The following is a 57,671-nucleotide window of genomic DNA, read 5'->3' as shown; positions in this document are numbered from 1 at the left end:
AGAGGATTTTTTCCATTCCTGACGATGGAGAAGTGAAAAAGTCGATTAACACAGGGGTTCCAGTCATGATGCAAGCCGGGCGAAGTGCCGCCAGGGAGGCCATTGAAACGTTAGGAAAGGCATTGTTTCCGGTTGACGAAGAAACAAAAAAGCCCGCTGTAAAAGGGAAGCAGAGCGAGAAGCCATCCCTTTTGCGCTGGTTGTGGGGCTAGGGAGGCGCTATGTTCGACAAACGACAATTGCTGGGGATATCCAATCAGTTGCCAAGAGGCCAGGAGCAGCGAACGATCGGGCGGGAAACGTCCGGGCCGCCTGCTACGTTGTTTGAAAAAAAGCAAGAGCCTGCCCCCAGTCAGGAGCGGTCGATTGGCAGCGAGGCAGAAACGTTTGTTCGTACCCAAATTGTGGAGAAGTACGGCAGGCGTTTGTGGGAGGATAAGCATTCTCCCGCCTTCAAGAAAGAGCTGACAGCCGACATCAGAATGCTGTTGGAGTCGCAGGTGCCGCTTTCGTCCATGCATTTGGAGGCGGAAGTAAAACGACTGCTGCATTCCTTGACTGGCTGGGGAGCGCTTGATGAGCTATTGGAGGACCGGGATATTACGGAAATTTTGTTTCATCGCCATAATTATCTGGTAGTGGAACGCAAAAGTACCGGAAGGCTGGAAAAGCACGAGGCTGTCGTATTTCGCGACGAAGAAGAAATGCTGCAGTTGCTGGAACAAATTGCTGCGACGATGGGCCGGGAGTTTAATGAGACAAAGGCGGAGCTGCATACACAGCTTCCTGACGGCTCAAGGGTGGCAGCCACGCATCGTTCCATTTCGCCGGACGGGCACACGCTCACCATTCGCAAACACCGCGAGCTGCTCAGTGAAAGCGACTATTTGCGTTACGGGTCGATTTGCGCACCGATGCTCTTGTTTTTGCAAAGAGCCGTCGGTTTATCCAGAGCGTCCGGGATCGTCAGCGGAGGAACAGGCTCAGGCAAAACCCATATGCTGAACCTCATTTCCCAATACGTTCCTGAACATTTGAGCATCATCACGATTGAAGACGTGCTCGAGCTGAAGCTGCAGCATCCTTTTGTCCGCAGGCTTTTGGCAAAGCCGGCCAACTACGAAGGAAAAGGCGGCTTCTCCATTAAGGATTGCGTACGTTTATCGCTGCGCAAGCGTCCTGACGTCATTATGGTGGGCGAGACACGGGGCGGGGAAATTGTCGATATGCTGTGGGCGATGAATACGGACCACCCCGGTAGCTGGAGTACAGCGCATGCAAACTCGCCGCGAGCCTTGGTCGACTCTACGTTGCCGATTTTGTTTGGCAAGGCAGATGAAGTGTACAGTGCTGAGGAACGCAATCTGATGATTGGCTCGGCGTTGGATTTGATTGTCCAGGTAAAGCGGTTTGAGGAGGACGGCAGCCGCAAAGTGGTTGCCATCACGGAAGTTGTCGGCACAGGCCAATCGCACGAGGAATGGATAAAACGAGCGTGCAACGTCAAGCAGGTTGTGCCGGACCGGGTGTATTTGCAAGATATCTTTGTGTATGAAGCGACGGGGATCCAGGACGGAAAAGTAAAAGGGCATTTCAAGTGGACAGGCTATAGGCCTGAACGAATCATCAAGCGCTGGCAGGAAAAAGGATTGTCGCGGGAAGCAATTGAGGAAGTATTTTTTACAACGCCGATACAAGTCTAGGAGGGAAGGGACTTTGGCTGACATCAGCATGCCTGTCGCCATAGGAATTGGTTTTGCCACATTTTTGCTCGTCATTCCGCAAAACATGTATGTCCGTGAGCGAGCGGGCAAGCACGAGATTGTGGGATTGCTTCAGCGGGACAGAAAAACGGTCTGGAATCGGTTGGAGGAAAGGCTGGCGAAGTCACGCTCAGGCTGGGGAATCAACCAGTATGTCACGCTGTCTTTTTTCTTGGGGGTTCTGTCGTTTGGGATAAGCAGCCAACTACTGCAATCGTGGTGGCTGGCGCTTCCCGCCTTGCTTGCTGGCGTCTTGTTTACAGAGCGTTTGGTCAGCGTGTGGGGAGCCAAACGCAAAGACAAATTTGAGGCTGGCAATATAAAAGCGATCCGCCTGATGGCAAGCTCGCTGCGTACGTCGCCCTCTTATTTGCATGCTTTTGAGCAGGTTGCGGCAAGCCCATTTTTAGACGGGATTGTAACGGCAGAGTATAGGCGAATTGTCGAGCTGCTCCGGGCACAGGTGCCATTGGAGCACGTTATGAATGACTTTTACGAGCGAACGGGATCAGCCGATGTCAAATATTTGGCTACGATTGTGCAAATCCAGCGAGAAATGGGTGGAGACATGGCGAAAACGTTGGATTTGGCGGCTTCCTCCATTTTGCGCCGCAGACAGTCGCTGCGCAGGCAAAAAGCCGCTATGGCCCAAATTGTCGCGCAAGTGAATCTTTTGAGCGTGATGCCCTTCATCTTCATTTTGGCGCTGTATGCAAACAATCCGCATCATTTTGATTCGCTGACAGCAACCGTAGGGGGGCGGCTGCTCATTTTAGCGTGCCTGGCGAGTATTTTGCTAGGGGGAGAAGCGATTCGCTACATGGCGCACAAAAGTGTGCACCGGGGAGGGTGAGCGTATGCTTGTGATTTGCGCTCTGATTGGGTTTGCCATCTTTCTTTATGGACTCCCTGCTTGTCTGGGCAAGGGAGCTTCTTTTTTCTCTAGCTTGTTTAGTCGAATTGAAATCGAGCAGCAGGCAGAGCTCGATCAAGCATTCGAGCGCCGACAAGCTCGCTGGACACTGGTTCGTCTGCTGGAAAGACACCCGCCGCTTCTGCAGCGGTTATGCAGATGGACGGGCATCCATGCTTCCAAAACGGAAGAAATCATCTCGCGGCTCCACCTGCCGATTCGTTTGGTCGAAGTGGTTTTGGCGAGGCTGATTTGCATGTGTCTGGTCGCCTCCTCTCTGTTAGCTCTTTTGCTGAAGCTGGCCCAAGGGGAAATGCTCGGGATAAAAACAGGGTATCCGTTGATGCTCAGCTTGGGGCTGTATTTGTTGCCGACGTTTTATCTCGACTGGATGGATAAGCGGGCAAAAGCGGAAATACGCGAACAAGTGCCCGTCTTTTTTGGGATCGTCCAATCGTTGGTCGAGGCAGGTATGCCGCTGCAAGGGGCGGTAAAGCAGACGGCTCGTCGCTTCAATGCCAGGCTGGGCCAAGAGCTTGCCAAACTGGAGGTCGCGGAAAAACGGCATGGATCGTGGAGAAAAGCATTGGAGGAACTGGCATTCCGCTGGGAGGTCGATACGCTGACCACGATCGCTTTGGAGATGAATGAGGCAGTCACCAAGGGCGTCAGCATTTCGCAAATGCTGTCCGTGCAAATCGAGGAACAGGTGAGGCAGCAAGAGGATGAAGCAGCAGCTCATATGAACCGTTTGAACATTCGCCTGCTCCCTTTTGTGATTTTGTTTATGGGGGTTCCTTTGTTATTTCTCGTGATGGGCCCGGCATTGATGGGCATCGGAGAGCGGTTGTAAATATTTTTGCAAGGCTGCGCTGTCTTTTGGCAAAGTGAAAGTACGATCTGATAAAGGAGTGAAAGAGATGTCATTTATCGCAAGCTATTTCCAACGCTTTTGGAGCGAGGAAGACGGCGTAACGATTGTGGAAATGGTCATCATTGTGGCGGTGATCCTTATCTTGATTATTCCGACGCTGGCATCATTAGGGGAAGCTGAAGACGCCAAGCTGAAGGAACTGCAAGAAAAGATCAGCAAATGACAAATGTGCTTGTAGGCGGTCTGCTGACAATCGCCGCATGGTTTGACTGGAGGCATCGCAAAATTCCTAATACGCTCACGTTTTCCGCGATTGTGCTTGGATTTTGCTATCAGTGGCACACTGGATCGTTGTGGACGTCGTTATCAGGTGTGATGGGGGCATTTCTGCTGGCGGCCATCCCTGTAGCCAGCAAGGGCATGGGAATGGGTGACTTGAAGCTGCTCATGGCGATTGGGGCATGGAGCGGCTGGGCAGAGGTGTATCCGCTATTTCTTCACTCGATAGTTTTGTGCATTTTATTTGTCTTGCTTTATCCGCGCAGATGGTCCCGATTGGGAAAAAATTTGTTTGTGATGGCAGTGGGATGGACGGCGCATCGGCAGCTTTGGCTTCCCGGCGTAGAGAAAACGGCGTTCGCTTTTCCTTACGCCGTATTTTTGCTGGGTGCTTTTTTGCTCCGCCAGATGCTGCATAAGGTGGGGGCAGCCTGATGAAAACAATGCTGAGGCGATGGTTGCGGGACGAGCAGGGCAGTCAATTGATTGAGTTTGTCTTGATTTTTCCATTGGTTTGGCTGCTGATCGTGTTTTCGTTCGATCAGTTCACGATTTTGTACAACCGCCAAAAGGCTTTGGCAGCGGCATACGAGGCTGGCCGAATCGCTGCTGTGCAGCCCAATTTTGGACTGGCAAAATACCACGCGAGAGAGCGGGGCATGGCCGAGCTTGACCAAGGCATGGAGGTTGCCGAGCGCGATATTGTGCTGGAGCTGGACGGAGGCGGCTGGAAAAAAGGAAACCACTTTAAAGCTGAGGCGAAGGTGAGTTTTCGCTTGCTTGCCACGGGCGCGGTTTATGAGCTGTCCGAAAGCTATTACATGATGGTCGAAAATGCGGAGGACAAAAAATGACCGGGCTGTGGCAGCTTGCGGAGATACGCGCAAAAGAAGAGAGCGGGGCCACGATGATTACGATGCTCTTTTTTCTCTTCTGTTTGGGCAGCTTGTTGTCTTTGCTGTTGTTTTCGGAGCAGGCCGATTTTTTGGAAATGAACGTTCAGCATACTGCCGATCTGGTGACCAAAGGAGCGCGGGCTGCAGGTTTGTGGGAGTACACGGATACTGATGGGGAGACGCAGAGCAGACTTTATGCAACCAGTCAGGAAGCCGAGCAGGCAGATGCTGAAGTAATCAGGGGCGCTCGTGAGGAAGCAGCTATTTTATGGCGGCTGAACAAGTCCTCACTGGAGAGCAGGGCTGCCGGGGTTTCCGCCGTGCATCAAAAAGGGGAGCGTGCCTATTTGTATCGGCAAGGCATTTATCATTTGCAAGTAGAGGTAGAGCAGCGCATTCCTGTGTTTTGGGAAGAGCTGGATGTAAAAATAGCTCGTGTCTCGCAATCGGGAGTGTATGACTAAAGGGCTGGATAACGAAGCCGAGCACTGTTATTTTTGTCCCAATCACTCGTGGTAATTTAGGAGTATATTCCAAAAATAGGGATAGGAGTGAGGGGCAGTGCCGTCCAAAATTGTCGATCGGTACAAACGCATTCTTAACGGAGAGCAGAAACGCTTTTCCCCGTATGAATTTGAAGATGCGCAGTACCGCAAGCAGAAGGTCCAGTTAATCGTCCGCTATGCGATAGAAAACGTCAAAAAGTGGACGCCTGAGCAGGCGAGACGCGAGTTGAGTCTGGAGGATATAAAGCAATTGAAGCTGCATTTGATCCGCGAGTACATCGAGCCGCCGATCGAGGCAAAGGCGGAAGATGTGTACTACATTGTGGAGTATGCCTACCCGCATCTGCCTCGCCTGCCGGAGAAGCAACGGGTGCTGTGGGTTTATCAGGAGGTATTGTCAGGCATTCGCCGCCATTTTCCTCCTGCCTATTTCCAGAGCGTCAAGGGCGAGGAGCGCGCCAAAGTGTGCGTCGATTACATGTGCCAGCACTTGCTGAAGCTGTCTGATATGCGCGAGCTGCCCAGACTGTTCAGCAAGACGGAGCGGGCTTATTCGCTCCTGAAAAAATTCAAACTGAAAATTCTTGTCGATACGCTGTACTTTTCTCCTTTCGACATGGTGACGGAGATGTACCCGGAACTGAGCGATCCGGTTTATTGGGAAGCTGAGTAAAAATATTTGCCAACGCCCTCTGTCTTTTTTTACGGTATACATAGTTTCATTGGCTTATAAGCACATGAAACGGCCGTACTCTACAGGTGAGAGAAGGAGGCGTTGCGCATGGCAACAGTAGAGGCTCACCACCAGCGCTCTGCATCCGTGGAGCAGCTTCTTGGGCGGCATGTACGCTATCAGAAGCACAAGCCCGGCAGGCACCTTTCATTGGAAAGGCTGCCGCTGGGAAGTTTCCAAATCGAAAGCTTTCATCGATTTGGGGACAGGGTTGTACTCAATGACGGGCTGATTGTGATGGAGAATGCTCCAACCGTCATCGAGCGGGGAGGAAGAATTGCACTGCTTTTCGCTACAGGAGAGGAGCTTTACCTGTGGGCTGAGTAGTGCGAAAAAATCGCCCTTGCACGGATGCGTGCGGGGCGATCCAAAATTCACAAACCCGTTACAAAAATTGACAAAAAAGATTTGACGAGTGACGAAAGATGTTACAAAATGTCTATTATTATATAAAGTTGTAAAAAATTAGGGGGTGCTTTAACGTGTTGGCAAAGAGCGCAATCGAACTGGTCAACCGCTGCTATCAGGAGACAAATGGTCTGAAATTGGTGTCATTGGAAGAACTGAAAGAGGCATTTATCGCTTACGTTTTCGGCGACTACCAGGAGGAGTTCATGGTTCAGTATGATCTGGAAGAGTTTTATGAACATCTGAATCAGCTCCAACTGTCCAACTGCCGCAGAGACTTTGATAAGGCAGTAGAGGAATGGTATATCGTCGAGTATGGAAACGGTTATAGCGATGCGAACTATCACGACATTCTGTTCACGCTGGTGAAAGACGCAGTGGTGCAGTACCAATCGCAAAATCGGACAGCACTCATCCGAGACGTAACCAAACTTTTAACCATGCCAGATGGATTTGTCGCCAGGTGGAAGAGCGGCTTGCTGAAAGAACGTTCACTGCCTCACTACTTTAAATACTTGATGAAGCTGGGGGTTCGCAGTCAGACAGATATTGAAACATTGGTTGATATGTGGCTGCTTGAATACCCAAACGCCTTTGATAAAAAGCAGCAGGAGTTGTTCGCCAACCCACCGCGCAGAGGGAGACCGAACAATGTAGAGCTAGCGCTGCTCATTGACCTGGCAACCAAAGTCAAGCCGGAAATGACCCCACAAGAGCGGGAGCGTCTGCGGAAAATTTACTACTACCACCGCAAGTCACTCACTGTCAGGGAAATGGTTGAGAAATTCGAGAAATACCTCATGGGAAAAAATAAATCGAATGATTCCCAGGTGGGGTAGTCATGTTTCACCAAATGAGCCGTTTCGTCTCCAAATTCCGTGATTTGGAACAGCAGGAGTTTACGCATACTTCCGAAGAAGAACGGCAATGGAGACTGCTCAAGGAAAAGCTGGCTTCCCCTCATACGGTGGAACAGCAAGAGGCGATCATTCGCAAATGCATCGCTGTAACCAGCTTGTACCCGCAGGCAGGCGCCAGTTTTGTGGCCGGCAATATTGCGTACGCCTGGGCGGGACAAGGAATACCCGTGACGCTCTGCGAGATGCCAAATCAAACTTCTTACTTCTACTTCGCTCTTGATTACGAACGCAGAGTTCGATCACTCAAGAATTTTTCTCCGACATCATTGCTCCTCATGCAAAATAACCAACTTCGCATCCAGATCGACACCCCTTTTCATGGTCAGCAAGAATCTTCCCGCATGGATATAGCCAACTGGATACTTCGAGTAAGCAAAGACAGTCCGATTGTTTTCATAGATATCTCTTCTCACTGGAATCAAAGCGAGGCAAGGCAAATTTTCGAAATAGCTGATGAAGTGTGGGTTGTTTTTGATACAGATATCGCACGTCTTACTCGCTTGTTCCTGGTAGAGACAGCCCCGAGCTGGTGGGTGACAGAGAAAAGCAAATTGAGATTTATCGCAAACAAATGGAATGCACATTTTGCGCGTTCAACTGTCATGAAAAAAGTAAAAGGGACGCTCTCACTCTGGGGCCAGACCTTTCCGCAAATTGATTACCAGATTCCACTCGTTGATGAAGAGAAAGCCGCGATGGCACACGTAAAGGCCAACTTTTTGCTGGAGCTTTTTCCAGAACAAGAAAGTGAGTTTCAATCGCTGATTTACGCTCACAAAGGAAGGGTGTTATGAAAAAGCAAACGATGCTCGTTATCTGCCTGATCTCGTTTCTCCTGGCAGGCTCCTCCTTCTATGCAGCCACCCAGTATATTGATGCGCTGGCAACGGAAAAACTGTTTGCCCCAGTCGTAAAAGTGGCTGCCGGAAAGGAAATTTCTCCTTTTGAGCCGATTACAGAAGACGATGTGGTACTAGTACAGGAAGAAATTGATGAAATCCTCCCAGAAGCGGCACGAGATATAACTGCTGTGATTGGCAAAAGGAGTACGCAAACCATTTATCAAGGTGAGCAACTGTTAACAACCAAGCTGACAGATTCACAGCTTCTGCCGGAAAAAGGTGAGGCGCGGTATGAGTTTCCATTGCTCTCGATTCAGCCTTTGACAGAGCTGCGCAAGGGCGACCACGTGAAAATCTGGGTCAAGTACAAGAGCCTGGCCGAATTGCAGGATTACCCTGAGCCTGTGCAATTCAAAAAGACGAATGACACGGCGGAGTTTCTGTTTGAGAGCCAACTGGCCAGCGTAAGAGACAGCAATGGCACCGAGATCTACACTCTGAAACCAAGCCTGTTGCCTTCTCCAGATCAGATGGATGCGGTCTTCAACGGCTCTCGCGAAAAGCCTCAGTCGAATAGCGAGAAAAAATATCACGATTATCGGGTGCAGCCCACCGCACTACCTGCTTTTCTAGGATTCAATCTAACGGATCGAGAGTACGTGATCCTTAACGAAGCAATGTCATACGGCATGCTGCAGGTAGGCCATATCATGGTTTCAAAGGAGCAAGCGTCATGAAAATTTTAGTTTGTTATCCGATGAAGTCGTTAGCCAAGACGTATATGCCGACTGCGAGCGAGGTGTTGGTGGCTGAATCATCTGAGGAGTTCCCCCGGTTGGCTCACCTGTACCAGCCGGACGCGACCGTCGTTTTTTCCGAGATGTATGCAGCACCGGCGTGGGAATGGCTTCCCTCCGTCCGAAGCGTACTGCCTGCTCACTCTCCGCTGATTATCGTTCCATTGTATCGGGATGAGCAAATCATTGCCCAAGTCACAGAGAAACTGGAGCTTGAAATGGTGTACGTACTGTCTGCCCAGCTTTCACAGGAAGAGATTCGCAGCAAAATCAGCCTGATCCTGGGCTTTGTCCATGAAAGGAAGGAACACCAAAGCAGCGAAAGAGGCGGCCAGGTCTACGCCCTCATGAGTTATGGCGCATCGGGAATTACTACGTTTTGCATCAATTACCCGATTTTGCTCGCCAGACAGTACCCGACCAAAAGTATTGCCGTTCTTGACATGAACGTTGCAAAACCCGATTTAACCCGCTTTTTCAAGCTTCAGCAGCATCAGTTATCTCTGTTTCGTCCAAATTTATTGGATTACCAGACAGCACTTAGGCGAAACTGGCGCAGCGTCTGCAAACAGAGCGCTCATATGCCCAATCTGTATTACGCGCACGCAGCCAGCAAATGGCGGAGTGCGGAGCTAAGCAATATGCTTGCGGCTTTTCGCCTGCAATTCGACCATGTGTATGTCGACTGGGGGTACTGCTTCCCGGAGTCAGAGACCATGCAGCGTTTGCTTTTCACGGCTGATCGCAATCTGTTGTTTGTTCGCGCTGATCCCTTTGGCATCGAAAGCGCGAAAGAGTGGCTTAAGCATTGGCGAGAAAAAGGTGTACAGTGCGAGGTTTTGCTAAGCCATCAGGAGCCAGGCCAGCCTTATCGGATTGGAGAAGATATCCCGCTCTACGGTGTGGTTCCTCGCATATCGCCAAGCAGGCTGATGCAATCCCAGCGAAGCAGCAGTGTGTTGATCGAAGAGTTTTTCCCGCCCAAATCGTACATCAGCAGTCTCAAGGAAATTGCCAAAGCAGACCTTGCTGAAAAAAGCGTGGTGTACAGTTGATGAGAATAGCAGAGCTGAACAGGGGCACAGCCAATTTGCACGACATTGAGGAAATAAAGCAGGCGGCTCGAGATTACTTGAATCACTTTGGCAAAACGCGCGAAGAAAAGCTGGAGATGCAGCAAATTCTCTCTTTGGCAGAGCAAGGAGACCGCGACAGCCACAATCATATTATTTTGCGCTTGCAGCATTACTTTGAAGAAGTGCTCAAGCGTCCGATATCAGAGGAAATTTTGCCGCATGTCAACGGCTACGAAGGCCTTGTGTTTTCGACCTATGGCTGGGGAATACTTGACGCCGTTCTGCATTTGTCTCCGTGGGTAGAAGAAGTGCGGATAGGCGCTGATCGACGAGTAGCGTACCTGGAACAAGGAGTGAAAAAGTTTCTCTCTTACACTCCTACCTGGAAGGAAGTCGAGATACTTCAACAAAAGCTGACGAATGCTGCCGGTCTGTCTTTTAACGAGAAAAAACCTCGTCTGAGCGGGTATCTCCATGCTCTTAAAGCTCGGTTAACCATGTTTACTTTTCCATATTCAAGAGTGCCCACGATTCTTGTCAGGCGGTTCACGACTCCGGATTTCTCGCTTGACCAGCTTCGGACACAGCCTCGGCCGACTTTTGACGAGCCTGTGCAATGGCTGCTCGAACAGCAAGTGCACGGACGGGGCAACGTTCTTGTCATTGGACCGATGGCTGCCGGGAAAACAACCTTGATGATGTGCATGTTGAAGCTCAAGGACCCGCTGACAGAGTACATTACCATTTTCGAAAGCGAGCATGAGATGCGATTCGCCGATGTATGGCCGGGCGAAGTCATTGAACTGCAAAATGTGGAAGAAATCGGCATTGAGCTGAGCAACTGCTTCAAAGATATGTACCGTTCAACAGCCAATACGATTTTGATCGGTGAAATCCGCGAGCCGATCGAAGCGTACCATTTTGTCAATGCGGGAATCAGAGGGACGGATGCTACGATTGCGGCAATGCATGAACGTTTTCCCCATAAAGCTTTACATGACCTGACAGACCTCGTTTATCAGTATGGGGGACGAAGTGTCGAGTTGACGCAAGAAAGGATCAGCAGGGCAGTCAATTTTGTAAACTCGCTTACCTATCGAAATAACGGTCACCGTTTTGTCGATGCCATTCATGTTACGGAATGGAACGACACTTTCAATCGCGTCGAATCGATCCCGCTAGTCAGTCGCAATGTGCAAACGGGTGCATATGAATGGACAGGAAAGCAGCTAAGTCCTCATCTGGTGGAGTATATGTGCTACGTCGGGAGAGCGAACATTGATGTATTGAAAGAACTACGTCTTACTGATCTGGGCAGGCAGCTATGATTTATTCGCTACTCATTCCGATGGTCGTCTGTCTGTTTATCGGTTTTATGTTCACCGGAGTGTACTTGTACCATAACTGGACTGCTCCCCGAGTTTTCTTTCCCCGCACGGTAGAAGCATGGAGAGAAAAATTTTTGCAGCATGCCACCAGGCGGATGCTGTATGAGCGATACGATCGGTGGTGTCAGATAGGGGGAGGTACACCCGAGGCTCATCTGCTGCTTTCCTTGATTGGTGGTGTCGCGGGATTTGCTTCGGGAGTCTTGCTGGGCAACCTGATTGTCTCTCTGTCTTTGTTTCTCTTGTTTCTTTTACTGCCTACTCTTTTGCTGTACGCCCGTTATACGGTTCGGATCAACAAAAAAATCAGTTCATTTTGCCGCTTTGTGGAGCTTTTTGCCCGCTATTATAACAGCCGGAAAAATATTGTGCTGACTTTTCGGGAAATGATTGAAGAATGTCCGAAGGAGCTTCTGCCAGATTTGCTCCTGCTGAACAACACCCTTGCCGATGGCGGGAATCCTACAGTAGCGGTAGAACGCTTTGCGCAAAGGCTGGATCATCCATGGGCATTTGATTTTGCCATGTACATCGCCAGTGGGTTGGAGGGAGAGACCGAAGACATTCAGGTACCTCTGAACCGATTGACGAATGAAATGTTTGTGCAGCAGGACGAAAAACATGAGCGGGACAGCGAAATATACTCGATCTGGATCAGCCTTTTAATCGTCATTGCCATCTGCATATGCTTGATTCCTTACAACCAGGGATTGTTGAAAGATTCGTATCGGCTTTATTTTTACACCCCTGACGGACAGGCTATTTTAGCGCTGGCGGTAACCGTCTGGTCATTCTCCATCCTGCTTGCGTTCATTTGGGGGAGGAGGTATCGGTAATGCAGTTGCTCGTCATGTACACGTGGTTGGGTTTGGGTTCTTTATTTATGTTTCTCGCTGTCTTCTTCGTCGGAAAGTATTTGGTGCAAAGCCAAAGGCCTGCGCTGTTCATCTCTGCGAAGTGGTGGAAAAAGTGGGAGAGGACGGTCAAATCTGCCGAAGATGAACAATGGGAACAGTTGCTTTCCCGGGCAGGGAGGCCATTTGGTTGGGGAAAAGCCGAGTGGCTGTTTCTGCAACTGCTGTGTGGAAGTGCCGTTTGCATTCTCGTTCTTCTCTGGGCAATTTTGTGCCGTGTTGAATCATTTCCGCTTTTGTCGATGTGTCTTGCTTCGGGAGGGGGGTACTTCCTTCCGTACCTGGCTCTGAAGATGTGGGCGGGCAATCGCGAGGATATGCTGAGCACAGACATAGCCCGCTTCATCAACCGTTATGTAACCTTGCTGGAAAATCAGGTGCCTGTCTACAATGCCATGGTAAAAGCGGCAAGACCTACGAGAAAGCTGAAAGAGTATATCCCAACTTTGTCAGAGTGGAACAAAGATCCGGATGAAGCGTTGGAAAGCTTCAAACGCAAGCTGGGGGTCGATGATGGCGTTATTCTCGTTTCCAGCATGCGCACTATTGAGCAGCTAAGCGCGGGACAAGTCAGTGTAACGATGCAGCGCATGGAATGGGCCGTCGATCAGCGCAGGATGTTTCGCCATCGCAAAAAAATAAAATCGCTAGGTATCGGCTACAGTGTCATCGTTTACCCGGCTTTTTACATGGGGTTGTTGGTTGCTATGTTTCCCTGGTACAAGCTGCTGACAGAAATTTTGGCCAAGTATTTAACCTAAAGGGAGGCTAAGCGCTTGACCAAACTGTTGTCCATTATCATGTGCATCGTATTCACTTTGGGAATCATCGTGTCAAGCCTCTCGCACATCAACGCATCAGTTGTTCAGGATGGCGGACTGCGAGATCGAGCAGTTGATTGGATTGATAAAGCGATACCGTAGCATGGCTTTTCTAGTTAACTACTAAAAGGAGAGTGCCACAATGTCGAAAATGTTTTTTATTTTCCTTGCGTGCGTCATGGTCCTGGGGATCGGTGTCAGCTCTTACGGCAATGAACTATCGCCCGCTGCAAACGATTCTGCCGAAAGCATTAACCGTTCCATCACATCACTGAATTACGACACAAGAAATGAAAACATCAACTTCAAAATGCAGAACGGCACAGCCTATACGTCAAACTGATGCTGCACCATCATGTTTTTCTCATTATCGTCGTAATGGCAGGGAGCTTGTGCGCGTTCCTATGGAACTTGCAGCCAGAAGAACAGCTTCGTGAGACTCAACAGGAAAGGGTGTATCGAGCTGCGACGGTTATCTTTCATTAAAAAAGAAAACAGTCGTCTCGTAAGCGATGGTCAAAGCAAAAGTATTTCTCGTTTGCCTGATGGTGCTGCTGTTCGTAATTTCCGGAGTAGGAGCCTACCATCTGTACGCCATGGAGAGAGCCATTGCTCGTGGCATCTATGCGGATATTCTCGATGACATGCAGGATATCGGCTATTTGGACCCGGCTTTGGCAGAATACTATACCAAAAAAATGGCCGAGCTTGGCTGGGACGTAACAGCAGATGTATTTGCGGGTAGCTGGCCGCGAACGATGGGAGAGCGGGCACGTAAAGAGCAAAAAGAGTCCGTCACGCTTACCGTTACGGTTACGCCGTCCAACGTGGCAAAATGGCTGAATGCATTTGTGGAGGGCGATACTGCCTTTTCTTTTACAGGGAGCCGCCCCTCCGAATATTTTGACCCAGGGTGGTAGTCCATGAATAAAATGATTAGCATGTTGGTTTTGCTTGTTCTCGTACTGCCTCTTACGGTGGGGGTGCTTTTTACAGGTCCCGACAACCTCCTGTCGGCTTGCAAGCAGTTTTTCGGTGATCTGCTCGTCCAGGTGACGAGATTCGGTACAGCCTGATGGGACAGCTTGTTGCCGTTATTCTCAATGTCATGCTGTTGTTGATGGTGAGTCTGGGGCTATTGCAGGTACACACGGTCGTGCAGGCGGAAAATGAGCTGATGGAGGTCAGCGCTGCTGCTACAAAATACATCAGCAACCGCGGAGGGACCAATGAAAGCTTGCTGCAGGAGGAAGTGCGGGCTTTTATCGCAAAGGAACTGGCGGAAAAGCGGTTTTCCTTGTCCGAGCGGGAGATCTCTGTAAGTGTGACGCGCACGCATTCGGCCGATCCTGTTTTATGGAGTCATGCAGACGAGTTTTCCCTTGTTTTGACCATTCCCTATCCCGGTTTTACTTCATGGATTCTCGCACCTGCTGAAACGTTGCAGGTCACTCGCCAGGGGACGATTAACGTCATGGACTACGATCTGTAAACATGTGCACTCTCGATAGACGAGAGGACTGCATTAGGAGGATATTCATACGGGGATTAACATTTTATCTATATCGGCGCTGTTGCTTTTTTTGCTGATCGGTACGTTTGTCGTCGATGCTGATATGGCGATGCAGAAAAAAACGGAAATAAAAATGCTGCTGGAGCTGGCCAATCATCATGCCACCTTTGCAATTGATCCTGTCTTGAAGACAGAGGGCGTCATCGATTTGCTGGAAGACGAGGCGCTACAGCGCTTTGACCGCAGGATGAGCGAAAATGGCGGGTATCAGCGCCAGCTCCATTCATACGTGCCAGGAGCGAAAAGCGTGACCACCGACCCGATTCCATTTGTGCGTCATTACGTGGATTTCCGCGCTTGGCGGCAGGATCTGACGTTGCGGCTGCAGTACAACGGAGACAGCTTCGTCACCGTGAGCGCGACGCCAGGAGCTGTCCGCCAAGGGGGCGGTCAACTGCAAATTACAGTTGTGACCGAGCGGGGAGAAGAGCTGCAGCTCGCTCCGAAAAAGATGGTGGGACCGTCCCACATCGTTGTCGCTTACGTGGACGAGAGGCCGTTCCTGCCGATGCTGCCTGGGCATTCCTTTCCAGTGGTTTCGGTGGAGGAAGTGAAGTTTTAGCTTGAGGCGGCTCTGGTGCTCTGTCCATCGATGCCGCCATCGTCTGCTGGACTGACTGTCAAGCACTGATTTTTAGATTAAACCAAAAAATATTAACTTTTTTTTATAGCTCTTCACCATTAAACGTGCTTGATCTTCCTCTAGCGTAGTTTTTCACTTTTTTATATGGCTGGTTTACACTCCAGCCGAATTCGAATCTTGAACCGCTCGATGTTGCGATACCCATAGGCTCGTCGCTTGATGACTTTCACTTTGTTGTGTGTCCCTTCAATCGGAGCATTTGTAACTCGAAACGAAAAATAATTCTGAACCGACTGTCGCCATTGAACGATTGTTTTTGCAATCGAACGGACGGCAGAGGTGGGAGATGTGAGGTGCTCGGTTATCCATTGTTGGAGTGCTTCTTTTCCCGACTCTTCTGTCTGAGCTGCATATACCGTTCTCATGTGCTGAAGAGCGTTGTAAAGGCGTTCCAAATGGGGATCTTGAGCGAACCAGGCTTTCAATTCCTCCTGTTCCTCAGGTTTCAGTTTATCAGGAGGTGTGTGGAGCAGACGTTGTTCATGTCTACCCCGGCGATGAGTTCCCCGCGAACGGGTACGTTTACGAGCAGCTTCTAACGATTTGGAGAAGAGCTGAATGACGTGGAACTTGTCCGCTACTACCGTGGCATCCTTCCAAACACCGCGAACCGTCTCAGCCATTCCAGGAGCCAAGTCTGTCACAACAACCTGTGGAGGCGTAGCAAAGGGCCAGTTCATGAGAGCCTGACGAACCTGCTCACGTGAACGCCCTTCTGTAACCTGCCAGATATGCCCGCTTTGTGCATCCATGAGGTTGACACCGTACTTGTGTCCTTTTTGGAGAGCAAACTCGTCCAGACAGACCATAGTAGGCGTAAGATGATCTTGGGGCTTAGCGAGAAGCTGAGGAGCCAGTTGGTAATACCACCGTTCCAATGTCGTATAGCAGATTCCGAGTTGTTTGGAAACGCTAAGCAAATCCCTCTTCTGACACAACTCAACGGCCATTTGACGAAACGCAAAAGTAGCCGTTCCTCGATAGGGAATTCCATCCCATTCGAGAGTCCAGGTGATCTGGCAATCGTGGCAACGTTGTCGATATACAGGAACACGTACCCAGACAGTACCCCATGAAGGAATAAAGCGGTGACGAAGAAGACGGTACCCTGGGCGAGCATGATTGGTGCTCTCTTTCAGGCAGAGAGGACACAGATGAGAGGCTGGATTGGGAGTGAGAGTCACTACCCAATCGGTTTCAGTCGTTTTGTCCCAATGGGAAAGTTGAAACGATGGAAGGCCGATTAAGTCTGTGGTAAACTGGTTAGACAACGTAGATTTCCTCCTATCTTGTGATGGTCAGGACAACTTTCACGATAGAGGAACATCTACGTTTTTTCAATGTCTAGCACGGGTTATGGTGATGAATCTTTTTTATGATTGTTTGACAAATTTTTACAAACAACGACATCGTGAATTTATTAACATATAATTATGTCGGTATATTTACAATTAGGAGTGTGGGTTGCGTGTTGGACTGGGAGAAAGTTGAACAAGAGTATTTAACAGATCGTCACTTCCATCTTACATACTGTGAGGATGGGTACGATATCGAAGGAAGCGTTTGGAAAAAGAAAAATAGTCAGGGATGGGATGTATTATTTTCTGATAACTTTCATGATCTAGGTTCATCAGATACATCAGAAGATATAGTTATCTTTCATTATGAAAAAGATGAACTGGATGTAGAAGAGATTAACAATCTGTTTGCCAGTTGGGTAAATGAGGTCTTGTTACCTCGTGCTAAGGATAAGTCGCAATATAAATATCAGGAGATGTAAGAATAGAATGGAGGATGCACGTTTCATATGTTCAAAAAGATAACAGCGCTACTATTAGCTATAGCTGTATTTACTGGTTGTGTAGGGATTTCTGAAGTGGCTTCTGCCAAAGAATTTAAAACACAATCAAGTCCTGTTGTGGACTCCAAGAATAAAGTTGAATTAAAGAGTAATAAAGAAAAAAGAGTTGCACCAATTGTTGCTAGAATTATTGTGTCAGCCGCAGGATATGCCGTCAAAAAACTTGGAAAAAAGGTAGCAGATGATGTTTGGCCGGTAGTCAAAAGAAAGCTAGATGATTTGTTAGAAAAAGCTGAGGATATCTCGATAAAAGGCCCTGGTGGCGGAGAAAGGGTCTTTGCAATATTCGATAAAAATAAAGAAATTTTCCGTTTGGATGCTAAGTTATTAAAAAAACCGGATGGCTATTACCTGTGGGTTCATTACCATATTACCCCTGATATGTCTGAACATCATGATATTGCTGAAATTTATATGGGCAAAAATAAGCCAGCCGGATGGTAATGCATATCTTTTTTTGATAGGTAATCTGACCAAATATTTCCTGGTGTGTACTCTTTAAGTGACCTATGCACAATTAGTTAGGTTAAAAATGCCGACAAGAGTAGTAATTCATTTTAAAATTCCCTCGCTACGGCGGGGATTTTTTTCGTTCTGTCGAGTGATACAGGATAGGAATGTCCTTGGGACTGTAAAATATTCTGTGTAAACTCACAAAACCTATTACAATAAAAGAAAGGTTGGTTTGAGAGGATGACACCTATGGCGAGATTTAGTAAGGAACAAGTGAAGGCGTTTGTGAAGGAAAACAACCTCAAGACGATGGACGATGTGCAGTCGGCACTGAAGGAACTGTTTGCAGAAACGCTGCAGTCGATGCTAGAGGCGGAGCTTGACACGGAACTCGGCTATGAAAAGCACGATGTGAAGCGAAAGAAAACAACAAACAGCCGTAACGGGAAGACAAAGAAGACGGTGACAAGCGAATACGGCGAGGTGGAGATCGCGGTGCCACGTGACCGTAATGGCGAATTTGAGCCCGTTATCGTGAAAAAGCATCAGTCTACCGTTACCGGCATTGAGGACCAAATTATCGCCATGTATGCCAAAGGTGTCAGCACACGGGATATTCAGGACCATCTGAACCATCTGTATGGAATTGACGTTTCTCCTACCATGATCTCCAATGTGACGAATAAGATCGTGCCACTCATCAAAGAATGGCAGAACCGACCGCTACAAAGCATCTATGCGGTTGTATTTATGGACGCCATTCACTACAAAGTCAAGCAAGACGGTGCTATTGTGAACAAAGCGGCTTATATGGTCATTGGCATTGATTTGGACGGCAACAAGGACGTATTAGGCATGTGGATTGGAGAGAATGAATCCTCAAAGTTCTGGCTGAGCGTACTGAACGACTTACGGAACCGTGGGGTTCAGGACATTCTCATCACCTGCGTGGATAACCTAACGGGCTTCTCTCAGGCCATCTCTGCCTGCTATCCGAATACGGAGATCCAAAAGTGCATCATTCATCAAATCCGCAACTCGACCCGTTATGTTTCTTATAAGGATCTTAAGAAAGTGACGGCGGATTTAAAGCCAATCTACAAAGCGGCAACAGAAGAGGCTGCCTTACTGGAATTGGATCGTTTTGAGGAAACATGGGGTAACAAATATCCCCTCATCGTTCGCTCTTGGCGTACCAACTGGGACGAGCTAGCTACTTTTTTCAAGTATCCACCAGAGATTCGTAAATTGATCTATACGACCAATATGATTGAGAGTTACCACGGCAACTCCGGAAGGTGACGAAGGGCAAGAGCATTTTCCCCACCGATGAAGCCCTGCTCAAAATGCTCTATTTGGCTACCATGGACGTCACCAGGAAGTGGACTGGACGAGTGCAGAACTGGGGGCAAATGCTCCTCCAGCTCTCCGTTTTCTTCCCGGATCGGATCGGCCAATACTTACGCTAGTTTTTTATTCCAAAAGGGTTTACACAAAATACTGGACAGACCCATGTCCTTTGAAGAATCCCTTAACATAAATTGTAAGTTAGGGGTAAATAAAAATGTTCGATGAGCGAGTTGCAATCCCCTAACCTATTTCTCATCCACCCAAAACAATTTTAAAACAGCTCCAAAACAGTCGAGCCAGCAAAAATCGCCCATTTGCACAAATAACAAAACCCGACAGTAACGACATACTCAAACAGCAAATCCTTGAAAACTAACGGTTTTTCCTGTTTGGTGAAGCTGTACTTGCATATCATGAACCCTGCGATGCCCGAAGCAATTGACAGGAGGTCTTCCATATTTCTCTCCCCCTTAGAACAGACAAGCGTACGTGCCATCAAAAAAGCTCAACACATATTGGTAATTTATTCTACATAAGAATATAAGGCCCTGCACAATCCTGCATCATCTAGGCGCTGGCGCGAATCAAATTTATACCGTTATCCACAACCAAAGCACCTAAAAGGTACCACGAGCAACTTGCAAGCTCCTTCTGAATCACTGGCCAAAATCTACCACCGTAAATCATAGCATCGAGTCTTTGCCATAAAGTATCGCTAAAAAGCACGCCCCCAAAGCACGGTCCCAAAGCACGCCCCCAAAGTACGGCCCTAGAACACGGCTCCAAAGCACGGCTCCAAAGCACGGCTCCAGAGCACGGCCCCAGAGCACGCCCCCAGAGCACGGCTCCAAAGCACGGCTCCAAAGCACGCCCCCAAAACATGCCCTCAAAGCACAACTCCAAAGCACCGCCCCAACCCATCCCCCACCCCCCACGAAAGATTAGTCAGACTTATTTACAAATTGCGAATTATTCTGTTAATATGTAAGAAAGTGCTTAGCCAGCTTGCGATTGTAAGGAGGTAGCACTCCGAACGTCCCGCATGGCCGGTCCGTTAAGCATGATAAAAGTGGGGTTTTTGATTTGTTTGATAAAGATACCATTTATATCGTGGGCGATGCGCAATCTTCATCCAACAATCCGATAACGCAGCAGTTCAGTGCTTTTTTTATCGGGTTGGTCGTGGATACTACCAACGACAAAATCGTAGATGCGGCTTGTTCGTCTACGGTGCAACTGACGTCTGACTTTGCCCGGTCGATTTTTATCGGCCACTCCATCTTTGCGTCAGAGGAGATTGGGGAAGAGATTCGCTATCGGTATTTTGGATCTTCGCAAAAAACATTGATTGCTGCATTCAAGGATGCGCAAAAGAAGTACAAACAGGCTGTTTCCGCGAGAAGTAAAGCAGAAGTCACCAAGTGAATAAGAAAACAACTGCTGCTTTATTTATTCGTATGCACGGCATACACGTAAGTAAAACCCAGCAAATGCCATGAGGAGTGTGCATTTGCTGGGTTTTTTGCTTATAGGGAAAGTCCGTCGCTTCCGCCCGGGATGCGAACAAAACAGCTTTTGCCCACCAGCTTGTTCACGGATTTCTGAGTTAAAGGAGGAGAGTCCTTGCTATCTTTTGTCTTCCGCAGATTTATCTCCATGATCGTTACGCTGTGGCTCATTGTTACCGTTACTTTTTTTCTGATGCACGCGGTGCCCGGGTCGCCTTTTGAAAAAGAAGGAAAAGCGCTGAACGCGACAGTGGAGCAAAACCTCAACGCCTACTACAACCTGGATAAGCCGCTCGTTGTCCAATATGTTTTGTATTTGCAAAAGCTGGTGCAGTTTGATTTGGGGCCGTCGACGGCGAATGCTTCCGATACCGTCAACAAAATGATTGCCCGCGGTTTTCCGGTTTCGTTCCAGCTTGGGGTGATTGCCGTCGTGTTTGCCATTTTCTCGGGGGTGGGGCTTGGCGTAGTTGCTGCGTTGCGCCATAACCGTTTGATTGATTACGCCGCGATGGTGATTGCCGTTCTCGGGATATCCATTCCCAGCTTTGTCGTCGCGCCTTTGCTGATTAAATATTTGGCTGTCGAGTGGAAGCTGCTTCCGACAGCGACATGGGGATCGTGGCAGCATGTGGTGATGCCTGCGCTGGCGTTGGCGTTTGGGCCGATTGCGATTATCGCTCGTCTGACGAGGACAAACATGCTGGAGATATTGACGCAGGAGTATATCGAAACGGCCAAAGCAAAAGGGCTGAAGCCTGCCACGATTGTGTTCAAACACGCCTTGCGCAATGCGATTTTGCCCGTCGTCACGCTGCTTGGTGCGCTCATCGCCAACGTGTTGACAGGGAGCTTTGTCATCGAGAAAATTTTTGCGATTCCGGGGATGGGCAAATACTTCGTAGCGGGGATTATCAACCGCGACTATTCCGTCATCATGGGTACAACCGTGTTTTACAGCGCCCTGCTGATTTTCATGATGTTTGTCGTCGACGTTTTGTACGGCATTATTGATCCGCGAATCAAGCTACATCGAAAGGAGAGCGAAGGATGATCGTTTCTGACGACTTGTTTATCCCGATGCGCAAAGACAACCTCAATTCGGAAGCGATTGTGCGACCTCAACTGACATTCTGGCAGGAAGCCTGGCAGCGGCTGAGAGGAAACAAGCTTGCTTTGATGGGACTTGTCATCATTATTGTGCTCGGCGTCATGGCTACCATTGGTCCTTTGATATCGGGACACGAGTATGCCAAACAATCCATTCTCATGAAAAACAAAGCGCCGTCCGCGACGAACTGGTTTGGTACCGATGATTTCGGACGCGATGTATTTACCCGTGTATGGTACGGGGCGCGCATTTCCTTGTTTGTCGGTTTTATGGCTGCACTCATCGACTTTTTCATCGGTGTCTTGTATGGCGGAATCGCTGGTTATTTGGGTGGGCGAGTCGATAACATCATGATGCGCTTCGTCGACCTCCTCTATGGATTGCCTTATTTGCTGGTGGTCATTTTGCTGATGGTAGTCATGGGGCCAGGGCTTGGAACGATTATCGTCGCGTTGAGCGCTACGGGCTGGATCGGTATGGCTCGGACCGTTCGCGGACAGGTGCTGCAAATGAAAAGCTCCGAATACGTGCTGGCGGCAAAGACGATGGGAGCGAAGCCGTTTTACATCATTCGCAAGCATTTGCTGCCCAATACGATTGGCATCATTATCGTCTACGTCACTTTGTCGGTTCCATCCGCGATCTTTGCGGAGGCGTTTCTCAGCTTCCTCGGCCTCGGCGTGCAGGCTCCGATGGCGAGCTGGGGCGTGATGGCCAACGACGGGCTTTCGACCATTTTGTCCGGTCACTGGTGGAGGCTGTTTTTCCCGGCCTTCTTCATTTCATTGACGATGCTTGCGTTCAACGTGCTCGGTGATGGCTTGCGCGATGCGTTCGACCCGAAGGCAAGGAGGTAGACGATGTGGAGAAAACGGAAAAATTGCTGGAAGTAAGCGGTTTGCGCGTCACGTTCAAGACGCACGGAGGAGAAGTGAATGCAGTCCGTGACGTGAGTTTTTCCTTGAACAAAGGGGAAACGTTGGCGATTGTCGGCGAGTCCGGCTGTGGCAAAAGCGTAACGGCCAAAAGCATCATGCGCCTCGTACCTGAGCATATCGGAAAAATCGCTGGCGGCAGTGTGATGTTCAAAGGCAAGGACTTGGTTGCGTTGCCGGAAAAAGAAATGCGCGAGCTGCGCGGACGGGAAATTTCCATGATCTTTCAGGACGCCATGACCTCGCTCAACCCGACCATTTCCATCGGAGAGCAGATCATGGAAGGGATCATTCGCCATCAAAAAGTCGCCAAGAGCGAGGCGAGGCGGCAGGCTATCGAAATCCTGACGCTGGTCGGAATCGCCAACCCGGAAAGCCGTCTCAAGCAGTACTTGCACCAGTTCAGCGGCGGGATGCGTCAGCGGATCATGATTGCGATTGCGCTTGTTTGTCGACCGTCCATTCTCATAGCGGATGAGCCTACGACCGCACTCGACGTTACGATTCAGGCGCAAATCATCGACTTGTTCAAAAGCATTCAGCAAAAAACAGGGGTATCCATCATCATCATTACGCACGACTTGGGCGTCGTCGCCAAGATTGCCGATCGGGTCAACGTCATGTACGCGGGCAAAGTGGTAGAGTCGGGGCCTGTACGCGACATTTTTTACAATCCGCAACATCCGTACACGAAAGGCTTGCTCGCGTCGATGCCGCGTCTGGATGCGGATCGCTCGATACCGCTCAGTCCGATTCCCGGCACTCCGCCTGATTTGTTCGCACCTCCGCTTGGATGCGCGTTTGCGGCGCGCTGCGACTATGCGCTGGAGGTGTGCCGGAACTATCAGCCGGCGGAAACGAACGTGCACAACAAGCACTCCGTATCCTGTTGGCTGCAAGATCCGCGTGCGAAAAAAGTACTGGCCGCCATGCAGGCGCCGACGGGAACTTGAGTCGGCGGCACCGGGCAGCATCTGACAGCACCTGGCAGAGATAGTGAGGCTCGCCATCTGGTGTAAAAGAGGGTGTCGTCTATCGGCGCTATCCTTTTACGACATATAAAAACTATAAGGGGGAAGAAAAAAGTGAAAAAACTATCGACTATCCTGCTTTCCGCTTCACTGGCTGTTTCCGTGTTCATGGCCGGATGTAGCTCGGGGCAAGCGCCAGCGAACAACGAATCGGCACCGCCTACGGAAAACAATCAGCAGACGCCTTCGCCAGAAGACCAAGCGGCAAAGCTTTTGCTCCTGAACAACATCAAAGAGCCTACCTCTTTGGACCCGCCGCTCGGATTTGACGAGCCGTCCTACAACATTTTGAACAACCTGATGGAAGGGTTGACGCGCCTGGACGAGAACCAGAAGCCGCAGCCGGCAGCAGCTTCCGAGTGGAAAATTTCCGAGGACGGCAGGACGTACACGTTTACTTTGCGCGACAACAAATGGAGCAACGGCGAGCCAGTAAAGGCACAAGACTTCGAGTACGCCTGGAAGCGCATGCTTGACCCGGCGCTTGCCTCTCCGGCTGCCTTCCTCGCTTTCATTATTGAAGGGGCAGAAGCATACAACAGTGGCAAAGGCTCTATTGACGATGTAAAAGTAAAAGCACTGGACGACAAGACATTGGAAGTCGTACTGGCGCAGCCTGCTTCCTGGACGTTGCTTCTGGCGTCCAACCCGGCGTTTTTCCCTGTGCACAAGGCGACAGTGGAAAAAGACCCGAAGTGGGCGGCTGAGGCTTCTACCTTCGTGGGCAACGGGCCGTTCAAGCTGACGGAGTGGAAGCATGACAGCGAATTGAAAATCATGAAAAACGAGAACTACTGGGATGCGGCAAACGTAACGTTGGCCGGCGCTGTCTGGAAAATGATCGACGACGAGAATACCGAGTACCAAATGTTTACGAACGGAGAGCTGCACAGAACTACAACCGTTCCGGCAGACATGGCTGACCAACTGTTCAAGGAAGGCAAAGTGTACGTAAGAGACGGCGCAGGCACCGAGTTCTACCGCTTCAATGTGACCAAGGAGCCGTTTGACAACGCCAATATCCGTAAAGCGTTCAGCCTGGCGATTGACCGCCAGACTTTGGTTGACCACGTGTTGATGCGTCAGCAAAAGCCGGGTACCGGATTCGTTTCCTTTGGCTTGCCGGATGCCAACGGCGCGGGTGATTTCCGTCAGGTAGGCGGCGACCTGGTGAAGTTCGACGCAGCAGAAGCAAAAAGGCTGCTGGAGCAAGGGATGAAGGAAAAAGGCTACACCACCTTGCCAGAAGTAACGCTCACCTATCGCAGCGGCACAGCCAACGAAAAAACAGCCCAGGCCGCTCAGGAAATGTGGAAGCAAACGCTGGGTGTAGATGTGAAGCTGCAAAAAGTAGAAGGGCAAGTATTGACCGATATGCAAAAGAAACTGGAATACCAGATCGCCCGTTCTTCCTGGTTGCCTGACTTCGGGGATGCGATCAACTTCCTGGACATCTTCCAGTCGAAAAACGGCAGCAACCGCACTGGCTGGGCTAATGCGGAGTACGACAAGCTGATCGAAGGCGCGTACAAAGAGCCAGACGATGCCAAACGTCTGCAAATGCTGCATGACGCTGAAAAAATCTTGCTGAACGAGGCGCCAGTAGCTCCACTCTACTTCTACAACACTTCGCTTTTGACCAGCGACCAGGTCAGCGGAATCCAAAGCTCTTCTCTCAGCTACACGGATTTGAGAAAAGCGGTCGTGAAGTAAACTAAGTTGGCCGGGAGAAGTCATTTCAGGCGGATGGAATGACTCTCCCCCCTTTTTTGCTGAATTTTTCAATAGTGCTATAATTTAGTTTGTCTTAGCGAAAAAATACAGATAAAGAAAGCACACGTGCTAGAAAAGATGGAGGAAAATATGATTATTCAAGCCATCGAAGTGAAGAGAATTTCTGTTCCGCTCAAAAAACCGTTTAAAACGGCATTGCGCACGGTGAACAGCCTGGAGTCCGTACTGGTCAAAATCACGTGCGACAATGGCATGGTTGGGTGGGGAGAGGCTTCCGCTACGGTCGTCATTACCGGGGACAGTATCGAGAGCATCGAGTCCGCTATTTTGAACACGATGAAGCCGCAACTGATCGGCCTCAACCTGGTTGCCTACGAGCGCGTTTTCCAGACATTGCACCAATCCATGGTGGGAAACACGAGTGCCAAGGCGGCGGTGGACATCGCGCTGTACGATCTGATTTCCCAACGGGCGGGCATGCCGCTGTACCAGTTTCTCGGCGGGTACCGCGACCAGTTGGAGACCGACTATACGGTCAGCGTCAATTCGCCAAAAGAAATGGGCGAGGATGCAGCAGCTTATTTGCAGCAAGGCTTTAACGTGCTGAAAATCAAGGTGGGCAAGGACAATATCGAGGATGACATTTTGCGCATCCAGGAAATACGCAAATCCGTGGGCAATCAGGTGAAGATTCGTCTTGATGCCAACCAGGGATGGAACGTGAAGGAAGCGATTCAGTCGATTCGCAAAATGGAGGACATGGGACTGGGCATCGAACTGATTGAACAGCCTGTAAAAGCGCATGATCTGGAAGGCTTGAAGCGGGTTACAGATTCGGTCGATACGCCGATCATGGCTGACGAAAGTGTATTTTCGCCGGCGCAGGCGCTGCAGGTTTTGCAAAACCGCGCAGCCGACATGATAAATATCAAGCTGATGAAGGCGGGAGGCATTTTCAAAGCGCAATTGATTAACCAGTTGGCTGAAGAACACGGCATTCCATGCATGGTTGGCAGCATGATCGAATCGCGTCTGGCCGTATCGGCGGCAGCGCACTTCGCAGCCAGCAAGAAAAACATCACCCGCTTTGACTTCGATGCTCCGCTGATGCTGTTGCACGATGGCATTGATGGCGGCGTGACCTACGAGGGCCGCCTGATGACCATGCCGGAAGCGCCGGGACTCGGCATCCGTTCGGTCAGCTTGTGGGAAGGGGGAGAACAGGAATGAAATCAGCAATCGTATCCGTTTCGGTCGCGACTGTATGGACAAAGCCGGAATCTCCACGTGACATCGATCAGGCGGCTATCGCCGTTCCGGTTGACGCGCGCGGCTGGCTGCAGTCGCTGTCTGTCGACGAAAAGCTTGGCTTTTACGACAACAACGCCATTCAGACGCAAGCGCTGTTCGGCACTCGCGTAGAAATCGTCGAGGAGCAGGGGGATTGGGCGCACGTCCTGATCCCGGAGCAATCGACCAGCAAAAACGAGATCGGCTATCCGGGCTGGATTCCGTCACGCCAGCTTTCTCCATGGTCTGCTGCTTTTGACGTACAGGATGGGCAAAAGCTGGCGATGGTGACGGCGGCCTTTAGCCGTTTGCACACGCTGGAGCGAAAGCCGGGCATCGAGCTTGCGTTCCTGACCAGGCTGCCGCTCGTCGAGGACGGCGCCGAGTGGGTGAAGGTAGCGGCACCGGACGGCGAAGCGCTTTTGCCAAAAGCAGACGTAGCGATCGTACGCGCAAACGAGCCGATCGAGCTGGCTGGCAACCGCGGCGAAGCCATCGTGGAGGCCGGCAAGCGTTTCCTCAACCTGCATTACTTGTGGGGAGGCATGTCCTCCTACGGGTATGACTGCTCGGGCTTTGCCTACAACATGCACCGCTCCGTAGGCATTCAGATTCCCCGCGACGCCTCCGATCAGGCGAGAGACGGCCTGCTGGTGGAAAAAGCGGATTTGCTTCCGGGCGACCTGCTGTTTTTTGCCCATGAAGAAGGGCGCGGCAGAGTGCATCACGTCGGCATTTACATGGGCAATGGCGAAATGATTCATTCGCCTGACTCGCGCAGCGCCATCGAAATCGTCAAGCTGGATGGCTACAAGCTGAAAAAGGAGCATGCAATCTCCAGACGATACTGGTAAAAGGATAACGGGGGAGGATTGGCCAGATGGAAAGAAAAAAGCTGGTCCAGGTAAAGAACCTGACAAAAACCTTTACGCTTGGCAAAGGACTCTCGCTGAAGGCGGCTGACGACGTCTCCTTTGACATATACGAAGGGGAGACATTTGGACTGGTAGGCGAATCTGGCTGCGGAAAATCAACGACAGGCCGCACTATCATCGGTTTGTACCAACCGACCTCCGGGGAGGTGCTGTTCGACGGGCTGAACGTGCACAAAGCCTCTGCGGGCGAGCGGAGCAAGATTACGAGAAACATCCAGATGATTTTCCAGGACCCGTACGCGTCACTGAATCCGCGAATGAACATCGCCGAAATTATCGGAGAAGGTCTGCAATTGAACGGGCTGTACAAAGGCAAGGAGCGGGCGAAGCGGGTCATCGAGCTGCTGGAAATGGTCGGTTTGCAAAAAGAGCATGCCAACCGTTTCCCGCACGAGTTCAGCGGAGGGCAACGGCAACGGATCGGGATCGCCCGGGCGCTTGCCGTCAATCCGAAATTCGTCATTGCGGATGAGCCGATTTCGGCATTGGATGTTTCGGTACAGGCACAGGTGGTCAATCTGATGAAAAATTTGCAGCGGGAGCAAAACTTGACCTACTTGTTCATCGCCCACGACCTCGCGATGGTCAAGCATATCAGCGACCGGATCGGCGTGATGTATTTGGGCAACATGGTCGAGATGAGCACGAGCGAAAAGCTCTATGAATCCCCCAAACACCCGTACACGCAAGCATTGCTGTCGGCCATTCCCGTCCCCGATCCCGATCTGGAAAAAAGCCGTGAGCGGAAGATTATCGAAGGCGATGTCCCAAGCCCGATCAACCCGCCCAGCGGCTGTGTGTTTCGCACGCGCTGTCCGGTGGCAAAAGAGGTGTGCGCCCAGAAAAAGCCTGTCTGGCAGGAAGTGGACACCAATCATTTTGCTGCTTGTCATCTTTATCAATAAAAAGCATATCGCTGTTACAGCATTCGACATTTTTCTTCAGCCGTCCCTCATGCAAGGGATGGCTTTTTGTCGAGCGGTCGCGTTTCTATATTAAGGAAGGTTTACCAGCAAGGATTTAAGGGGAGAACTGTTAATATTCTGTAAACTGGCAGGAATCAAACAAGTTTTGTCGAAATACGGTTACAGTAAACAACTTCGTAACTCGCCTAACTTCATCGTGAACTCCCATTCCAGAGAAGTGAGGGTTGCATATGACTTTGAGTACCTCCTCATTCCATTCCACTCCCCGTCGCTGGCGGGAAGTAGAAACACAGTTGGGAATCGTCGTGCCCAGGTCGCTCCGATCTGACACTTCCGCCCTGCTGTTTTTGGAAAGCGTCGCTGCAACACCCATGTTGGACAAAGAAGAAGAGTTGGCGTGCCTGATTCGCTATCAGCAGCACGGCGATATGGAGGCACGTGAAACGATTGTGCGCGCGTATTTGCGCTATGTTGTCAGTACAGCCTTGCGCCATTTGAAAAGAGGAATGCCTTTCCTGGATCTGATTCAGGAAGGCACGATTGGATTGTTTACCGCCATAGACAAATTCGATGTGGGACGCGGCGTACGTCTCTATCATTACTCGCATTGGTGGATTTCCCAGGCGATCACCCGTGCGATCAACGACAAAGGCACCTTGATCCGCATTCCTGTCCACATGCATGAACAGATTCGCCAATATCAAAAGCAAGTATTGCATCTGATTCACGCTCTGAACCGCACCCCGGATCGACACGAGATTGCAGGACTGCTCGACATACCGTTGGAAAAAGTCGACGCGATCGAGCAGGCGCTGATGATGAAAATGGAGTCGATTGATGCCGAGCTGGACAGCGAAAAATGGCAGGCAGAGCATGACGAAGAATGTCTCAGCTATGCCGAGATCATGGACGATGGATTGTCCTCGCTGGACGACTGGATTGAAAAGGTGGACTTGCGTTCGCAAATGCATGCGGCATTGGAACGGCTCAGTCCCCGCGCCCAGGAGATTATCTCCATGCGCTACGGCCTTCACGACGACCATGTGTACACGCTGGAGGAAGTGGGCAAAATGTTCGGCCTGACCCGCGAGCGAATCCGCCAGATAGAAGCGACGACGATTGACCGACTGCGAACGCAAAAAGCGTCGAAAGTGTTGAAAGACTATTTGACCTGATGTCTTCACCAGCCCCCTCTTTTTTGGAGGGGGTTTTTTTGCATGGAAACGTGCAAGTGTCAGTTCAAACAGCGGAAGGCGCGTACGTTCGTCTTCTTGTGGTAAACTGATAGAGGCAGTTTGATTTTTGCATGGAAGAAGGAGGATCGCCAGATGAGCGATTATTTGATAAGAGCAACCGGATTCAACGGACATGTGCGGGCTTTTGCCGCGCGCACAACAGGGATTGTAGAAGAAATGCGCCGTCGCCACGACATGTGGAACACAGCAACCGCTGCGACAGGACGCACATTGACGGCGACTTTGATGATGGGCGCCATGTTAAAAGGAAACGAAAGCCTCTCTGTCAAAATAAAAGGGGGAGGGCCGATCGGCCAGATCGTCGCGGAGGCCAATGCCGATGGAGACGGCATCGCCTACGCTACCAACCCGCAGGTTCATTTTGAGCTGAATGAAAAAGGCAAGCTGGACGTTGCGCGCGCAGTCGGGACAGATGGCTTCGTGTACGTGACGAAAGATCTTGGACTGAAAGAGCCGTACCAAGGCAGCTCGCCGATCGTCTCCGGAGAGATTGGCGAAGACATCACGTACTACTTTGTGACGTCGGAGCAAACGCCGTCTGCCGTAGGGGTGGGCGTGCTGGTCAATCCGGAAGATCGCTCCGTTTTGGCGGCTGGCGGGTTCATTCTCCAGCTTTTGCCGAACACCCCTGAAGAAGTTGTGGCGAAAATCGAAGAACGGCTGGGGCAACTTCCGCAAGTATCCCGCATGATCGGCGAGGGGCTGACGCCAGAGGAAATTTTGGCGCGCGTCCTGGACGAGCCGAAGTACCTGAGCCGCACAGACATTCAATTCAACTGCAAATGCAACGAGGACAAAGTCATCCAGGCTCTGATTAGCATGGGACGTGAAGAGATGGAGAGTCTGCTTGAAGAACAGGGCGAAGCGGAAGTTCACTGTCATTTTTGCAACGAACGATATCATTTTGACAGAACCGCGCTGGAAGACATCATGAAAGACATGTAGGCAAAAGTCGCGCGGCGTCTGCTAGGGGAGAGGATGGCATGACCAATGTAAAAGGGTTGTGGGCATTCATCGGGGCGCTTGTTTTGTTGCTGCTTGCCGTGACCTGGGCCTGGTACCAGTCGTCAGGCAAGCTGCAGCCTGCGGCCATCGTGGGGGATGTGACCATTAGCGAAGCCGAGTACGTGTCAGCGCTCAAGCAAAAATTCGGGAAGCAGGTGCTCGACGACCTGGTGAATCGCGAGGTAGTTTTCCAGGAGGCAAAACGGCTGGGAATCAGCGCGGATCCGAATCAGGTCGAGCGGGAGCTGGCGCAGATTCGGGACAGCTACGGCAGCCGGACAGACAGCGAGTTTCAACAGGCGCTGCAAAAGCAGGCTGGAACGACTGTCGATGCCTTGAAGCGGGAGATTACCTATCAAATTTTGCTGCAAACGTTGGCCACCAAAGATATCTCCATCAGTGACGACGAAGTGTTGAAAGTGTACGAAAGCAGGGCAGAGCGCTATACGCGGCCGATGCAGCTACGCCTGTGGCAAATTGCGGTCGCATCGCAAAAAGAGGCGGAGCAGGTTCAGGCCGAACTCAAGCAGGGCGCCAACTTCCAGACGCTCGCCAAGGAACGCTCCATCGACAGCAGAACAGCGGCGATTGGCGGCGATTTGGGCTGGGTATCGTTGCGCGACCACCAGTTGCCTGACGAAGCGTGGAACGCGATAGAAAAGCTCAAGGCAAAAGAAAACAGCGAGCCGGTCAAGGTCGACGACAACTACGTGATCTATCACCTGGAGCAAAGCAGGGAGGCTACACAGCGGTCGTTCGAAGAGGTAAAAGAGGAATTGCGCCGGGAAATTGCTTTTGCGCAGGTAGAATCTCTCGATACTGTCCTGGAACGGTTGCGCAAATCGGTAGGGGTTCAGATTTCTGGGCAAATGCCTCATTGACCAATTGGGCAACCGTTGATATAATTATGACAATAAATCCTAGCGATTTACTCGGTTATCAAAAAATAAGGGGGCAGGACATATGCGCGTGGCGAATTCCATTACTGATTTGATTGGATTTACTCCGCTTGTGAAGCTGAATCGTGTTGTCACCGAAGATATTGCAGACATTTACTTGAAGCTTGAGTTTTTCAACCCGGGCAGCAGCGTGAAGGACCGTATCGCGCTGGCGATGATCGAGGCGGCCGAAGCAGACGGCAGCCTGAAGCCGGGATATACCATTATTGAACCGACGAGCGGAAATACAGGGATCGGACTTGCGATGGTGGCTGCGGCAAAAGGCTACCGCGCTATCCTGGTTATGCCGGAGACGATGAGTATCGAGCGTCGCAACCTGCTTCGCGCGTACGGGGCTGAACTGGTTCTCACCCCAGGAGCGGAAGGCATGGGCGGGGCTATTCGCAAAGCCGAAGAGCTTGCGAAGGAAGACAGCACCTACTTCATCCCGCAACAATTCAAAAACAAGGCCAACCCTGCCATCCACCGCGATACGACAGCGCGCGAACTGCTGGAGCAAGCAAAAGAAATCGGCGGCGTGGACGCCTTTATTTCCGGAATCGGAACAGGCGGAACGATCACAGGTGTCGGGCAGGTGCTGCGCGAGCACTATCCGAACGTGCACATCGTAGCAGTCGAGCCGGCAGCTTCCCCGGTTTTGTCCGGCGGCAAGCCAGGTCCGCATAAAATCCAGGGGATCGGAGCGGGCTTTGTTCCGGAAATTCTCGATACGCAAATTTACGATGAAATCATCAAGGTAGAGAACGAGGAAGCTTTTGAAACAGCGCGCCGCGTTGCCCGTCAGGAAGGCATTCTGGGCGGCATTTCCTCCGGGGCGGCGATCCATGCTGCGCTGCAGGTGGCAGCGAAGCTCGGCAAAGGCAAAAAAGTCATCGCCATCATCCCGTCCAACGGTGAACGCTACCTGTCCACTCCTCTGTACCAATTCGAGGATTGATTGGCAGCAAAATACGAGAGGCCACGTCATGCTATTTGAACTGTGACCTATAAGATGGAGGTCTCCCAATACACACTAATTGCTCATAACAGCAAAAAGGGGCCGTCCGAAAAGTGGCTTTTCAGCCCGATGACTTAAAAAAGCAAAACCCAAGAATGCCGTAAAATCAGCATTCTTGGGTTTTTCGTTTCGGCTCTTTTTACTCCGAGATGGACTTTCGGGACAGCCCCTTCTTTACATAATGATCTAATCTTGTCTCATTTTGGGGGAACTTTTTAATTCGTTGTTACATTAAGTTGAAGTAAAGCAGAAGCTTCTCCGGATTTATCCATTGTTACTTTATAATCAAACTGACCACTACCAATTTCCTTATTTACCGGGATCATTGTCATGTTGTGTTTTACATCTGTTCGGAGGTTGTCATTACCAAAATCGTAATTATAATATGCGGCCCAAGCAGTTTGTGTAATTTTTGAGTTGTCCGAGTTGTATGTATATTTAGGGAACGATTGGCCATTTTTATACCAGTGTGTATCAAACTCGGATGGATTCGCTGCCCATGTATTGAAGGTACTGCTTGTGCATTCCAACAGACCGTCAATATCTTCACTCCAGGACATCGAAATTTTTGATGCAGCGGTTTCGATTCGAACTGGATCTTCCGTGGAGGCTCTCAGCCATCCTTTGTAGTAACTTTTAGCAGCGAGAAGTTTGTTTTCAATAGAATCCCCTTTTTCATAAGAGAGTTCCGCTTCAAATTCTTCTTTCTCTTCTTTACTTAGCTCGTAATCTAATGGTTTGGTAATGTATGTTCCATTTTCTGTATCAATTTGAATTTGATAAGCCTCAATTATCCCGTCTGCTGTCGCTCTGCCTTCAATAGTGACTTGACCTTCCCCATCTCCAGTTTCACGATACTCTACTTTTTTTAAAATGACTTCACTTCCTGGTTCAGCTTTCAATTTCATGACTTTGTTCTCTTTACCAAGAACAGTAAATGCGCTTAAAAAAGAAAGTGACAAGACTACTGGAACTACTATCCACTTTTTTGACATTTGATTCTCTCTCCCTATTAACTTTTTTTTACATTATAGTAATATATTATCATAGGCATCCCGGAAAACGAAGAGGCATTTCCAATATTTTCAAAGAAGGTGAGCAACGTGAAATCTAGTTCTATGTTTTTTTTATCGCTGATATGTGGTTTTCTTGCTTCTGTAGGAACAATTATTCTTTGGTACATTTTGCTTTACAACAAACCAACTGTTTCCGTATTTACTGCACTTTGTTTGTTACTTCCAGCGATATTTGGTTTAATTACCTCGTTCCTTAAACAACCTCTTATTATTATTTCTTTTGTGATCTCCTTACCTTTAAGTCTTTACTTTTTGATGAATGGAGACATGTTTACTTTATTTTTTATTACCTCAATCTTGTATTTCATATCTGCTGCTTTTAAATGGAAAATATCACAGGTTAATTGGAACTAATTGGGAAATGGGGACTGTCTGTGATTTGTTGTTGTCCTTCTTTAAAAGGTATGAGCAAAAAAGTAACGACATATGCTTATGGGATGGGGTAAACCTAAAGAATCCAGTACCTTAAAACGGGTGCTGGATTTTTCCTTTTCAAGGACGAGATTCTTAACCATGCTCTTTACATTTGAGGCCACGTCATGCCATTTTGGCGGCGTGGTCTTTTCTTTTTGCCTAGCGCGACTATATAATGAACGGATAAATAGTGAAAAAACCGGAGCGTGAAGCGAAATTGATGTTCCCTACCTTTGCAGAATGCCAGACGTACGCTTTGACATATCCATTGGTTCCGCTTGCTCTTCGCGGCAAATGGTCTTCTGAAATCGACCCGTGGCAGGTGCTGACCACACTGCAGCCTTCCGTGCAGGATGCCGTCTTGCTGGAAAGCGGCCGAGTGGGAAGGTACACTTTTTTGGCGTACCAGCCTGTAGCTACGTTGCGCAGTCAGCGGGGCGAAACGATCGTGGTCTATCCCGATCAGCAGGTAGAAAATATGGAGGCGGAGCAACCGCTTGATGCATTGCGCAAGCTGCTTGCCCGCTACCGTACGCCTGTCGTTCCAGATATGCCTGATTTTTCCGGCGGAGCAGTAGGCTATCTCAGCTATGATATGAACCGCTTTTTTGAGCCGACCCTTCCCCAGATCGCGACGGACGACTTACAGTTGCCAGACCTGTATGTTATGATAATGCAAGACCTTGTTGTCTTCGATCATCAGACGCGGGAGATCGTATGTCTGACTCATTTGTCTGCAAAAGAGTTGAGCGAAGAGACTTATCGACAAGCCGCAAAGCGACTGGAAAAACGGTTGGCGTCACTGGAAAAGCTCGTCGCCGAAGTCGATACGGTGGACTGGGACGCGCTGCGCAAAAGACCGTTGGTGCAAATGACGCCAGCGTCTGTGTCGTTCGCAAAAGACCAGTTCGAAGACGCCGTGCGCCGGGTGCAGGAGTATATTGGCCAGGGTGACGTGTTTCAGGTGAATCTGTCCGTGCGGCAGAGCAAACCGATCCAGGTGACTGCGCCCGATGTGTACAAGGTGCTGCGCAAGCTGAATCCGTCCCCGTATATGGGCTATCTCAGCTTTCCGGAATTTCAGTTGGTCAGCGCTTCCCCGGAGCTGCTGGTCAAAGTAAAAGGCGGCGAGGTTCACACGCGTCCCATCGCAGGCACTCGTCCGCGCGGGCAAACCGACGAACAGGACGAAGCATTGGCCCGCGAGCTGATCGACAATGAAAAGGAACGCGCAGAGCACGTCATGCTGGTGGACCTGGAGCGCAACGATTTGGGGCGCGTCTGCCGCTTTGGCAGCGTGGAGGTCAGCGAGTTCATGGTCGTGGAGAAATACTCCCACGTCATGCATATCGTCTCGCACGTAAAAGGAGAGCTGGCAGAGGGCAAAGATGCTTTCGACGCCGTGGCCGCAACTTTCCCTGGCGGTACGATTACAGGAGCGCCAAAAGTGCGGACGATGGAAATCATCGAGGAGCTGGAGCCAGTCAAGCGCGGCGTGTACACGGGATCAATCGGCTGGTTTGGCTTTAACGGAGATGTCGAGGTCAACATCGCGATCCGGACGATGGTCGTCAAGAACGGGATGGCTCACGTGCAGGCAGGGGCAGGCATCGTGATTGACTCTGTCCCGGAGGCAGAGTACGCCGAGTCGCTGAAAAAGGCAGAGGCGTTATGGAAGGCCCTAGAGATTAGCGAGCAGAGAACGATGAGTTGAGAGGAGATGAGTGTAAGATGATTTTGATGATTGACAACTACGATTCCTTTACGTACAACCTGGTGCAGTATGTCGGTGAGCTGGGCGAGGAGCTGCAAGTGTACCGCAACGACAAAATTACGCTGGCAGAAATCGAGCGGCTGGCACCTGATTACTTGATGGTGTCGCCTGGTCCTTGCACGCCGAACGAAGCGGGGATCAGCATGGAGGCCATTTCTCATTTTGCCGGAAAAATCCCGATTTTGGGCGTGTGCCTGGGACACCAGTCGATCGGCCAAGTGTTTGGCGCAAAAGTCATTCGCGCCGAGCGATTGATGCACGGAAAAACGTCTCCGGTCTTTCACGATGGCAAAACGATTTTCCGGGATATTCCTTCCCCTTTTACAGCGGCACGCTATCACTCCTTGATCGTGGAGGAAGCCTCCATCCCGCGTGAGCTGGAGATTACGGCCCGGACGGCCGAAGGGGAAATCATGGCGATTCGCCATCGCGAGTATCCGATTGAAGGTGTGCAGTTCCACCCTGAATCAATCATTACGGAGCACGGCAAGCAGCTTTTGCAAAATTTCCTCACCACCTATGCGCGCCATACGACAGGATAACGTTAGATAGAGGACAAAAACCGCCTTTTTTCGGGCGGTTTTTTATTTGTATAAGACAGATTGTAATATCAAGTGCGACACCTAGATAAAAAAACGGCCCATGATTGATTCGTGTAAAATGAAGTCACCACAACACCATTTACACAGGAGAATCAATCATGAGTTATACACATCTTAGCATAACAGAGCGTAGTGAGCTAGCACTCCTTCATCGTTTGGGTTGGTCTGCCCGCGCCATTGCCAGAGAACTCAAACGGCATCATGCTACCATTGCCCGTGAGTTAAAACGGGGTTGTAAGGCAGGGGAATATCAGGCAGAAGCCGCGCAAGAGGTTTACGAGAAACGTCGCGAACGGTCTGTTCCCAGAGGCAAGTGGACTCCTGAACGTGAGCATTATATTGCCAGTAAGCTGGCGCAGACCTGGTCTCCCGAGCAGATTGCCGGACGGATGAGTCAGGAATGCCCCGAACAGAAAGTGTCGTTTAAAACGATGTATCGCTGGCTGTATCAGGGCTTTTTGGTTAAAGGAGATACCACCGTTCTGCGCCACAAAGGGAAACGCCGGAGACCAATCGAAACACGTGGTCGTTTCAACGTAGGAAAGTCCATTCGGCAGCGACCCAAGGAAGTACGAAAGCGTGAGAGCTTTGGTCATTGGGAACTGGATACGGTTGTTTCCAGCCGTGGAAAAAGTAAGGCGTGTGTCGCGACGTTCGCTGAGCGCAAGACACGCTTTTACCTTGCCGTAAAGATGCCTGATCGTACCTCGGCTTCCATGGAAAAGGCCTTTGGTTTCGTTGCTGAATCGTTACCGAAAGGATCGTTTCAAACAGCTACCGTTGACCGTGGCAAAGAGTTTGCCTGTTACGAACGGCTGGAGTCAGCACATGGCGTAAACATTTACTTTGCCGATCCCTACTCTTCCTGGCAAAGGGGCACGAACGAGAACGCAAATGGCCTTCTGCGAGAATTTTTTCCCAAAGGCAAGGATTTTGCCGAAGTCTCCGAGGAGGAACTGATTCAGGCCTTGGAGCTCATTAACAATCGGCCAAGAAAATGTCTGGGTTGGAAGACCGCTTACGAATCATTCATGGAAGCTCTGTCGCACTTGTCTTGACAATTCGTCTTATATAAAAAGAGAACTAAGTGAAAATACCACTAGCGTTGCATTAATCTTTTCATACCATTCAAAATCATCATAACTTTCAGCGTTCAAGTGTTCTCAGGCATAAAAAAATCCTTTACACTGGAAAGGTCAGGTAGTTCCTGTCCAAATCCAACGCAAAGGATAGACCATGGACAAGAATACCCTATTTTCTTCATTTGGTAAATACATTTCACCCATTAATATTGTGAAATTTCAACAACGGATAGACGAAACGGATCAGGACAAGTACGTGAAAAAGTTAACGACCAAAGCATATCTACTCCTGTTTTTGCATGCTCAACTTCAGCAACGAGAAGGACTCCGAGCCATTGCAGATGATGTTTTATCAAAGAAATTCCAGCGAGAGTTAGGACTGTCGTCGATTAGTCCCGCTCAGCTTAGTCGCAAAAACAATCGAGTAGATCCAGCTTTGCTTGAAGAAATATTTGTTGACCTTGTAGGGCAAATTCAGAGACACTCGGGCAACACGTATTCCCTTCGAAAAGACATGAAAATCATTGATTCTACAACGATTGGGCTGTGTTTGCAGAAGTACAAATGGGCAACTTTCCGTAAAACCAAGGCTGGCATCAAACTTCATCTTCGTCTCGTCTTTGCCGACCAGGGGGATGTGTATCCTGAAAAAATAACCATCACGGGTGCCAAGTCCAATGACCGCACTCAAATGGAATCGTTGATTGATGAGATCGGTATGATGTACGTCTTTGATCGAGGGTATGTGGATTATGAAAAATTTGATGAATACACGGACAAAGGCATCTTTTTCGCTTCTCGTCTAAAAGATAACGCCGAAATCCGTCATCTTTATGAATTCAAAATCCCCTTGGAAAGCTCCGTTTTATCGGATTCCATGATCCTTCTTGGAACGCCTCAAAAGCGGGTAGATAACGTGCTGCGACTCATTGAAACGCTTGATTCGAAGGGAAATCTCATTCGAATCATTACGAATCGGTTCGACCTGGAAGCAGAAGAACTCAGCGACATCTATCGTTGGCGTTGGCAAATTGAGCTGTTTTTCAAGTGGATAAAGCAGCATGTAAAGATCAAGAACTTCTATGGAACGAGTGAAAATGCGGTACGAAACCAAGTATTACTCGCACTCATTGCCTACTGCCTGTTGCTCCTTGTCAAACTGGAACAAAACAGTCAGCACAGCTTGTTGCAGATCAGGAGATGGCTAAAAGTGTTTCTTTGGCAAACGTTCGAACAATGGATAGGTAGAATGAATTACCAGTCCAAACGAACATCCAGAGGGCGACAGAAAAGGAATTAGGTATTGGTTGCTGTTATCACGATTGTAATAAATGTATAAAACTACCAAATGGACAGTGGCTACCTTTTGCTTGGTTGCTGCCGTTTTTGGTTGTGTAGCTGAAAATGTCATTCAGAATACTTTGACAAATTACGAACGCATTTTTTATGCAACGCTAGTGTGAAAATACAATTGTTTTATTTATGCTTTCTGAAAATTTTTATAGTAGTTATATCTGTATGTGTGAGATGGGAGCTACTTGGATAAAGTCGGCGAGGAATTTCCCGATTTTAATTCCTCCCCTTACATATGATAAAATGAAGGGCGTCATTTCTTCTCAGACCCAATCGTTAGTTATTAATAATTCAAGGGAACTGGATGGTTTTATTACACAACTTTTTAAAGAACTCAATTTATCAGTTAATCTGGAAATCTGGAATCGCAAAAAAGAGAAGTTTTTGGAAAGCATAAATCAACTATTGAATAAGACTTCCATAAATGAACCATTAACTTCAACGAATGAGAATGAACAGAAGAGCAATAATTTGCAGTCTCGTACTTACCTAGAATTAGTAAAGAAGAATAATACGTATTTACAAATATTAAATAAAGATAAAGGACTTGACTGGCTTAATGGGGCATTGAGAAAGATGCCTTCAAAAATAAATTTTATGACAAATTATCCGACGAGATTTGAGTCAATGCCTACTCATGGGGATACATTTTTTATTGCTATTTACAATGATAACAACGACCTCGTTTCTAGATTATATGGAATAGTTGAAGGATGTACTTCACGCAAGCCAATTTCTGAAATTATTTATGAAGCAGATAGTGGTAAAGTTGACTATGGTTTTAGTTCTCTTGCGGAATTTGAATCCTACATAAAGAAACAGAAACATCAGAGTGATGAAGTTTTTTGTGTAACCTTGAGGGACATTAAATACAATGATTTTATTATAGTGGAAGGTCTAAGTAAATTCAGTGAGTTGAAGTATAGTTTGCATATTCTAAATCAGGGGCTTGATACCATAATTGTTAATAATTTAATTGTATTTGATGATTTTGATAAATTGTTGTATCATAGGTCGAAAACAGAGCAAGTTACCATGCGGAAAATGGATCTGTTTTGATGTAAACTTATGCCACCTCCCCAAACAATCTAGCCCATCACGCGGCGACGAATTGTTGATTTGCCGAGTCATGATTTCGACACGCCGAGTACCTTTCCATGAAAATCAGGGCACCCTCTATGGGTGCCCTATAATTTTCGCCGTTATGACCGTTAAGGTTAAGCGTATTCAAGTAACGGCAACGGTCTTGGTCTGGAAGTCGTTGCAGATTTTCAAAATTCGGTGAACCGTATCATAAGTGAGGGATAATTTTCTATATAAATTGATGGGACCAAGCATGCTAAATAATCAAGAGTCTTTTGAAAAAGATTCTGAAACAAGTAACATATTTGAGGAATTTCAGGATAACATGAAAACAGCTAAGATGACTGAACAGCTTACCATAGTAATTAATTAGTATCAGGTTAAAGGAGCATCCCCCTGTAACACGCCTTTTAAGCCCCAAAATTAGATTTGAGTCATACCCCCTTATCTTGTTAAGCTGATATCAGAAGAACAGAGGGGGATATTTTTATGCAACGGAGACGCTATTCCATCGAGTTCAAACAACAACTGATCCAGGAAGCCCACGAAGTCGGAAATGCTAGCCAAGTAGCCAGACGGCATGGGATCGACCTGAAGATGCTGTATCGATGGATACGTGATTCCAAACACGCCGATTGGCAGAATGGACTGTCAACACCAAACTAGACAAATTCCTTAAGTGCCTCCTGTTTGTAAACAAGTGGACTTAAATAGCCCAATGTTGAGTGAATCCTTGTTTCGTTAAACCATTTCACATATGCTCCTAATTCTTGCTTCAACTGGGGAAGTGATTCAAACCGTCGATTCTTAACAAACTCCGTTTTAATCAGTTTGAAAGTTGCCTCTGCTACAGCATTATCATATGGGCAGCCTTTTATGCTTAAAGAGCGCTTGATGTTGAATGTACGGATGACATCACCAATCGTACGATTGGTGAACTCACTGCCACGATCTGTGTGGAAAAGCTGAATTTGACGCAAGTCTCCTTTTACGCTTGCAAAAGCTCGATAGACAAGCGCGGCGTCTTTACTGGATCCACAGCTATACCCAATAATCTCCCGGTTGAATAAGTCCACAAGTAGACAGATATAGTGCCATTTGTTTGCGACTCGAACATACGTTAAATCGCTCACAACCGCTTCTAGTGGTTGATCTTTTGTAAACTCGCGGTTTAGTTCATTCTGAATGGCCGAATCGTTACAAGGAGACTTATGCGGCTTATACTGTGCAATCGTATACGCCGATACAAGGCCGTTCTTCTTCATCAAACGTCCAATACGTCGTCTGGAAACAGTCTTTCCTTCTTTTTGCAGAATTGCTTTGATCTTTCTTGTTCCATAGACGCGCTGATTCTCTTCGAAAATACGAATGATCGCCTGTTCCACCTCATCTTCACTAGATGAATGCTGACTATTTTCGTAATAGTAAGTACTCCGATTCACCTGGAGAATGGTACACATGGCAGACACAGAGTACTTATGTGCATTTTGCCGGATCACTGTTATTTTCGTCCGAAGATCAGCGCTGCTTGCTTTAAAATATCGTTTTCCATTTTTAATCGCTGAATTTCTTTGCGTAGCGCAAGGAATTCATTCTGTTCTTCCGTTCGGTTGTCTTTTTCTTTGAAAGAACCTGTCGTTCTGCTTTGTTTGACCCAACGGTCAAACGCAGATGCACTCAGATCGTATTCTTTCAAAATATCTGCACGCGTTTTTGGACTGTCAACACCAAACTAGACGGATTTCTTAAGTGCCTTCTGTTTGTAAACGAGTGGACTCAGATACCCCAATGTCGAGTGAATTCTTGTTTCGTTAAACCACTTGACGTATTTTTCTAATTCTAGCTTCAACTGTGTCAACGACTCAAACTGCCGATTCTTTACGAACTCTGCTTTGATTAGCTTAAAGGTAGCTTCAGCAACTGCATTGTCATAGGGACAGCCTTTCATGCTCAGGGAACGTTTGATTTCGAACGTGTGGATGACTTCATCAATCGTCTGATTTTTAAATTCACTACCACGATCCGTATGAAAGAGCTGGATCTGACGCAAGTCTCCCTTTACGCTTGCAAAAGCCTGGTAAACGAGAGCAGCATCTTTGTATTTTCCACAGCTATAGCCAATGATCTCCCGGTTAAACAAGTCTACGAGCAAGCAAATATAGTGCCATTTGTTTGTCACTCGAACATAAGTCAAGTCACTCACAACGGCCTCCAACGGTTCGTTTTTCGTAAACTCCCGATTCAATTCATTCTGTATAGGTGAATCATTACAGGATGACTTATGCGGTTTATACTGAGCAACCGTATACACCGATACAAGACCGTTTTTCTTCATCAAACGTCCAATGCGCCGTTTGGAAACAGTCCTTCCTTCTTTTTGCAGGGTTGCCTTGATCTTTCTTGCTCCATAAACGCGCTGATTCTCTTTAAAAATACGGATGATCGCCTGTTCCACCTCATCATCGCTAGATGACTGCTGGTTACTTTCGTAGTAGTAGGTACTCCGATTCACCTGGAGGATGGTACACATGGCAGACACAGAGTACTTATGTGCATTTTGCCGGATCACTGTTATTTTCGTCTGAAGATCAGCGCTGCTTGCTTTAAAATATCGTTCTCCATTTTCAATCGTTGAATTTCCTTACGTAGCGCAAGGAGTTCATTCTGTTCCTCTGTCCGGTTGTCCTTTTCTTTGAAAGAACCTGTTGTTCTACTCTGTTTGACCCAACGGTCAAACGCAGATGCACTCAGATCATATTCTCTCAAAATATCTGCCCGCGGTTTCCCATTCTCGTAAAGTTGAACCATCTGCTGCTTGAACTCGTCTGTAAATGACCGACGCTCACGTTTCTGCATGACATTCTCTCCGTTCCTTGTCGATTTGATTTCAATCTACTAGACCTTAAGAGAATTGTCCAATTCAGTGTAGCCGATCCAATTTCAAGTCCCGATCCCAACGGCCTTGCTTAAGATGGATATGCCCGAAGAACTTTCGCGAGAATTTTAGAACTGGACAAATTAGTACTATTACTAACAAGATAGGTTTTTTTGTCGGAAGATTGCCATTTACAATACTACTTTTTGAACTATTTAATCTGTACAAAGACAAAGAAAGGAGCAAACCTTCATTGCAATACTTTAAATGGGCAAAACAGCGCAGGACTTATTGATTTATAAAGTGCCTACTGAACTATTGTTCAGGGTAATTTGTAATAAGACTGAATTAAAATACTGGTAATTAGTAACCATTTTTTGTTTGATGTGTATACAAAAAGTGGAAATACGTGATATAGTTACCATATAATTCAAATAATTAACATATAGTACCTTGTAAACGATGATTAAATGACAAAGAGCAAAAAAGGTGGTGGGTAAGATTACCAGAGGGCGAATTGTAGTTATATGTTTAGCTGTTGCTTTAATCAGTTCTGAGTATTTTTTGTATAAATATTCAAACTGGAGATATGCATACACCGAACCGCTGAATAAAAGGTATAGCGATTTTCTTCCAAAGTCTATCCCACCTGGAAATGAATCACAGTATGATATTACGCTAAAAATGGATCCAGATGGAATGTTTAATGTCCATTCATCAATATCGATTAAAAATACTTCCGCAGATCCCTGGAATGAGTTAGTTCTTTACTTTATTCCAAATATGTTCACTGAAAATAACAATCCCAAATTACATGAGCCTTCAAAGATCAGTATTGACAGGATAAGTATAGATGGGAATGAGGCAAGATTCACTCTTGATAAGGATAAGTTAACTGTCCCTTTGAATAAAGAATTAGTACCTAACCGAGTGGTGGTAGCTGAGGTGTCGTATCAATTCACCCTTCCAGAGGGGGGATTAAGATTTACTAAAAGTAATGGTAATTACTATTTGGCTCAGTGGTATCCAATGATTGCTACATATAGAGATGGATGGAATAAAAGGGACTTTAGATTAAAAGGGGAAACTTATCACACTGCTTTCAGTAATTTTAAAATCAAATACGATATTCCAAAGAATTTTACTATAGTAACTACAAGTGAAGAAGATTTGTACCCATCTAAATCACAAGGACATATTGAAGCAAATAATGCTAAAGAGTTTTTCATTGCTATATTAGGTGATCATCAGGTTGTTGAAAAGAAACTTGGCAATATTAACATTAGAGTTTTTAGTGTTGATAAAAATAAAAATCTAAACGATATAATTGAAATTGCTTATGCATCATTAGAATACTTTCAGAAGACAATTGGTCCTTACCCTTATAAGCAATTGGATATTGTATTAGACGAATCAGGTATGGAGTATCCAGGGATTGTAACGGCCAATTCTATTAATGGAAGTTCGTCAATTGGTACCGATGCATTGAGACGAATGGTTGTTCACGAAATTGCTCACCAATGGTTTTATGGAATAATTAGCAATGATCCATTCACTGATGCTTGGTTAGATGAAGGAATAACCGAGCTTGCCGCCGGTATGTTTTATTCTGATTATTTTGATGAAGACATCGCGTTTGAAGAAGAGCAATATGTTCATCTCCCTCTTCCAGTAAATCTTCCACTAGACAAATACTCAAAAAATCAAAGTTCCTATATTTACGGTAAGTCAACGGCGATGCTGTGGAAGGTATTTGAACAAAATGGCGGAAAAACCACGGTCGAGGATTTTCTGAAAACTTATTTTAATACTTACCAATATAAGGAGGTAGACACAAAAGAATTCATAAGATTTCTTAAATATTACCTGAATATTACTGATAATAGTTTATTCAGTGGTTGGTTGGTATTAGATGATAAGGAATAAGTTTAACATATTATTTAGGGCTTGCTGAACAATGCATAAACGCGAGGAATCGTGAAATAATCAAAGAAAACTGCGGAAAATCTGGATTTATAATTTGACCAAGTGCAAGGTTTTTGCAGGAATTCTTTGAAAAACCTTGCACCAGTAAGAATTTCGTTCAATCAAGAGGCACACGAAACGTTCAAAATGGATCGGAAAAACAGTATTTTATACTACTGATATGCCATTCAGACTCTGACTTTGCTGTTTTGGAACCAAATCTGCATATTATTCATGATTTCTTGTATATTTCTCATTCGTTCAGCAAGCCCTATTTATCTCTAAAACTAGGTGTGAGGTGATTAAGGTGCTCTATTATATCATTCAATTCTTTGTGAGCGTAATCTTTGTTATATCAGCAGCAGTCAAAGTCATTTCGTTTGAATCGTTTAGCCAGACCGTTTTGAAGATTGGTATTAGTGCTTATTTAACAAGGTTTGTCTCAGTGGTTGTAATACTTCTCGAATTTTTAGGTGCTTTCTTAATCTTATTTGAATCAACAAGAATGATTGGTGGAATTGTACTACAATTCTTGCTCTGTTCTTTCGCCTTGGTAGCTATAAGAATGATCAGGATCGGACAAAAGGTAAGTTGTAATTGTTTTGGCAGCTTAACCCAGGACCGCTTAGATTACAGATTAACACTTAGAATTTTCTTTCTAAGTTTATTGAATATGACAGTGTTGCTTTACGAAGGGCAACTAGGTATTAATCTGCTCAGTTTATCGGAAAATATAAATCTAATGTTTTTGTCACTTGGTATATTTGGATGTTATATATTGCTAAAAGTGTTCACAGAAACATTTTTGAGATTCGAGAGGGGGAAGAAGATTTGATGGAACAATTACTCCAAATTTCACTAACTACATTATGGATCATAGTGATCTTACTAATTCTAATACTTATCAGATTTTTTAAAATGATAGGTAATACACAGAAGAAGAGGTCCCTTTCTGGAAGTGAACTAGGACTAGCATATGGAACAAAGTTTCCCGTTGAAATATTAAGATCCATTGAAGATAAAGAGTTTTCGGTGAGTAATCCAGAAGGGGACGGTACTTTACTAATTGTTACATCATACAGTTGTTCACCTTGTAGGTCGGTCTATCCCATTCAAAATACAATTGTTTCTAGTTATCCGAGACTGAAAGTTATAAATATTATGATTTCTAATAGTGGGCAAGCTTGGGAAATCAGCGACAAGTTTGGACTTGATAGTTCTAAAATTAGTTTAATTACTATGGAGCAACTACATACAATAGGTATCTCGACTTTTCCGTACTCTTACCTTTTAACATCGGATGGGACAATAATTTCTAAAGGTGTAACCAATTTTAAAGAACATTTTGATCTACTAATTGCAAATCAAAAAACAGCTTAAAAAAGTTCAACGAAAGGAGGTGAATAAGGTGGACGAATTCTTGGAGAGAGCTGGATTTGTAGAGCCAATGGGAGCAGATTGTGATTACACAACATGTGGTTCTACATGTGGTTCTGGTGGCATTTACCGTGTTGTATATTGCTATGGTATGGGAAAGTTACAAGGATCATGGTGCGACACAGAAGGGTATTATTGCTAGGTAGCTGTAATTGACTGAAAAAATGAATGGAGGTTAACAAAATGGACGAATTCTTGGAGAGAGCTGGATTTGTAGAACCAATGGGAGCAGATTGTGATTACACGACATGTGGCTCTACATGTGGTTCTGGTGGCATCTACCGTGTTGTTTATTGCTATGGCATGGGGAAATTGCAAGGGTCTTGGTGCGACACAGAAGGGTATTATTGCTAGAAACACAGTTGAAAAATAGTTTCATTAAAAAAGATCAGGGACCCCTGATCTTTTTTTAAGATTGTTTTAATAAGGAGAGTCGTATGAGGCATAAATATTTTCGAAAAACCGTTAGACTTGTATGGAAAGTATGTGGAATAAGAGTATTACTTGCCTGCGGTATTAACATTATTGACGGTCTGTTACCATTAACCTCCATTATTCTCTTGCAAAGTATTGTAAATGAATTAACAAGCATTCTTTCAAATCCGAATTATGATTTTGACTCAATTTTAGTTTTGTTGATAATTCAGTTCATTTTATTAGTAGTTACTTCAATGATAGGAAGCATAGATTCAATAAATTCAGCAAATATGGAGGCTAAATTAGATTATTACGTTGGCCTTCTTGTAATACAAAAGTCAATCAGTCTACCTCTAGCATACTTTGAAGATGCAGAGTTCTACCATCATTTAGATAGAATAACTAAAGGTGGTTACGGAAATAAATTGTTATCACCTATAAAAACGATGTTAGGAATTATAAAATCTTCAATAACAATGATTTCACTATTTAGCTTTTTGTGGATGATTCATTGGAGTTTAGGGATATTAAGTATCTTATCCGCCTTTCCAACTTTAATAATCCAAACAAAGTTTGGTCGTGAGAGGTTTCAGTTAATTCGTTTTCAAACTCCTGCAGCGAGAGAAGCTAATTATACTAGTGCCCTTCTCACAAATAGACAAAGTGCCAAGGAAATAAGAATTTTTAACCTAGGGGAATTTTTCAAAGAAAGATGGAAGAAACGATTCCTATTAAATAGTAGAAACATGTTGAAATTAAATAAGAAACAAGATATAGCAAGAATATTGTTAGATTCAATAACAGCCCTTCTATTCGGGATCTGCGCATATATAGTGGTTTCATTGTTAAAGGTTGGGAAAATGACTATTGGAGAATTTATATCTACAGCTCAAGGGATTCATAGTGCACAAGCAAGCATCAATGGGATATCAACTAATCTAGCGAAAATATATGAAATCAACTTATATTTGATCGATTTATTTGAATATCTAGAGTACAATGACGAGCAAAAGTTTACGAAAGAAACGAGGAATTTGTTTCCGTCTTATTTACAAAAAGGTATTTTCATTAAAAACTTATCATTTAAGTATCCTAAAAGTAATCAACTTGTATTAAATGGGATAACAATTCATATCAGGCCAGGCGAAAAAGTAGCAATTGTGGGGGATAACGGTTCAGGAAAGAGTACATTAGTAAAATGTCTAATGGGACTGTATCAGGTAGAAAAAGGAAGTGTTTTTTACGATGATATTGATATAGTTAATATTGACAACTGTGATTTGCATAAGAATATGACAGCAATTTTCCAAGACTTCATGAAATATGCATTTACGGTTATGGATAATATTTCCTTTGGGGATATCCATAATACTCATGATTTTGAACTAGTTAAGCGTATTGGTATTCAGACTGGGGTTGATGATTTTGTGAAAAAAATGCCAAAAGACTATGATACTTTACTTGGAAAGATATTAGGTGAAGGTGAAGAATTATCTGGTGGCCAATGGCAGAAAATTGCTATTGCTCGATCATTATTCAGAGATTCTAAAATACTTATTCTTGATGAGCCCACATCCTCTTTGGATCCATTAAAAGAACTCGAAGTTTATGAACAATTTAATTCTATGACTAATGGAAAAACTGTAATATTCATTTCGCATAGAATGGCTGCTGCGAGAATGGCAGATAAGATAATTGTCCTTAAAAATGGAAAGGTTGCTGAGTGCGGAACCCATGATGATTTAATGTTTTTAAAGAGTGAATATTACCAAATGTATAGTGTACAAGCAAAGTGGTACTCGTGAAACACTATCTATATAAAAAAGAACCAATGAATTCACAACCGATGGTCGTAGCCCCGTCAAGTAGACAGTAAAAAAAGAGGAATCACCTAAGCGGCGATCGCTTCTCGATATTCAACCGGGGAGAGGTCGCCGAGTTTTTTCTGGAAGCGTTCATTGTTATAGTAGTCGATATATTCAGCAACACATTTACGTGCCGCAGCTTCACTATCTGGCTTCGCCAGGTAAAGCTTTTCCGTTTTCAGATGGGAAAAGAACGACTCGATACATGCGTTGTCAAAGCAATTCCCGCGTCTTGAATGGCTTCCCATAAGTTCTTTCTCCTCGAGTAGATCCCTGTACGATTTGGTTGTGTATTGAAATCCTTGGTCGGAATGGAGAATAGCGTTTTTGGCGTTCAGTTGCTTTACGGTGTCCAATACGAGTTGGAGATCGTTACGCGCGGATAGCTCCCATGCTACGACTTCCTTGTTACAAAGGTCTAAAATAACCGACAAATAGACAAAATCATGACCAATTCGAATATAGGTAATGTCAGTCACAAATTTCTTCAAAATGGTTTCTGCTGTAAATTCACGGTTGAGGACATTCGGAAAGACTACGGATGGTTTGCGACCTGCAAATGGCCGTTTCTTGCGGATAACTGAACGAATTCCCAGCTCACGCATCAGCCTACGCACCTTTTTGTGGTTAACCAAAACCCCTTCTTTGTGTAAAGCCGTACGCATACGTTTGTAGCCGAAATAAGGTCGCAGTCGATGAATAGCAAGGATGTGCTCTTTTACATTCGTATCCTGCTCGATACGGGTTTTACGAGATTCCCGGGCAGCTTTCCACTTGTAATAACCCGACCGCGATACTTCGGCAATCTTGCACAGCATGATGATGGGATACTTGTGATTCATTTTTTCGATGGTCCTAAACCGGGCTTGCTGATCCAACTTCCCTCCCCATGCAGATTCGGATTGAGCTTTTTTAGGTATTCGACCTGCGCTTTCAAATAGGCGTTTTCCTCTTCAAGGCTACTGAAGTGTTTCTTATTCCAACGCCCACGATAATCCTCAAACGATTCTCCGCTCTGGTGCTTACGTACCCAACTGATGATCTGTGCATCACTTTTAATTCCCAGCTTTTCTCTTATCTCCTGATAGCTCCACTGCTCTTCCAAACGCAAGCGAACAGCCTCTTTCTTCGTATCCTCGCTATAACGAGTAAAGACCTGTCCCTTCTTTGGTGGCATGAAAAATCCCCTCCGGTCAACAGTAATGAGTCCATGATATCATGTACTCTTTTTTTACTGTCTACCTTGAGGGGATAATACCATCTGTGGGTTATGAATAGAGCTTTTATTAAGAATTAACAAGTTTGTTGACATGTTTTTATTCCCCCAAAACTCTTTCTTTTTCTACATATTTTGTGCATTTGTGCTGTCAATTTGATTATCAACCGATATCAGCCTGTTGTAAATAGTCCGATTATTCTATACATTCCCCTATATCATTTTGTGCATTTTCTCTTCTTAAATCAAAATGAAAATATCATTAATAACCAACAAAAATAAGGCCTTTTTAGTGTTTTTAATGTACAAGTATGAAGTTTCACGATATGTGCATTAAGTAGTAGTCTAGGCGTTTGACAGCGCAGGCAACCTGTGGGTCGTGACCGATATTTCTTCTTCCTCCATGAACAGCGGTATCTACAAGTCGTTTGGCAACAACGGGGTATTTTTCATTCCGACCTCGGGCAACAACCAGGGACAAGCCGCACAGTTCGCCTCTGCTCCCGTAGGCGCGGAAATGACAGGACCGTGGTTTACGCCTGACGAAAAAACGCTGTTCTTGTCGGTACAGCATCCGGGCGAAAACCTCAAGGACTACAGCCAGCCAACCAGTCATTGGCCAAAGGGCGGAAATGCAGTAGCTTTGCCGAGCGTGATTGCCATTACGGGTTTCTAGGACAAGGAGTGTAGTGCACCATGCTATCGAGCATCGGGATTCCCGGATTGATCTTGATTTTGATTATCGCGCTGGTCATTTTCGGACCGAGCAAGCTGCCGGAGATCGGCCGTGCTTTTGGCCGGACGCTGACAGAGTTCAAGTCAGCTACCAAAGACTTGACCAAGGACGACGACGAGGCAAAAGACAAAGCCGTGGAAGAAACGGCCAAACGAATCAACTAATCCGGCTTTGAGGCTTTGTGGAAAAGGCGGTGCGTGCAAGAGGCGCACTGCCTTTTTGCAGCACAGCGCGTAAGGGGGAGTGCGTGTGAACCAAGAGATGCCTGTTCTTGAGCATGTGACTGACTTGCGGCGCAGGCTACTGATTGTGGCAGCGACGCTCGTCGTCAGCATGATCGTCTGCTTTTTGTTTGTCGATCACATATATTTGGCATTGTCGAATCATTCGGGCGAAAAACTGGCGATTCTCGGTCCCAGTGACATTTTGTCGATTTATGTAAAGCTGTCTGCAATCGGGGCGGTGGCGATCACGATTCCTGTCGCTGCTTACCAGGCGTGGCGCTTTGTAGTCCCGGCGCTGGAGGAGCGGGAGCGAAAAGTGGCGCTCATGTATATCCCCGCCCTGTTTCTGCTGTTTTTGTTCGGCTTGTCTTTCGCTTACTTCGTCTTGTTTCCGCTGATGTACCAATTTGTGCTGGGGTTGTCCAACGGGAATTTTGAACTGGTGATTACGGCCAATGACTACTTCACCTTCATGCTCAATCTTTGTTTGCCGTTCGGGCTTTTGTTTGAATTGCCGGTGGTGGTTCTTTTTCTCAGCCATCTGGGCATACTGAATCCGCAGCGGCTGGCGAAAATGCGCAAGCCCGCCTACCTGGTGCTGGCGATCATTTCGATTACGATTACGCCGCCTGATTTTTTGTCCGATATTATGGTGATCGTGCCGCTGATCGTGCTGTACGAAATCTCCATTACCATCTCGCGCGTCATACATGGAAAACGCACTCGGGAAACTGCGCTTTCGCCGGAAAATATGGTATGATGCTCTCGACTATGTTATCGGGAGAGGGCAAAGATGCACGTTTATGTAAACGGGACGATCTGTCCGGCACATGAGGCGAGCGTATCGGTTTTGGATCACGGTTTTTTGTACGGCATCGGGCTGTTTGAGACGATGCGTGTTTACGACCGCAAACTGTTTTTATGGGACGACCATTTCGCCCGGCTCAGCTCCGGGCTTTTGGCGTTGCAGATTCAGCCCATATGGTCAAAAGCGGAGCTGGCGGACGCGATCCTGCAAACGATCGACGCCAATGGGCTGCGGGATGCGTATGTGCGCCTCAGCGTCACCGCCGGGCCGGAAGGAGTAGGCTTGGTGACAGGCGGCTACGAGCGCCCGTCGTTGTTCGTATTTGCCAAGCCGGTCGCCCCGCTTGCAGTCCCGCCTCAACCAAAGCGGTTGCAGACGTTGGCGCTGGCGAGGCAGACTGCGGAGGGGCACCAGCGTTTCAAATCGCACAACTACCTCAACAATGCGCTGGCTCGCCAGGAGCTGGGTGCGCGCACGGATACGGAAGGGCTGTTTTTGACGCACGACGGCTTTCTCGCGGAAGGCATCGTCAGCAATCTGTTCTGGGTCAAGAACGGGCATCTGTTCACGCCTTCGTTGGATACGGGCATTCTTGACGGGGTGACCCGCCGCCATGTTTTGCGATTGGCCGAGCAGTTGGCGATCCCGACAACGGAAGGACGGTATCGGCTGGAAGAGTTGCTTGCGGCGGATGAAGTTTTCACCACCAACTCCGTGCAGGAAATCGTCCCGGTGGCAGAAGTAGACGGACAGCTAGTCGCATCGACCTACGGAAAATACACACGCGAACTGCACTTGGCCTATCGTCAGTCTGTAGCGACCGGAATGTAAATTATGGTATGCTACTAATCAATATGCGAAGACGGAAAAAGGGAGTAGGTCCATGAAGTACAATCCATTTCGAATCCATGCGGCAACCGTTGACGAGATGCTGGCGGAGCTTGCCCATCGAGGGATTTTTGGCGATCAGGCCGAGCGGTTGGCCGAGTGGAGAGCGGGTCTGATGATCCACGTGGAAAACATGAGTGAAGCTGTCGCGGAAAAGGTGCGGCTGGACATGCTTTCCGCCGGGGCCGAGGCCGTTGTGTCCGGGCAGCCGGGCGCAACTGACAAAAAGCGGCTGCTTTTGCTTGCGGGACCAAAGCAGTTGGAGCAGGCGCTGTCGCAACTGGAAAAACGGGATGAGGAGCTTGCAGCCGTGGCGGCAGAGGTACGGGAGGCTTTGGCGATGCCTGCGCGGCTGCGGGCCAGACGGGAGCTGAATTGCGGCCGTTACACCCTTCCGCTTGGCGAACGGACGCTGGTAATGGGCATCCTCAATGTGACGCCCGATTCCTTTTCGGACGGAGGGCGCTTCGTGGACCTTGACCACGCTTTGGCGCAGGCGCGCGCGATGGTCGAAGCGGGAGCGGACATCATTGACATCGGGGGCGAGTCTACGCGTCCGGGAGCGGAGCCGGTCGGGGAGGCAGAGGAGCTGGACAGGGTGCTGCCAGTGATTCGCCGTTTGTCCGCCGAGCTTTCTGTCCCTTTGTCCATCGACACGTACAAAGCCGCTGTAGCGGAGCGGGCGCTTGATGCCGGGGCGCATATCATCAATGACGTTTGGGGAGCAAAGCGCGATCCGCGCATGGCGGAGGTGGCTGCGCGGCGCGGGGTGCCGATCATTTTGATGCACAACCGTACAGACACGGACTACCGGGACTTTTACTCCGATTTTGTCAGAGATTTGCGCGAGTCTGTGCAAATTGCCCTGCAAGCGGGTGTGCGCGAGGAACAGATTATTCTCGATCCGGGGATCGGCTTTGTCAAAACGGTCGAGCAAAATCTCGAAACGATGCGCAGACTCGACGATTTCGTCGCCCTCGGGTACCCGGTTTTGCTCGCGACTTCGCGCAAACGGATGATTGGCCACGTCCTCGACCTTCCAGTGGACGATCGGGTGGAAGGGACAGCCGCGACAGTTGCGCTCGGCGTCGCCAAAGGCTGCCACATGGTACGGGTGCACGATGTCAAAGAGATGAAGCGGGTTACGAAGATGATGGACGCGATGCTGAAGGGGGGCATTTGACGTTGGATAAAATTTACTTCAACGGCATGTCGTTTTACGGCTACCATGGCGTGTTTGGAGCAGAGGCGGAGCTGGGTCAACGCTTTTACGTCGATCTGGAGCTTTCTGCCGATTTGTCGCAGGCAGGCGCAAGCGATGAGCTTCAACATACGATCAATTACGCCGATATTTTTATTTGTGTGCAAAAAATTGTCGAGGGCGAACGGTTCAACCTGGTTGAAAAGCTGACGGCCGTCATTGCCGAGCGGCTTTTGACGCAATTTCCTCTGCAAGAGGTCAAAGTCAAGGTGACCAAGCCGAACCCGCCGATCAACGGGCATTATGAATCTGTCGCCATTGAGATGACGCGCAAAAGAGAGGATTTTGCTTCATGAGTGTAATTGCGTATCTGGGGCTTGGCTCGAACCAGGGCGACCGGGCAGAAAAGCTGCGCCAGGCGATCCGGAAGCTTGCTGCGCACAGAGGGATTCGCGTGCTGCGTACATCGTCTGTGTACGAGACTGAGCCGTTCGGCTACGTCGAGCAAGAGGCGTTTTTGAATATGGCCGTAGCGGTAGAGACAGAGCTTTCCCCGGAGCAGCTTCTGGAGACCGCCTTGTCGGTGGAGCGGGAGCTGGGACGCATTCGAACCATCCGCTGGGGACCGCGTACAATAGACATTGATCTTCTCTTGTACGGTACATCCTCTGTGTCGCTGGAGCATCTTGTCATCCCGCATCCGGGTCTTAGCCAGCGTGCTTTTGTGCTTGTTCCGTTGCGCGATATTTGGGAGGGCGGGGTTTTGCCCGGCCACGACCAGACTATTGACCATTATCTTTCCTTATTGGTAGAAGATCACAAGGGGGTACGAGAGTGGGGAGCAATCAACTGGGAAATCGGATCAGATCCTTCCGGAAGCTAAAAGGGTATACACAACAATCGCTTTCGGAAAAGCTGGGAGTATCATTGTCGTTTGTCGGATCGCTTGAGCGGGGAACCCGTACGCCGACAGAGCCGGTACTGCGCAAGATCGCCAGCACTTTACAGGTCGACTATGAAGAATTATGTGCTATAAATAAATGATAGGTCGTTTGGATGAGTCTCTCCTCTCCAAGAACCCGTGGATCGGGAATAAGGAGGTCGAAATAGATGAAAATCGGTAACATCGAATTGAAAAACAACGTCGTTCTCGCCCCGATGGCAGGTGTGTGCAACCCTGCTTTTCGTTTGATTGCCAAGGAGTTCGGGACTGGCCTGGTATGCGCCGAGATGGTCAGCGACAAAGGAATCGTCCACGGCAACAAAAAGACCATCGACATGTTGTACGTCGACGAGCGCGAGAAACCGCTCAGCCTGCAGATTTTTGGCGGCGACAAGGAAACATTGGTGGAAGCGGCGAAGTATGTAGACCAACATACGAACGCAGACATTATCGACATCAATATGGGGTGTCCCGTTCCGAAAATTACGAGCTGTGACGCAGGTGCCCGCCTGCTGCTTGATCCGAATAAAATTTACGAGGTCGTCTCTGCTGTAGTCGATGCCGTGGAGAAGCCGGTTACGGTGAAAATGCGTCTGGGCTGGGACGAAGAGCACCTGTACGTGGTGGAAAATGCCAAGGCTGTTGAGCGCGCAGGCGGCAAGGCCATCGCCGTCCATGGCCGCACGCGTGTGCAAATGTACAAGGGCCATGCGGACTGGAGCTGGATCGGGCGCGTGAAGGAAGCCGTTTCGATTCCGGTCATCGGCAACGGCGATGTCGCGACACCTGAGGATGCAAGACGCATGCTCGACACGACCGGCTGCGATGGCGTCATGATCGGACGCGCCGCACTCGGCAATCCGTGGATGCTGTATCGGACCATCCAGTACTTGACGACAGGAGAGCTTGTGCCCGAGCCTTCCGTACGCGAAAAAATCGACATCTGTCTCTTGCACGCCGAGCGTCTGATTGCGCTGAAAGGTCCGCGCGTAGGCGTGCTGGAAATGCGCAAGCACGCCGCATGGTATTTGAAAGGGCTGCGAGGCTCTACCCATACGAAAAACTTGGTGAATGCCGTGGAGACAGAAGAAGAGCTGCGTCGGGTTTTGACGGACTATGTCGAGTGGGTTGAGAACTATGCAGGCGACCTGGAAGAGCCGCAGGAATCAGCGCGCGACGAGGCAGTCAGCTACTAAAATGGTTGTTTGTTCCAGACATTGACAAGGGTTCCTTCATATCCTATAATACTCCGTAATATTGGGAGCCAAGCTGCCAGTCCACTCTGGCAGCTTTACCTTTGAACCCTCACAGTTATTGTGTTCTGCTGTATATTGTATAGAACAACTACATATAATCCTTTGTACTTTACCCAGTGCAAATGGAATCATTTTTTAAAACGGGGGAATTGAACCATGTCTGAAAAAGAAGTTTTCCTGACACCAGAAGGTTTAACAAAACTGGAGCAAGAGCTTGAAGATTTGAAAACGGTTAAACGCAAGGAAGTTGCAGCAAGGATTAAAGAAGCGATCAGCTTTGGAGATATCAGTGAGAACTCTGAGTACGAAGAAGCAAAGAATGAGCAGGCGTTCATCGAAGGCCGCATTCTGACGCTGGAAAAAATGTTGCGCAAAGCCACCATCATCACCAATGAAGATGTGGACACAGGCGTAGTCAGCGTAGGATCGAGAGTGAAGCTGAAAGACCTGGAGTATGGTGATATTGTCGATTACACCATCGTAGGCTCTGCCGAATCCGATCCGATGAACAACAAGATTTCCAACGAGTCTCCTGTAGGCCAAGCGCTTTTGGGCAAGAGCAAGGGCGCGATCGTCGACGTGAACGTACCTGCAGGCGTCATTCAGTACGAGATTCTCGATATTAACCTGTAAGCAGTTCATCCATGGCGTACCTTTTACGAGGTACGCCGTATCACTATTTGACCGCGCTGTACAATATTGTTAAATCAGGTATTTTTTAGAGGAGTGAGCAAAAATGGCAAACGAGCAAGACCTGCAGCAAGAAGAGCAGCAACAGGAAGGACTGCACGAGCTTCTGCAAGTGCGTCACGACAAAATGAATCAAATTCGCGAGTGGGGCTTTGATCCGTTCGGGAAAAAGTTCGAGCAAACCCACCACGCTGCTGATATTGTGAAAGCATTTGGCGACAAGACCAAAGAAGAGCTGGAAGCAGAAGAGCATGTTGTTACGATCGCAGGCCGCCTGATGGCAAAACGCGCGATGGGCAAAGCGAGCTTCGCCCAGCTTTTGGACCGTTCCGGCCAAATTCAAATCTACGTGCGCCAGGACACTATTGGCGAAGAGGCGCACAAAGTGTTTGAGATCAGCGATATCGGCGACCTGATCGGCATTCGCGGTGTTGTTTTCAAAACAAAAACAGGCGAGCTCAGTGTCAAAGCAAAAGAGTTTACCTACCTCTCCAAGTCGCTGCGCCCACTCCCTGAGAAATACCACGGTTTGAAAGACATCGAAACGCGCTACCGCAAGCGCTACGTGGACTTGATCGTGAATCCCGAGGTGCGCGATACGTTTATTACGCGCAGCCGCATTTTGACCTCGATGCGCCGTTATTTGGACAACCTTGGCTATCTGGAAGTGGAGACACCGACTCTCCACGCAATTGCCGGCGGTGCTTCTGCGCGTCCGTTCGTTACGCACCACAATGCGTTGGACATGCAGTTGTACATGCGTATTGCGATCGAGCTGCACTTGAAACGCCTGATTGTCGGCGGACTGGAAAAGGTGTATGAAATCGGTCGCGTTTACCGGAACGAAGGAATTTCTACACGCCACAACCCTGAGTTCACGATGATTGAATTGTACGAGGCGTATGCCGACTACCAGGACATCATGACTCTGACAGAAGAGATGATCGCCCATATCGCACAGGAAGTATTGGGCACCACGAAGATCGAATACCAAGGCAATGAGATTGATCTGACACCAAAATGGCGCCGTGTGCACATGGTTGATCTGATTAAGGAAAACCTCGGCGTA

Annotated in this window: 61 protein-coding genes and 3 pseudogenes (2 of these 64 cut by a window edge); 58 read left to right on the top strand and 6 right to left on the bottom strand. The window is 47.9% G+C overall.

Translation table 11 applies throughout. The features are described 5' to 3' along the window. From BA6348_RS02065 to BA6348_RS01965, 22 genes are all read left to right on the top strand, one after another. Positions 1-212, top strand: the 3' end of a protein-coding gene (locus BA6348_RS02065) for a CpaE/TadZ family protein (RefSeq protein WP_007786431.1). It extends 1,192 nt beyond the left edge of the window; the window shows 212 of its 1,404 coding nt (coding positions 1,193-1,404); the start codon falls outside the window, past its left edge; the stop codon is at positions 210-212. Positions 213-221: 9 nt separating this feature from the next. Beyond that, the gene (locus tag BA6348_RS02060; RefSeq protein WP_005831496.1) at positions 222-1,703 is read left to right on the top strand and encodes a TadA family conjugal transfer-associated ATPase; all 1,482 of its coding nucleotides are present in this window, start codon (positions 222-224) and stop codon (positions 1,701-1,703) included. A gap of 28 nt (positions 1,704-1,731) precedes the next feature. After that, positions 1,732-2,616, top strand: a complete 885-nt coding sequence (locus tag BA6348_RS02055) for a type II secretion system F family protein (RefSeq protein ID WP_035317546.1) — start codon at positions 1,732-1,734, stop codon at positions 2,614-2,616. A gap of 4 nt (positions 2,617-2,620) precedes the next feature. Then, positions 2,621-3,529, top strand: coding sequence for a type II secretion system F family protein (locus BA6348_RS02050; RefSeq protein ID WP_005831493.1), 909 nt, complete (start codon positions 2,621-2,623; stop codon positions 3,527-3,529). Between the two features lie 67 nt (positions 3,530-3,596). Next, positions 3,597-3,773, top strand: coding sequence for a hypothetical protein (locus BA6348_RS02045; protein WP_005831490.1), 177 nt, complete (start codon positions 3,597-3,599; stop codon positions 3,771-3,773). Continuing rightward, positions 3,770-4,264 (top strand): A24 family peptidase, encoded by a 495-nt coding sequence (locus tag BA6348_RS02040; RefSeq protein WP_005831488.1) that lies wholly within the window; start codon positions 3,770-3,772, stop codon positions 4,262-4,264. Before BA6348_RS02045 ends, BA6348_RS02040 begins: the two co-directional genes overlap by 4 nt. Then, positions 4,264-4,683, top strand: coding sequence for a TadE/TadG family type IV pilus assembly protein (locus BA6348_RS02035; protein WP_005831486.1), 420 nt, complete (start codon positions 4,264-4,266; stop codon positions 4,681-4,683). Before BA6348_RS02040 ends, BA6348_RS02035 begins: the two co-directional genes overlap by 1 nt. After that, complete coding sequence (locus BA6348_RS02030) at positions 4,680-5,189, top strand: hypothetical protein (protein ID WP_007786425.1); 510 nt, start codon at positions 4,680-4,682, stop codon at positions 5,187-5,189. Before BA6348_RS02035 ends, BA6348_RS02030 begins: the two co-directional genes overlap by 4 nt. A gap of 97 nt (positions 5,190-5,286) precedes the next feature. Further along, on the top strand, positions 5,287-5,904 hold the full coding sequence (locus tag BA6348_RS02025; protein WP_005831482.1) for a DUF4046 domain-containing protein: 618 nt from the start codon (positions 5,287-5,289) through the stop codon (positions 5,902-5,904). Between the two features lie 108 nt (positions 5,905-6,012). Then, positions 6,013-6,291 (top strand): hypothetical protein, encoded by a 279-nt coding sequence (locus BA6348_RS02020; protein WP_005831480.1) that lies wholly within the window; start codon positions 6,013-6,015, stop codon positions 6,289-6,291. 155 nt (positions 6,292-6,446) lie between these two features. After that, positions 6,447-7,211: a hypothetical protein gene (locus BA6348_RS02015; protein ID WP_005831478.1), complete on the top strand. Its 765-nt coding sequence runs from the start codon at positions 6,447-6,449 to the stop codon at positions 7,209-7,211. A gap of 2 nt (positions 7,212-7,213) precedes the next feature. Next, positions 7,214-8,086, top strand: coding sequence for a P-loop NTPase family protein (locus tag BA6348_RS02010; RefSeq protein ID WP_005831476.1), 873 nt, complete (start codon positions 7,214-7,216; stop codon positions 8,084-8,086). Further along, positions 8,083-8,871, top strand: coding sequence for an SAF domain-containing protein (locus tag BA6348_RS02005; RefSeq protein WP_005831475.1), 789 nt, complete (start codon positions 8,083-8,085; stop codon positions 8,869-8,871). The genes BA6348_RS02010 and BA6348_RS02005 overlap by 4 nt, the downstream gene beginning before the upstream one ends. Then, a complete protein-coding gene (locus BA6348_RS02000; RefSeq protein WP_122953465.1) occupies positions 8,868-9,986 on the top strand; it encodes a CpaE/TadZ family protein in 1,119 nt (372 codons plus the stop codon). Before BA6348_RS02005 ends, BA6348_RS02000 begins: the two co-directional genes overlap by 4 nt. Next, entirely contained in the window at positions 9,986-11,335 is a 1,350-nt protein-coding gene (locus BA6348_RS01995) for an ATPase, T2SS/T4P/T4SS family (RefSeq protein ID WP_005831471.1), read from the top strand. The genes BA6348_RS02000 and BA6348_RS01995 overlap by 1 nt, the downstream gene beginning before the upstream one ends. Beyond that, positions 11,332-12,231, top strand: a complete 900-nt coding sequence (locus BA6348_RS01990; RefSeq protein ID WP_007786417.1) for a hypothetical protein — start codon at positions 11,332-11,334, stop codon at positions 12,229-12,231. The genes BA6348_RS01995 and BA6348_RS01990 overlap by 4 nt, the downstream gene beginning before the upstream one ends. Continuing rightward, positions 12,231-13,070 (top strand): hypothetical protein, encoded by an 840-nt coding sequence (locus tag BA6348_RS01985; protein ID WP_005831467.1) that lies wholly within the window; start codon positions 12,231-12,233, stop codon positions 13,068-13,070. The genes BA6348_RS01990 and BA6348_RS01985 overlap by 1 nt, the downstream gene beginning before the upstream one ends. A 202-nt stretch (positions 13,071-13,272) precedes the next feature. After that, positions 13,273-13,473: a hypothetical protein gene (locus BA6348_RS01980; RefSeq protein WP_005831465.1), complete on the top strand. Its 201-nt coding sequence runs from the start codon at positions 13,273-13,275 to the stop codon at positions 13,471-13,473. A 169-nt stretch (positions 13,474-13,642) separates the two neighbouring features. Continuing rightward, complete coding sequence (locus tag BA6348_RS01975; RefSeq protein ID WP_005831463.1) at positions 13,643-14,050, top strand: hypothetical protein; 408 nt, start codon at positions 13,643-13,645, stop codon at positions 14,048-14,050. 3 nt (positions 14,051-14,053) lie between these two features. After that, complete coding sequence (locus BA6348_RS26470) at positions 14,054-14,206, top strand: hypothetical protein (protein ID WP_005831460.1); 153 nt, start codon at positions 14,054-14,056, stop codon at positions 14,204-14,206. Then, on the top strand, positions 14,206-14,622 hold the full coding sequence (locus BA6348_RS01970) for a hypothetical protein (protein ID WP_005831458.1): 417 nt from the start codon (positions 14,206-14,208) through the stop codon (positions 14,620-14,622). The genes BA6348_RS26470 and BA6348_RS01970 overlap by 1 nt, the downstream gene beginning before the upstream one ends. Positions 14,623-14,701: 79 nt before the next feature. Further along, positions 14,702-15,265 carry a hypothetical protein gene (locus BA6348_RS01965; protein ID WP_025843817.1) on the top strand — a complete coding sequence of 188 codons (564 nt, stop codon included), beginning with the start codon at positions 14,702-14,704 and terminating at the stop codon, positions 15,263-15,265. A gap of 161 nt (positions 15,266-15,426) precedes the next feature. On the opposite strand, the gene BA6348_RS01960 is transcribed toward BA6348_RS01965, so the two are convergent. After that, positions 15,427-16,617 (bottom strand): ISL3 family transposase, encoded by a 1,191-nt coding sequence (locus BA6348_RS01960; protein WP_081592107.1) that lies wholly within the window; start codon positions 16,615-16,617, stop codon positions 15,427-15,429. A gap of 197 nt (positions 16,618-16,814) precedes the next feature. Between BA6348_RS01960 and BA6348_RS01955 the strand changes: the two genes are divergently transcribed. The 3 genes and pseudogenes from BA6348_RS01955 to BA6348_RS01945 all read left to right on the top strand — a co-directional run bounded on the left by BA6348_RS01955 (position 16,815) and on the right by BA6348_RS01945 (position 19,129). Beyond that, entirely contained in the window at positions 16,815-17,126 is a 312-nt protein-coding gene (locus tag BA6348_RS01955; RefSeq protein WP_007786408.1) for a DUF3986 family protein, read from the top strand. Positions 17,127-17,153: 27 nt separating this feature from the next. Continuing rightward, positions 17,154-17,651: a YpjP family protein gene (locus BA6348_RS01950; protein ID WP_005833716.1), complete on the top strand. Its 498-nt coding sequence runs from the start codon at positions 17,154-17,156 to the stop codon at positions 17,649-17,651. A 258-nt stretch (positions 17,652-17,909) separates the two neighbouring features. Then, positions 17,910-19,129: pseudogene (locus tag BA6348_RS01945) on the top strand (IS256 family transposase). A 152-nt stretch (positions 19,130-19,281) separates the two neighbouring features. Here the strand turns inward: BA6348_RS01945 and BA6348_RS01940 are convergent. After that, positions 19,282-19,467 carry a hypothetical protein gene (locus BA6348_RS01940; protein ID WP_005833714.1) on the bottom strand — a complete coding sequence of 62 codons (186 nt, stop codon included), beginning with the start codon at positions 19,465-19,467 and terminating at the stop codon, positions 19,282-19,284. Between the two features lie 626 nt (positions 19,468-20,093). Here BA6348_RS01940 and BA6348_RS01935 point away from each other — a divergent pair. The 12 genes from BA6348_RS01935 (at position 20,094) to cysK (ending at position 32,637) form a co-directional block, all read left to right on the top strand. Further along, a complete protein-coding gene (locus tag BA6348_RS01935; protein WP_005833711.1) occupies positions 20,094-20,435 on the top strand; it encodes a DUF3870 domain-containing protein in 342 nt (113 codons plus the stop codon). Between the two features lie 198 nt (positions 20,436-20,633). After that, positions 20,634-21,572 (top strand): ABC transporter permease, encoded by a 939-nt coding sequence (locus BA6348_RS01930; protein ID WP_005833709.1) that lies wholly within the window; start codon positions 20,634-20,636, stop codon positions 21,570-21,572. Positions 21,573-21,598: 26 nt separating this feature from the next. Further along, positions 21,599-22,486 carry an ABC transporter permease gene (locus tag BA6348_RS01925; RefSeq protein ID WP_369750419.1) on the top strand — a complete coding sequence of 296 codons (888 nt, stop codon included), beginning with the start codon at positions 21,599-21,601 and terminating at the stop codon, positions 22,484-22,486. A 5-nt stretch (positions 22,487-22,491) separates the two neighbouring features. Beyond that, positions 22,492-23,517, top strand: coding sequence for an ABC transporter ATP-binding protein (locus tag BA6348_RS01920; RefSeq protein WP_005833705.1), 1,026 nt, complete (start codon positions 22,492-22,494; stop codon positions 23,515-23,517). A 132-nt stretch (positions 23,518-23,649) separates the two neighbouring features. Next, positions 23,650-25,308 (top strand): peptide ABC transporter substrate-binding protein, encoded by a 1,659-nt coding sequence (locus BA6348_RS01915; protein ID WP_005833703.1) that lies wholly within the window; start codon positions 23,650-23,652, stop codon positions 25,306-25,308. 150 nt (positions 25,309-25,458) lie between these two features. After that, positions 25,459-26,559, top strand: a complete 1,101-nt coding sequence (locus tag BA6348_RS01910; RefSeq protein ID WP_007787221.1) for a dipeptide epimerase — start codon at positions 25,459-25,461, stop codon at positions 26,557-26,559. Then, positions 26,556-27,473, top strand: a complete 918-nt coding sequence (locus tag BA6348_RS01905; protein ID WP_122953312.1) for a C40 family peptidase — start codon at positions 26,556-26,558, stop codon at positions 27,471-27,473. The genes BA6348_RS01910 and BA6348_RS01905 overlap by 4 nt, the downstream gene beginning before the upstream one ends. Positions 27,474-27,499: 26 nt before the next feature. Continuing rightward, a complete protein-coding gene (locus BA6348_RS01900; RefSeq protein WP_005833696.1) occupies positions 27,500-28,459 on the top strand; it encodes an ABC transporter ATP-binding protein in 960 nt (319 codons plus the stop codon). Between the two features lie 251 nt (positions 28,460-28,710). Then, a complete protein-coding gene (locus BA6348_RS01895) occupies positions 28,711-29,655 on the top strand; it encodes a sigma-70 family RNA polymerase sigma factor (RefSeq protein WP_007787227.1) in 945 nt (314 codons plus the stop codon). A gap of 153 nt (positions 29,656-29,808) precedes the next feature. Continuing rightward, complete coding sequence (hslO, locus tag BA6348_RS01890; protein WP_005833694.1) at positions 29,809-30,681, top strand: Hsp33 family molecular chaperone HslO; 873 nt, start codon at positions 29,809-29,811, stop codon at positions 30,679-30,681. A 38-nt stretch (positions 30,682-30,719) separates the two neighbouring features. Next, the gene (locus BA6348_RS01885) at positions 30,720-31,622 is read left to right on the top strand and encodes a peptidyl-prolyl cis-trans isomerase (RefSeq protein ID WP_025843821.1); all 903 of its coding nucleotides are present in this window, start codon (positions 30,720-30,722) and stop codon (positions 31,620-31,622) included. 82 nt (positions 31,623-31,704) lie between these two features. Further along, positions 31,705-32,637, top strand: a complete 933-nt coding sequence (cysK, locus tag BA6348_RS01880) for a cysteine synthase A (RefSeq protein WP_005833690.1) — start codon at positions 31,705-31,707, stop codon at positions 32,635-32,637. 275 nt (positions 32,638-32,912) lie between these two features. Here cysK and BA6348_RS01875 read toward each other — a convergent pair whose 3' ends face one another. Next, positions 32,913-33,692 carry a hypothetical protein gene (locus tag BA6348_RS01875; RefSeq protein ID WP_122953313.1) on the bottom strand — a complete coding sequence of 260 codons (780 nt, stop codon included), beginning with the start codon at positions 33,690-33,692 and terminating at the stop codon, positions 32,913-32,915. A gap of 715 nt (positions 33,693-34,407) precedes the next feature. On the opposite strand from BA6348_RS01875, the gene trpE reads away from it, so the two are divergent. From trpE to BA6348_RS27925, 6 genes are all read left to right on the top strand, one after another. Further along, on the top strand, positions 34,408-35,901 hold the full coding sequence (gene trpE, locus BA6348_RS01865; RefSeq protein ID WP_122953315.1) for an anthranilate synthase component I: 1,494 nt from the start codon (positions 34,408-34,410) through the stop codon (positions 35,899-35,901). A 17-nt stretch (positions 35,902-35,918) separates the two neighbouring features. Further along, a complete protein-coding gene (gene pabA, locus BA6348_RS01860) occupies positions 35,919-36,503 on the top strand; it encodes an aminodeoxychorismate/anthranilate synthase component II (protein WP_005833684.1) in 585 nt (194 codons plus the stop codon). A 158-nt stretch (positions 36,504-36,661) separates the two neighbouring features. Continuing rightward, positions 36,662-37,621, top strand: a complete 960-nt coding sequence (locus tag BA6348_RS01855; protein WP_129552156.1) for an IS30 family transposase — start codon at positions 36,662-36,664, stop codon at positions 37,619-37,621. 178 nt (positions 37,622-37,799) lie between these two features. Continuing rightward, positions 37,800-38,945, top strand: a complete 1,146-nt coding sequence (locus BA6348_RS01850; RefSeq protein ID WP_005837477.1) for an IS4 family transposase — start codon at positions 37,800-37,802, stop codon at positions 38,943-38,945. A 218-nt stretch (positions 38,946-39,163) separates the two neighbouring features. Further along, entirely contained in the window at positions 39,164-40,057 is an 894-nt protein-coding gene (locus BA6348_RS01845) for a hypothetical protein (RefSeq protein WP_122953499.1), read from the top strand. Between the two features lie 513 nt (positions 40,058-40,570). Next, entirely contained in the window at positions 40,571-40,747 is a 177-nt protein-coding gene (locus BA6348_RS27925; protein ID WP_129552154.1) for a transposase, read from the top strand. On the opposite strand, the pseudogene BA6348_RS01835 reads toward BA6348_RS27925, so the two are convergent. Together BA6348_RS01835 and BA6348_RS01825 are read right to left on the bottom strand one after the other, a co-directional pair. After that, positions 40,744-41,801, bottom strand: a pseudogene (locus tag BA6348_RS01835) (IS3 family transposase); the annotation flags it as partial. The gene BA6348_RS27925 and the pseudogene BA6348_RS01835 overlap by 4 nt on opposite strands. Before the next feature lie 12 nt (positions 41,802-41,813). After that, a protein-coding gene (locus tag BA6348_RS01825; protein ID WP_129552153.1) for an IS3 family transposase occupies positions 41,814-42,937 on the bottom strand; the annotation gives its coding sequence in 2 pieces (ribosomal slippage) (positions 41,814-42,688 and positions 42,688-42,937; 1,125 coding nt in all). A 511-nt stretch (positions 42,938-43,448) separates the two neighbouring features. Here BA6348_RS01825 and BA6348_RS01820 point away from each other — a divergent pair. The 4 genes from BA6348_RS01820 to BA6348_RS01805 all read left to right on the top strand — a co-directional run bounded on the left by BA6348_RS01820 (position 43,449) and on the right by BA6348_RS01805 (position 48,580). Further along, the gene (locus tag BA6348_RS01820) at positions 43,449-44,882 is read left to right on the top strand and encodes a M1 family metallopeptidase (protein ID WP_129552152.1); all 1,434 of its coding nucleotides are present in this window, start codon (positions 43,449-43,451) and stop codon (positions 44,880-44,882) included. Positions 44,883-45,219: 337 nt separating this feature from the next. Then, complete coding sequence (locus BA6348_RS27920; protein ID WP_005837194.1) at positions 45,220-45,756, top strand: MauE/DoxX family redox-associated membrane protein; 537 nt, start codon at positions 45,220-45,222, stop codon at positions 45,754-45,756. Further along, positions 45,753-46,301, top strand: a complete 549-nt coding sequence (locus tag BA6348_RS01810; protein WP_207212833.1) for a TlpA family protein disulfide reductase — start codon at positions 45,753-45,755, stop codon at positions 46,299-46,301. Before BA6348_RS27920 ends, BA6348_RS01810 begins: the two co-directional genes overlap by 4 nt. 494 nt (positions 46,302-46,795) lie before the next feature. Further along, the gene (locus BA6348_RS01805; protein WP_122953210.1) at positions 46,796-48,580 is read left to right on the top strand and encodes an ABC transporter ATP-binding protein; all 1,785 of its coding nucleotides are present in this window, start codon (positions 46,796-46,798) and stop codon (positions 48,578-48,580) included. Between the two features lie 86 nt (positions 48,581-48,666). On the opposite strand, the gene BA6348_RS01800 is transcribed toward BA6348_RS01805, so the two are convergent. Next, positions 48,667-49,817 (bottom strand): IS3 family transposase gene (locus BA6348_RS01800; RefSeq protein ID WP_085974924.1). Its coding sequence is split into 2 segments (ribosomal slippage): positions 48,667-49,556 and positions 49,556-49,817, totalling 1,152 coding nucleotides; the frame shifts between segments, so codons are not numbered across the junction. A 388-nt stretch (positions 49,818-50,205) separates the two neighbouring features. Here BA6348_RS01800 and BA6348_RS01795 point away from each other — a divergent pair. The 11 genes and pseudogenes from BA6348_RS01795 to lysS form a co-directional block, all read left to right on the top strand. Then, positions 50,206-50,532, top strand: a pseudogene (locus BA6348_RS01795) (alkaline phosphatase PhoX); the annotation flags it as partial. A gap of 20 nt (positions 50,533-50,552) precedes the next feature. Further along, a complete protein-coding gene (gene tatA / locus BA6348_RS01790; protein WP_025843823.1) occupies positions 50,553-50,756 on the top strand; it encodes a twin-arginine translocase TatA/TatE family subunit in 204 nt (67 codons plus the stop codon). An 85-nt stretch (positions 50,757-50,841) separates the two neighbouring features. After that, on the top strand, positions 50,842-51,576 hold the full coding sequence (gene tatC, locus BA6348_RS01785) for a twin-arginine translocase subunit TatC (RefSeq protein WP_026558526.1): 735 nt from the start codon (positions 50,842-50,844) through the stop codon (positions 51,574-51,576). 33 nt (positions 51,577-51,609) lie between these two features. Further along, entirely contained in the window at positions 51,610-52,455 is an 846-nt protein-coding gene (gene pabC / locus BA6348_RS01780) for an aminodeoxychorismate lyase (protein WP_007787239.1), read from the top strand. Between the two features lie 52 nt (positions 52,456-52,507). After that, the gene (gene folP / locus BA6348_RS01775; protein WP_174768837.1) at positions 52,508-53,695 is read left to right on the top strand and encodes a dihydropteroate synthase; all 1,188 of its coding nucleotides are present in this window, start codon (positions 52,508-52,510) and stop codon (positions 53,693-53,695) included. Between the two features lie 2 nt (positions 53,696-53,697). Further along, positions 53,698-54,069 (top strand): dihydroneopterin aldolase, encoded by a 372-nt coding sequence (folB, locus tag BA6348_RS01770; protein ID WP_005836206.1) that lies wholly within the window; start codon positions 53,698-53,700, stop codon positions 54,067-54,069. Further along, complete coding sequence (gene folK / locus BA6348_RS01765; RefSeq protein ID WP_005836204.1) at positions 54,066-54,596, top strand: 2-amino-4-hydroxy-6-hydroxymethyldihydropteridine diphosphokinase; 531 nt, start codon at positions 54,066-54,068, stop codon at positions 54,594-54,596. The genes folB and folK overlap by 4 nt, the downstream gene beginning before the upstream one ends. Continuing rightward, positions 54,548-54,757 (top strand): helix-turn-helix domain-containing protein, encoded by a 210-nt coding sequence (locus BA6348_RS01760; protein ID WP_005836203.1) that lies wholly within the window; start codon positions 54,548-54,550, stop codon positions 54,755-54,757. The genes folK and BA6348_RS01760 overlap by 49 nt, the downstream gene beginning before the upstream one ends. A 66-nt stretch (positions 54,758-54,823) precedes the next feature. Further along, positions 54,824-55,852 carry a tRNA dihydrouridine synthase DusB gene (gene dusB / locus BA6348_RS01755; protein WP_005836201.1) on the top strand — a complete coding sequence of 343 codons (1,029 nt, stop codon included), beginning with the start codon at positions 54,824-54,826 and terminating at the stop codon, positions 55,850-55,852. Between the two features lie 216 nt (positions 55,853-56,068). Beyond that, complete coding sequence (gene greA, locus BA6348_RS01750; RefSeq protein WP_005836199.1) at positions 56,069-56,545, top strand: transcription elongation factor GreA; 477 nt, start codon at positions 56,069-56,071, stop codon at positions 56,543-56,545. Between the two features lie 103 nt (positions 56,546-56,648). Continuing rightward, positions 56,649-57,671 carry the 5' portion of a lysine--tRNA ligase gene (gene lysS / locus BA6348_RS01745; protein WP_005836197.1) on the top strand. Its footprint extends 498 nt past the window's final position, so 1,023 of the gene's 1,521 nt are visible here — the first part of the coding sequence; the start codon lies at positions 56,649-56,651; the stop codon falls past the right edge of the window.

Origin of the sequence: Brevibacillus agri (assembly GCF_004117055.1) — a bacterium.
Lineage (GTDB): Bacteria > Bacillota > Bacilli > Brevibacillales > Brevibacillaceae > Brevibacillus > Brevibacillus agri.
The sequence above is the reverse complement of the archived record's forward strand: the minus strand, read 5'-3'. Positions and strand labels throughout refer to the sequence as shown.

Coding starts and splice junctions, on each gene's coding strand:
- BA6348_RS02060 (WP_005831496.1), top strand. CDS start 222: ATGTTCGACAAACGACAATTGCTGGGGATATCCAATCAGTTGCCAAGA.
- BA6348_RS02055 (WP_035317546.1), top strand. CDS start 1,732: ATGCCTGTCGCCATAGGAATTGGTTTTGCCACATTTTTGCTCGTCATT.
- BA6348_RS02050 (WP_005831493.1), top strand. CDS start 2,621: ATGCTTGTGATTTGCGCTCTGATTGGGTTTGCCATCTTTCTTTATGGA.
- BA6348_RS02045 (WP_005831490.1), top strand. CDS start 3,597: ATGTCATTTATCGCAAGCTATTTCCAACGCTTTTGGAGCGAGGAAGAC.
- BA6348_RS02040 (WP_005831488.1), top strand. CDS start 3,770: ATGACAAATGTGCTTGTAGGCGGTCTGCTGACAATCGCCGCATGGTTT.
- BA6348_RS02035 (WP_005831486.1), top strand. CDS start 4,264: ATGAAAACAATGCTGAGGCGATGGTTGCGGGACGAGCAGGGCAGTCAA.
- BA6348_RS02030 (WP_007786425.1), top strand. CDS start 4,680: ATGACCGGGCTGTGGCAGCTTGCGGAGATACGCGCAAAAGAAGAGAGC.
- BA6348_RS02020 (WP_005831480.1), top strand. CDS start 6,013: ATGGCAACAGTAGAGGCTCACCACCAGCGCTCTGCATCCGTGGAGCAG.
- BA6348_RS02010 (WP_005831476.1), top strand. CDS start 7,214: ATGTTTCACCAAATGAGCCGTTTCGTCTCCAAATTCCGTGATTTGGAA.
- BA6348_RS02005 (WP_005831475.1), top strand. CDS start 8,083: ATGAAAAAGCAAACGATGCTCGTTATCTGCCTGATCTCGTTTCTCCTG.
- BA6348_RS02000 (WP_122953465.1), top strand. CDS start 8,868: ATGAAAATTTTAGTTTGTTATCCGATGAAGTCGTTAGCCAAGACGTAT.
- BA6348_RS01995 (WP_005831471.1), top strand. CDS start 9,986: ATGAGAATAGCAGAGCTGAACAGGGGCACAGCCAATTTGCACGACATT.
- BA6348_RS01990 (WP_007786417.1), top strand. CDS start 11,332: ATGATTTATTCGCTACTCATTCCGATGGTCGTCTGTCTGTTTATCGGT.
- BA6348_RS01985 (WP_005831467.1), top strand. CDS start 12,231: ATGCAGTTGCTCGTCATGTACACGTGGTTGGGTTTGGGTTCTTTATTT.
- BA6348_RS01980 (WP_005831465.1), top strand. CDS start 13,273: ATGTCGAAAATGTTTTTTATTTTCCTTGCGTGCGTCATGGTCCTGGGG.
- BA6348_RS01975 (WP_005831463.1), top strand. CDS start 13,643: ATGGTCAAAGCAAAAGTATTTCTCGTTTGCCTGATGGTGCTGCTGTTC.
- BA6348_RS26470 (WP_005831460.1), top strand. CDS start 14,054: ATGAATAAAATGATTAGCATGTTGGTTTTGCTTGTTCTCGTACTGCCT.
- BA6348_RS01970 (WP_005831458.1), top strand. CDS start 14,206: ATGGGACAGCTTGTTGCCGTTATTCTCAATGTCATGCTGTTGTTGATG.
- BA6348_RS01950 (WP_005833716.1), top strand. CDS start 17,154: ATGTTCAAAAAGATAACAGCGCTACTATTAGCTATAGCTGTATTTACT.
- BA6348_RS01940 (WP_005833714.1), bottom strand. CDS start 19,467: ATGGAAGACCTCCTGTCAATTGCTTCGGGCATCGCAGGGTTCATGATA.
- BA6348_RS01925 (WP_369750419.1), top strand. CDS start 21,599: ATGCGCAAAGACAACCTCAATTCGGAAGCGATTGTGCGACCTCAACTG.
- BA6348_RS01910 (WP_007787221.1), top strand. CDS start 25,459: ATGATTATTCAAGCCATCGAAGTGAAGAGAATTTCTGTTCCGCTCAAA.
- BA6348_RS01905 (WP_122953312.1), top strand. CDS start 26,556: ATGAAATCAGCAATCGTATCCGTTTCGGTCGCGACTGTATGGACAAAG.
- BA6348_RS01900 (WP_005833696.1), top strand. CDS start 27,500: ATGGAAAGAAAAAAGCTGGTCCAGGTAAAGAACCTGACAAAAACCTTT.
- BA6348_RS01895 (WP_007787227.1), top strand. CDS start 28,711: ATGACTTTGAGTACCTCCTCATTCCATTCCACTCCCCGTCGCTGGCGG.
- hslO (WP_005833694.1), top strand. CDS start 29,809: ATGAGCGATTATTTGATAAGAGCAACCGGATTCAACGGACATGTGCGG.
- BA6348_RS01885 (WP_025843821.1), top strand. CDS start 30,720: ATGACCAATGTAAAAGGGTTGTGGGCATTCATCGGGGCGCTTGTTTTG.
- cysK (WP_005833690.1), top strand. CDS start 31,705: ATGCGCGTGGCGAATTCCATTACTGATTTGATTGGATTTACTCCGCTT.
- BA6348_RS01875 (WP_122953313.1), bottom strand. CDS start 33,692: ATGTCAAAAAAGTGGATAGTAGTTCCAGTAGTCTTGTCACTTTCTTTT.
- trpE (WP_122953315.1), top strand. CDS start 34,408: ATGTTCCCTACCTTTGCAGAATGCCAGACGTACGCTTTGACATATCCA.
- pabA (WP_005833684.1), top strand. CDS start 35,919: ATGATTTTGATGATTGACAACTACGATTCCTTTACGTACAACCTGGTG.
- BA6348_RS01855 (WP_129552156.1), top strand. CDS start 36,662: ATGAGTTATACACATCTTAGCATAACAGAGCGTAGTGAGCTAGCACTC.
- BA6348_RS01850 (WP_005837477.1), top strand. CDS start 37,800: ATGGACAAGAATACCCTATTTTCTTCATTTGGTAAATACATTTCACCC.
- BA6348_RS01845 (WP_122953499.1), top strand. CDS start 39,164: ATGTGTGAGATGGGAGCTACTTGGATAAAGTCGGCGAGGAATTTCCCG.
- BA6348_RS27925 (WP_129552154.1), top strand. CDS start 40,571: ATGCAACGGAGACGCTATTCCATCGAGTTCAAACAACAACTGATCCAG.
- BA6348_RS01805 (WP_122953210.1), top strand. CDS start 46,796: ATGAGGCATAAATATTTTCGAAAAACCGTTAGACTTGTATGGAAAGTA.
- tatA (WP_025843823.1), top strand. CDS start 50,553: ATGCTATCGAGCATCGGGATTCCCGGATTGATCTTGATTTTGATTATC.
- pabC (WP_007787239.1), top strand. CDS start 51,610: ATGCACGTTTATGTAAACGGGACGATCTGTCCGGCACATGAGGCGAGC.
- folP (WP_174768837.1), top strand. CDS start 52,508: ATGAAGTACAATCCATTTCGAATCCATGCGGCAACCGTTGACGAGATG.
- folK (WP_005836204.1), top strand. CDS start 54,066: ATGAGTGTAATTGCGTATCTGGGGCTTGGCTCGAACCAGGGCGACCGG.
- dusB (WP_005836201.1), top strand. CDS start 54,824: ATGAAAATCGGTAACATCGAATTGAAAAACAACGTCGTTCTCGCCCCG.
- greA (WP_005836199.1), top strand. CDS start 56,069: ATGTCTGAAAAAGAAGTTTTCCTGACACCAGAAGGTTTAACAAAACTG.